This window comes from Salipaludibacillus sp. CF4.18, from assembly GCF_051262595.1.
GTDB lineage: Bacteria > Bacillota > Bacilli > Bacillales > Salisediminibacteriaceae > Salipaludibacillus > Salipaludibacillus neizhouensis.
On sequence record NZ_JBIMEV010000001.1, the window covers coordinates 230685 to 288031 of the forward strand.

68 protein-coding genes (2 of these 68 cut by a window edge) are annotated in these 57347 nt (G+C 34.3%); 58 read left to right on the top strand and 10 right to left on the bottom strand.

From position 1 onward, the window contains the following. The 40 genes from ACHABW_RS01110 to ACHABW_RS01305 form a co-directional block, all read left to right on the top strand. Positions 1–180 carry the end of a DUF3102 domain-containing protein gene (locus tag ACHABW_RS01110; protein ID WP_435753672.1) on the top strand. Its footprint begins 642 nt before the window's first position, so 180 of the gene's 822 nt are visible here — the last part of the coding sequence; its start codon lies beyond the left edge, outside the window; the stop codon is at positions 178–180. A gap of 175 nt (positions 181–355) precedes the next feature. Then, positions 356–499, top strand: a complete 144-nt coding sequence (locus ACHABW_RS01115; RefSeq protein WP_435753673.1) for a hypothetical protein — start codon at positions 356–358, stop codon at positions 497–499. Between the two features lie 102 nt (positions 500–601). Continuing rightward, complete coding sequence (locus ACHABW_RS01120; RefSeq protein ID WP_435753674.1) at positions 602–763, top strand: hypothetical protein; 162 nt, start codon at positions 602–604, stop codon at positions 761–763. A 35-nt stretch (positions 764–798) separates the two neighbouring features. Further along, a complete protein-coding gene (locus tag ACHABW_RS01125) occupies positions 799–1113 on the top strand; it encodes a hypothetical protein (RefSeq protein WP_435753675.1) in 315 nt (104 codons plus the stop codon). 21 nt (positions 1114–1134) lie between these two features. Next, positions 1135–2244 (top strand): hypothetical protein, encoded by a 1110-nt coding sequence (locus tag ACHABW_RS01130; RefSeq protein WP_435753676.1) that lies wholly within the window; start codon positions 1135–1137, stop codon positions 2242–2244. A gap of 296 nt (positions 2245–2540) precedes the next feature. Next, entirely contained in the window at positions 2541–5306 is a 2766-nt protein-coding gene (locus ACHABW_RS01135) for a TraR/DksA C4-type zinc finger protein (protein WP_435753677.1), read from the top strand. Between the two features lie 865 nt (positions 5307–6171). Next, entirely contained in the window at positions 6172–6720 is a 549-nt protein-coding gene (locus tag ACHABW_RS01140; protein WP_435753678.1) for an HNH endonuclease, read from the top strand. A gap of 107 nt (positions 6721–6827) precedes the next feature. Beyond that, positions 6828–7052 (top strand): hypothetical protein, encoded by a 225-nt coding sequence (locus tag ACHABW_RS01145; protein ID WP_435753679.1) that lies wholly within the window; start codon positions 6828–6830, stop codon positions 7050–7052. A gap of 137 nt (positions 7053–7189) precedes the next feature. After that, on the top strand, positions 7190–7513 hold the full coding sequence (locus ACHABW_RS01150) for a hypothetical protein (protein ID WP_435753680.1): 324 nt from the start codon (positions 7190–7192) through the stop codon (positions 7511–7513). 49 nt (positions 7514–7562) lie between these two features. Next, entirely contained in the window at positions 7563–7805 is a 243-nt protein-coding gene (locus tag ACHABW_RS01155) for a hypothetical protein (protein WP_435753681.1), read from the top strand. 4 nt (positions 7806–7809) lie between these two features. Beyond that, complete coding sequence (locus tag ACHABW_RS01160) at positions 7810–8193, top strand: hypothetical protein (protein WP_435753682.1); 384 nt, start codon at positions 7810–7812, stop codon at positions 8191–8193. A gap of 252 nt (positions 8194–8445) precedes the next feature. Continuing rightward, the gene (locus tag ACHABW_RS01165) at positions 8446–8613 is read left to right on the top strand and encodes a hypothetical protein (RefSeq protein WP_435753683.1); all 168 of its coding nucleotides are present in this window, start codon (positions 8446–8448) and stop codon (positions 8611–8613) included. A 29-nt stretch (positions 8614–8642) separates the two neighbouring features. After that, positions 8643–8795: a hypothetical protein gene (locus ACHABW_RS01170; protein WP_435753684.1), complete on the top strand. Its 153-nt coding sequence runs from the start codon at positions 8643–8645 to the stop codon at positions 8793–8795. Further along, positions 8785–9186, top strand: a complete 402-nt coding sequence (locus ACHABW_RS01175) for an HNH endonuclease (RefSeq protein WP_435753685.1) — start codon at positions 8785–8787, stop codon at positions 9184–9186. Before ACHABW_RS01170 ends, ACHABW_RS01175 begins: the two co-directional genes overlap by 11 nt. A gap of 109 nt (positions 9187–9295) precedes the next feature. Further along, positions 9296–9676 (top strand): phage terminase small subunit P27 family, encoded by a 381-nt coding sequence (locus tag ACHABW_RS01180; protein ID WP_435753686.1) that lies wholly within the window; start codon positions 9296–9298, stop codon positions 9674–9676. Then, positions 9676–11244, top strand: coding sequence for a terminase large subunit (locus tag ACHABW_RS01185; RefSeq protein ID WP_435753687.1), 1569 nt, complete (start codon positions 9676–9678; stop codon positions 11242–11244). Before ACHABW_RS01180 ends, ACHABW_RS01185 begins: the two co-directional genes overlap by 1 nt. Before the next feature lie 188 nt (positions 11245–11432). Beyond that, complete coding sequence (locus tag ACHABW_RS01190; protein WP_435753688.1) at positions 11433–12695, top strand: phage portal protein; 1263 nt, start codon at positions 11433–11435, stop codon at positions 12693–12695. Then, a complete protein-coding gene (locus tag ACHABW_RS01195; protein WP_435753689.1) occupies positions 12688–13281 on the top strand; it encodes an HK97 family phage prohead protease in 594 nt (197 codons plus the stop codon). Before ACHABW_RS01190 ends, ACHABW_RS01195 begins: the two co-directional genes overlap by 8 nt. A gap of 55 nt (positions 13282–13336) precedes the next feature. Next, entirely contained in the window at positions 13337–14482 is a 1146-nt protein-coding gene (locus tag ACHABW_RS01200; protein ID WP_435753690.1) for a phage major capsid protein, read from the top strand. A 62-nt stretch (positions 14483–14544) separates the two neighbouring features. Then, complete coding sequence (locus tag ACHABW_RS01205) at positions 14545–14709, top strand: hypothetical protein (protein WP_435753691.1); 165 nt, start codon at positions 14545–14547, stop codon at positions 14707–14709. Next, positions 14709–15215: a phage head-tail connector protein gene (locus ACHABW_RS01210; RefSeq protein ID WP_435753692.1), complete on the top strand. Its 507-nt coding sequence runs from the start codon at positions 14709–14711 to the stop codon at positions 15213–15215. The genes ACHABW_RS01205 and ACHABW_RS01210 overlap by 1 nt, the downstream gene beginning before the upstream one ends. Continuing rightward, positions 15216–15512, top strand: a complete 297-nt coding sequence (locus tag ACHABW_RS01215; protein WP_435753693.1) for a phage head closure protein — start codon at positions 15216–15218, stop codon at positions 15510–15512. It begins immediately after the preceding gene. Next, entirely contained in the window at positions 15513–15965 is a 453-nt protein-coding gene (locus ACHABW_RS01220) for an HK97-gp10 family putative phage morphogenesis protein (RefSeq protein WP_435753694.1), read from the top strand. A 12-nt stretch (positions 15966–15977) separates the two neighbouring features. Then, on the top strand, positions 15978–16358 hold the full coding sequence (gp17, locus tag ACHABW_RS01225; RefSeq protein WP_435753695.1) for a tail completion protein gp17: 381 nt from the start codon (positions 15978–15980) through the stop codon (positions 16356–16358). Positions 16359–16363: 5 nt separating this feature from the next. Then, a complete protein-coding gene (locus tag ACHABW_RS01230; RefSeq protein ID WP_435753696.1) occupies positions 16364–16864 on the top strand; it encodes a hypothetical protein in 501 nt (166 codons plus the stop codon). Between the two features lie 48 nt (positions 16865–16912). Next, positions 16913–17242 (top strand): hypothetical protein, encoded by a 330-nt coding sequence (locus ACHABW_RS01235; RefSeq protein WP_435753697.1) that lies wholly within the window; start codon positions 16913–16915, stop codon positions 17240–17242. Between the two features lie 80 nt (positions 17243–17322). Next, entirely contained in the window at positions 17323–17541 is a 219-nt protein-coding gene (locus ACHABW_RS01240; RefSeq protein ID WP_435753698.1) for a hypothetical protein, read from the top strand. Positions 17542–17543: 2 nt separating this feature from the next. Beyond that, complete coding sequence (locus ACHABW_RS01245; protein WP_435753699.1) at positions 17544–19658, top strand: hypothetical protein; 2115 nt, start codon at positions 17544–17546, stop codon at positions 19656–19658. A 3-nt stretch (positions 19659–19661) separates the two neighbouring features. Next, the gene (locus tag ACHABW_RS01250) at positions 19662–20504 is read left to right on the top strand and encodes a phage tail family protein (protein WP_435753700.1); all 843 of its coding nucleotides are present in this window, start codon (positions 19662–19664) and stop codon (positions 20502–20504) included. A gap of 11 nt (positions 20505–20515) precedes the next feature. Then, on the top strand, positions 20516–22150 hold the full coding sequence (locus ACHABW_RS01255; protein WP_435753701.1) for a DUF1565 domain-containing protein: 1635 nt from the start codon (positions 20516–20518) through the stop codon (positions 22148–22150). A gap of 81 nt (positions 22151–22231) precedes the next feature. Beyond that, on the top strand, positions 22232–22504 hold the full coding sequence (locus ACHABW_RS01260; protein ID WP_435753702.1) for a HEPN domain-containing protein: 273 nt from the start codon (positions 22232–22234) through the stop codon (positions 22502–22504). Beyond that, positions 22501–22650: a hypothetical protein gene (locus tag ACHABW_RS01265; RefSeq protein WP_435753703.1), complete on the top strand. Its 150-nt coding sequence runs from the start codon at positions 22501–22503 to the stop codon at positions 22648–22650. The genes ACHABW_RS01260 and ACHABW_RS01265 overlap by 4 nt, the downstream gene beginning before the upstream one ends. Then, positions 22629–23018 (top strand): hypothetical protein, encoded by a 390-nt coding sequence (locus ACHABW_RS01270; RefSeq protein WP_435753704.1) that lies wholly within the window; start codon positions 22629–22631, stop codon positions 23016–23018. The genes ACHABW_RS01265 and ACHABW_RS01270 overlap by 22 nt, the downstream gene beginning before the upstream one ends. A 172-nt stretch (positions 23019–23190) precedes the next feature. Then, complete coding sequence (locus tag ACHABW_RS01275) at positions 23191–23628, top strand: PBECR2 nuclease fold domain-containing protein (protein ID WP_435753705.1); 438 nt, start codon at positions 23191–23193, stop codon at positions 23626–23628. A gap of 213 nt (positions 23629–23841) precedes the next feature. Next, positions 23842–24483: a hypothetical protein gene (locus tag ACHABW_RS01280; protein ID WP_435753706.1), complete on the top strand. Its 642-nt coding sequence runs from the start codon at positions 23842–23844 to the stop codon at positions 24481–24483. An 84-nt stretch (positions 24484–24567) separates the two neighbouring features. Then, positions 24568–26397 carry a prophage endopeptidase tail family protein gene (locus ACHABW_RS01285; RefSeq protein ID WP_435753707.1) on the top strand — a complete coding sequence of 610 codons (1830 nt, stop codon included), beginning with the start codon at positions 24568–24570 and terminating at the stop codon, positions 26395–26397. A gap of 2 nt (positions 26398–26399) precedes the next feature. Beyond that, positions 26400–26573 carry a hypothetical protein gene (locus ACHABW_RS01290; protein WP_435753708.1) on the top strand — a complete coding sequence of 58 codons (174 nt, stop codon included), beginning with the start codon at positions 26400–26402 and terminating at the stop codon, positions 26571–26573. A 40-nt stretch (positions 26574–26613) separates the two neighbouring features. Further along, on the top strand, positions 26614–26925 hold the full coding sequence (locus tag ACHABW_RS01295; protein WP_435753709.1) for a hypothetical protein: 312 nt from the start codon (positions 26614–26616) through the stop codon (positions 26923–26925). A gap of 4 nt (positions 26926–26929) precedes the next feature. Further along, positions 26930–27172 (top strand): phage holin, encoded by a 243-nt coding sequence (locus tag ACHABW_RS01300; protein WP_435753710.1) that lies wholly within the window; start codon positions 26930–26932, stop codon positions 27170–27172. Position 27173: 1 nt separating this feature from the next. After that, the gene (locus ACHABW_RS01305; protein ID WP_435753711.1) at positions 27174–28166 is read left to right on the top strand and encodes a peptidoglycan-binding protein; all 993 of its coding nucleotides are present in this window, start codon (positions 27174–27176) and stop codon (positions 28164–28166) included. Between the two features lie 90 nt (positions 28167–28256). Here the strand turns inward: ACHABW_RS01305 and ACHABW_RS01310 are convergent, their stop codons facing one another. Beyond that, on the bottom strand, positions 28257–28481 hold the full coding sequence (locus ACHABW_RS01310) for a helix-turn-helix transcriptional regulator (RefSeq protein ID WP_435753712.1): 225 nt from the start codon (positions 28479–28481) through the stop codon (positions 28257–28259). Positions 28482–28669: 188 nt separating this feature from the next. Here ACHABW_RS01310 and ACHABW_RS01315 point away from each other — a divergent pair, with 188 nt between their 5' ends. Next, a complete protein-coding gene (locus tag ACHABW_RS01315) occupies positions 28670–29101 on the top strand; it encodes a hypothetical protein (protein WP_435753713.1) in 432 nt (143 codons plus the stop codon). 149 nt (positions 29102–29250) lie between these two features. Here ACHABW_RS01315 and ACHABW_RS01320 read toward each other — a convergent pair whose 3' ends face one another. Beyond that, positions 29251–29394, bottom strand: coding sequence for a hypothetical protein (locus tag ACHABW_RS01320; protein ID WP_435753714.1), 144 nt, complete (start codon positions 29392–29394; stop codon positions 29251–29253). Positions 29395–29396: 2 nt separating this feature from the next. After that, positions 29397–29606: a helix-turn-helix transcriptional regulator gene (locus ACHABW_RS01325; protein ID WP_435753715.1), complete on the bottom strand. Its 210-nt coding sequence runs from the start codon at positions 29604–29606 to the stop codon at positions 29397–29399. 212 nt (positions 29607–29818) lie between these two features. Between ACHABW_RS01325 and ACHABW_RS01330 the strand changes: the two genes are divergently transcribed. Both ACHABW_RS01330 and ACHABW_RS01335 read left to right on the top strand, forming a co-directional pair. Beyond that, on the top strand, positions 29819–30040 hold the full coding sequence (locus ACHABW_RS01330) for a hypothetical protein (RefSeq protein WP_435753717.1): 222 nt from the start codon (positions 29819–29821) through the stop codon (positions 30038–30040). Positions 30041–31288: 1248 nt separating this feature from the next. Next, positions 31289–31888 (top strand): NADPH-dependent FMN reductase, encoded by a 600-nt coding sequence (locus tag ACHABW_RS01335; protein WP_435753718.1) that lies wholly within the window; start codon positions 31289–31291, stop codon positions 31886–31888. Between the two features lie 137 nt (positions 31889–32025). On the opposite strand, the gene ACHABW_RS01340 is transcribed toward ACHABW_RS01335, so the two are convergent. Next, positions 32026–33204 (bottom strand): ATP-grasp domain-containing protein, encoded by a 1179-nt coding sequence (locus ACHABW_RS01340; protein WP_435753719.1) that lies wholly within the window; start codon positions 33202–33204, stop codon positions 32026–32028. 255 nt (positions 33205–33459) lie between these two features. On the opposite strand from ACHABW_RS01340, the gene ACHABW_RS01345 reads away from it, so the two are divergent. Next, entirely contained in the window at positions 33460–34785 is a 1326-nt protein-coding gene (locus ACHABW_RS01345) for a YheC/YheD family protein (RefSeq protein WP_435753720.1), read from the top strand. A 234-nt stretch (positions 34786–35019) separates the two neighbouring features. Here ACHABW_RS01345 and ACHABW_RS01350 read toward each other — a convergent pair whose 3' ends face one another. The 4 genes from ACHABW_RS01350 to ACHABW_RS01365 all read right to left on the bottom strand — a co-directional run bounded on the left by ACHABW_RS01350 (position 35020) and on the right by ACHABW_RS01365 (position 40674). Continuing rightward, a complete protein-coding gene (locus ACHABW_RS01350; protein WP_435753721.1) occupies positions 35020–36102 on the bottom strand; it encodes a CapA family protein in 1083 nt (360 codons plus the stop codon). Between the two features lie 374 nt (positions 36103–36476). Then, the gene (locus ACHABW_RS01355; RefSeq protein ID WP_435753722.1) at positions 36477–37622 is read right to left on the bottom strand and encodes a UDP-N-acetylmuramoyl-tripeptide--D-alanyl-D-alanine ligase; all 1146 of its coding nucleotides are present in this window, start codon (positions 37620–37622) and stop codon (positions 36477–36479) included. A 976-nt stretch (positions 37623–38598) separates the two neighbouring features. Continuing rightward, positions 38599–40110: a YheC/YheD family protein gene (locus tag ACHABW_RS01360; RefSeq protein ID WP_435753723.1), complete on the bottom strand. Its 1512-nt coding sequence runs from the start codon at positions 40108–40110 to the stop codon at positions 38599–38601. Between the two features lie 327 nt (positions 40111–40437). Then, complete coding sequence (locus ACHABW_RS01365) at positions 40438–40674, bottom strand: hypothetical protein (protein WP_435753724.1); 237 nt, start codon at positions 40672–40674, stop codon at positions 40438–40440. Positions 40675–40938: 264 nt separating this feature from the next. On the opposite strand from ACHABW_RS01365, the gene ACHABW_RS01370 reads away from it, so the two are divergent. The 4 genes from ACHABW_RS01370 (at position 40939) to ACHABW_RS01385 (ending at position 45586) form a co-directional block, all read left to right on the top strand. Beyond that, entirely contained in the window at positions 40939–42288 is a 1350-nt protein-coding gene (locus ACHABW_RS01370) for a YheC/YheD family protein (protein WP_435753725.1), read from the top strand. A 319-nt stretch (positions 42289–42607) separates the two neighbouring features. Beyond that, positions 42608–43684, top strand: coding sequence for a YheC/YheD family protein (locus ACHABW_RS01375; RefSeq protein WP_435753726.1), 1077 nt, complete (start codon positions 42608–42610; stop codon positions 43682–43684). A gap of 33 nt (positions 43685–43717) precedes the next feature. Then, positions 43718–44461 (top strand): YheC/YheD family protein, encoded by a 744-nt coding sequence (locus tag ACHABW_RS01380; RefSeq protein WP_435753727.1) that lies wholly within the window; start codon positions 43718–43720, stop codon positions 44459–44461. Positions 44462–44533: 72 nt separating this feature from the next. Beyond that, a complete protein-coding gene (locus ACHABW_RS01385; protein WP_435753728.1) occupies positions 44534–45586 on the top strand; it encodes a YheC/YheD family protein in 1053 nt (350 codons plus the stop codon). A 403-nt stretch (positions 45587–45989) separates the two neighbouring features. On the opposite strand, the gene ACHABW_RS01390 is transcribed toward ACHABW_RS01385, so the two are convergent. After that, a complete protein-coding gene (locus ACHABW_RS01390) occupies positions 45990–47354 on the bottom strand; it encodes a YheC/YheD family protein (RefSeq protein ID WP_435753729.1) in 1365 nt (454 codons plus the stop codon). A gap of 441 nt (positions 47355–47795) precedes the next feature. Between ACHABW_RS01390 and ACHABW_RS01395 the strand changes: the two genes are divergently transcribed. Further along, positions 47796–49121: a YheC/YheD family protein gene (locus ACHABW_RS01395; RefSeq protein WP_435753785.1), complete on the top strand. Its 1326-nt coding sequence runs from the start codon at positions 47796–47798 to the stop codon at positions 49119–49121. 183 nt (positions 49122–49304) lie between these two features. On the opposite strand, the gene lexA is transcribed toward ACHABW_RS01395, so the two are convergent. After that, the gene (gene lexA / locus ACHABW_RS01400; RefSeq protein WP_435753730.1) at positions 49305–49928 is read right to left on the bottom strand and encodes a transcriptional repressor LexA; all 624 of its coding nucleotides are present in this window, start codon (positions 49926–49928) and stop codon (positions 49305–49307) included. A gap of 201 nt (positions 49929–50129) precedes the next feature. Between lexA and yneA the strand changes: the two genes are divergently transcribed. The 9 genes from yneA to ACHABW_RS01445 all read left to right on the top strand — a co-directional run. Further along, positions 50130–50450, top strand: coding sequence for a cell division suppressor protein YneA (gene yneA / locus ACHABW_RS01405; protein WP_110936229.1), 321 nt, complete (start codon positions 50130–50132; stop codon positions 50448–50450). Beyond that, a complete protein-coding gene (locus ACHABW_RS01410; RefSeq protein WP_435753731.1) occupies positions 50447–51097 on the top strand; it encodes a YneB family resolvase-like protein in 651 nt (216 codons plus the stop codon). Before yneA ends, ACHABW_RS01410 begins: the two co-directional genes overlap by 4 nt. 71 nt (positions 51098–51168) lie before the next feature. Continuing rightward, positions 51169–51402, top strand: coding sequence for a DUF896 domain-containing protein (locus ACHABW_RS01415; protein WP_110936227.1), 234 nt, complete (start codon positions 51169–51171; stop codon positions 51400–51402). Between the two features lie 410 nt (positions 51403–51812). Next, a complete protein-coding gene (gene tkt / locus ACHABW_RS01420) occupies positions 51813–53810 on the top strand; it encodes a transketolase (RefSeq protein WP_435753732.1) in 1998 nt (665 codons plus the stop codon). Positions 53811–53967: 157 nt separating this feature from the next. Next, positions 53968–54417 carry a sporulation inhibitor of replication protein SirA gene (gene sirA, locus ACHABW_RS01425; protein WP_183040921.1) on the top strand — a complete coding sequence of 150 codons (450 nt, stop codon included), beginning with the start codon at positions 53968–53970 and terminating at the stop codon, positions 54415–54417. Positions 54418–54539: 122 nt separating this feature from the next. Next, entirely contained in the window at positions 54540–54749 is a 210-nt protein-coding gene (locus tag ACHABW_RS01430) for a YneF family protein (RefSeq protein ID WP_110936224.1), read from the top strand. 89 nt (positions 54750–54838) lie between these two features. Next, positions 54839–55906 carry a tRNA 2-selenouridine(34) synthase MnmH gene (gene mnmH, locus ACHABW_RS01435; RefSeq protein WP_435753733.1) on the top strand — a complete coding sequence of 356 codons (1068 nt, stop codon included), beginning with the start codon at positions 54839–54841 and terminating at the stop codon, positions 55904–55906. 273 nt (positions 55907–56179) lie between these two features. Beyond that, on the top strand, positions 56180–56476 hold the full coding sequence (locus tag ACHABW_RS01440) for a metal-sensing transcriptional repressor (protein WP_435753786.1): 297 nt from the start codon (positions 56180–56182) through the stop codon (positions 56474–56476). Between the two features lie 16 nt (positions 56477–56492). Continuing rightward, positions 56493–57347: the 5' end (the start) of a heavy metal translocating P-type ATPase gene (locus ACHABW_RS01445; RefSeq protein WP_435753734.1), read on the top strand. 1533 nt of this gene lie beyond the right edge of the window; 855 of the gene's 2388 nt are visible here — the first part of the coding sequence; its start codon is at positions 56493–56495; its stop codon lies off the right edge, out of view.

Here is a 57347-nt window from a genome sequence, read left to right on the forward strand (position 1 = left end):
GTATGGTCAAAACTATCCAAAGAAGAACAGGGGAAATTCTTCAATGAAATTGGCAAAGAACAAATCTCTCAAATGACTCAGAAGCAAACTCAAGAGTACCTAAAATTGCAAGAGGAAGTAGAGCAACTTAATTTTACTCTGCCAAACTATCAAATAACGACAAATAACACTAGACTTTAATAGTTAAGTGTAGTAGAGTTAAATATGTGCCTATATTATATGGTAGATAAACCTACCATAAGTTTGTCTGATAAGGTTGTCCACTTACTTACAATGCCTATATTACAGGCTTAGTTAACACTTGTCAACAAAAACATATGATTTGTATGTTAATCAACCTAAGGAGGTGAAATAAATGTCATTCGCACAGTCTTACGTCCAGTCATATCAAGAAATTTCCAATCAAGACAAGCAGAATTTAACTATTGCTTACCAACAGTTTGAATTATGTGATTTACCGGCTCAGGATTACTACGTAGAAAGCGTTTTGAGAGGTTAATAGTTTGTTAGGTGTATTTACACTCGGAGGCAAATAGAATCGTGTGAGCCTATCTATATAAGGGGATATTGAACAATAAAACAATAAAACGGAGGTATTACTATGATTGAAGATGGTGTAATCGAAAATTATGAATGTGATCAATGTAATGAAAGGCATAATCAGTTTGTATCAATTAAAAATGAAGACGAAGATGGAAGGTTTATTGAAATTGAATGTACTAGTTGTCATATGATTACTGGAATGCATGAAGATGACTTGTGAAAATAAAAGCAATCTGAAGGAGGTGAAAACGGACGATGCATTCCGAATACGATATGAATAACTACTTAGATAATATTGTGGGAAAGGCCTTATTCAAAAAAGAGAAAAAGGAACTCATTAATACTGTTCGTGTAAAAGATAATAGAGGACGTATCCAGAAAAGTTATACACACATCAATAATTATTTTTCGGAAAATAACATCGGTTATCTTATTCATGCAAAAAGAACCAGCAACAAAAGATATTGGGAAGTGATCTACAACATAAGTTTTGAGGATTATCTGAAAAAATTTAGTACTGTGCATGAGGTTAAATATTTACTCCACAAAATGTCATTAAAGATAAAATGAAACAGACATAAACCAACGATAATGACAAAATATGGAGTAACTAGAAGGGAAGAGATAACAATAAAAATTGAAAATCTGAGTGAGGGACAAATACTCAAAAATTATAATGCACTGTGTGCTGAGTTGGAAGTTGAGCCTAAGAAGAACAATAGTAAAAAGGCTCAACTTAAAGAGTTAGATAGATTCATAGAGTATTACAAAGAAGGTCATCAAATTATCATAAGTAAAATACATAAAGTACCAAAAGAAAAGGTTAATAACACAGGTAAAAGTAGTGTTTTTGCACACATAATGGAAATTTTAATACTTGATTACTTAATAGAAAAGAAGAAACAGACGGTGGTTATTACAAGAAATGGCTTATTAAATCACATTCAAGCCATTAACAATAACTACCGCTACTGCTCAGAAAATGTTCCTCAGTTGTCCAAAGTTGAGAATATAGAAGAAAAGATAATCTATGATTTTTATAATACGACAAACAGTAATTTTCGAGCAAACTTTGAAACAGTGTTAAAAAATCTGAGGAACAAATCGTTAATAATGTATGAGCAGGTTAAATCTATATGCACAAAAGATCATATACATAGAATTGCAAATGAAGAAGAGAAAGAAACCATACTCCAGTGTGAAAAAGAAGTATTAAAAGAAATGGGATTTAATCAACACTTACATAGTATATCTGACGTTAGATCCAGTCCAAGGTGGAAAGAATTTAAAAATAAGTTTGAAAAGAAACTACGCCAAAATAGTTATATACACCACTGTTATTTATCATACAAAATCACAGTTAATAGGAATTACATAGAAGACGAATATGAAGATATATTTAATTTTACCTTGGATGAGATTGAAAAAGAGGGATTAAAGCAAGAGTTGAATGGAACGGTAATGGATAAATTAATGCTCAATGCTGAGATGAGAAAAAATAAAGCGTCAGATCCTAATACATCAGGAAAGATGGATAGATATAGAACTAAATTTAGCTATATGAAAGACAATAATAAATTAGTTGGATTACTAATTGACAATGATGCAAGGGATATAACGATTGATATAGACAAGATGAAAAGTGAATCTAATGATATTAATGAAATGCACTGGGGAGATATAGAAAAACTATTCTCATGAAAAAAAGACACGTCTTTATTAACTATAATTATATAAAGATTACTACTAGGTAATAAAGATGTGTCAAAATTTAAAATGGTAAGGACAATGGGGGTTTGGGGGAAATGTAAAACGTAAGATTCTTGAGCGTTCTTTGCGAATGAATTGTCGCTTTCCCCCAAGGTTTTAATCTCTCAGAGGATGGCGTTCCGCTTTGACACATAGTGCGCGTGTCAAGTGCTCACCCCTATCATTTCCGCTACGCTACAATGAATTCAATTTTTTTATTTTAATATTAAAAACGAGGAGTGGATTATTTGTCTAGTAATCTAGGTAAACAAGTATATATATATTCAATTTCTACGGATGTATTTTTTAATGAGGAAGAAAGAGGAATTAAGACTCTTAAGGATCGCTACCATGACTTGAATAAATTATCATCACAAGAAGATGAAATGTTAATTAAACTAAGTGACTTACATAATGATTTATCGAATGTGGAATATGAAAAGGATAAAAAAGCGATAAAAGAGAAAGAATTTATTATCCAAAAAATCTCAACGGCACAGAGACAACTAGACTATTATAAATGGTTGTGTGAAGAGGTATTTAAAGGTAAAAAGGTTTCTAATGCTGGTTTGAAACGTGAGTTAAATAGTAAGATTATGGAGCATAAAGATGTCCGTGAGTTAAATCCACTCAGGTTAAATCCGACTCAAAGGATTGCATTGTTTAAGTCTACATTGACTCGCAAGCTGGATATAAAAGAAAACGAATTGTCTGATAAGTTGATAATTGTAGAGATTTACAACTACGAAATATTCAAGAGTTTATTAGATAAAGGATTCAAATACCGAGGTAAGCAGTATATATACTTCTCGTCTTCAAGTGGTCAAATTCGTGACAAAAAGGCTGTTTTTATTCAAAAGGATGCTTGGAGCAATGAAGACTACGGAGTTGAGAAATCAATAACTGCTGGACTAAGTGTTGATGATATCAATAACAATGGTGGAATGAGTGTTAATAAATTCCTTGCGTATAAAAGTTTAGCTTCAAGTGCTAGTAATGAATGGTCAAGTTTTAAAATTGATAGATGCATAGTTGTAGATGATGTTGAAGCATCACTAAAAAATAGAACAGTTGATTTTATTAGTAGAGATACTTTTGATGTTATACGTGACGAAGATAGGACAGTGGACTTAGAAATCACTGACGGTGCAGGAATGTACCTTCCTAGCTTGAGTGAGGAGTTGTTTGGTGAAGGTGTCTATAAGAACATGCAATTTAGACTTCCATTTATGAAAGGGTGTCTTTCTCCCGTACCATTTAATAAATTCTCAGCTAACCCTAAAGTGACTGATATTTACGGCAAGGAGTGGGATATTGTCAAAGATCAAGTCGAAGTCATATTTTTTAAATCTCAATTCAAGATGTGGAAGCATTTTATCAATAAAAATGAATATAAAGAGAGTTGGAAAGTGTATCAAGATAACTTCAAAAAGTATGATTGTGAAGCAGCATTTATGAACGCTGAAGAAGATTCCATTCCAAATGCAAAATTGAATTATCAGTATTTACAATCGTTAGTAGATGTAGAAAACGAAGACCTAATGAATCTAGGACAAATGACAAATGATGATTTGATGAATATGGGGTCTGATGTAGACACTATGATCCGTGTACTCGGTGCAGAAGATGAAAATGAAGAAAAGAATGAATTCCAACATGCGATTAATCTTTATCCTGCTTTATTGAACGATAAGAATAGCAAAAAGGCAATTAAGAATAGGAAGGAGAAAATAATAAAAGAGGCTAAATCCGGTAAACTCAGCATAGAAGGAAAATATACATATGTGCTTCCTGATTGGTATTACGTGATGAATAGTATTTTTCTCGGCAATGAGAAGGGACTATTACAAGATGGTCAAGTTTCTAGCAGCTTGTATGAGAATACAAAAGTTGATTTAATGAGAGCACCAGCATTGAGTTTTGAGCATGTTATAAGGGAAAATATTAGATCTGAGGAAATGAAAAAATGGTTTATTACTAAAGCCGTACATATTTCAGCGAATGATTTACTTCCTAAAATATTAATGGCAGATTTCGATGGTGATAAAATTTTGATTACATCATCAGAATGCCTCATTAATGTAGTTGAAAACAATGCTAAAAGACTAGACGTTGTTCCATTAGAATATGAAATGGGTGTAAGTGATCCTAAGCCAATCGATCCTGATAGCATATTTGAGAGTCTCAAGGTTGCTTTTAAAGCCAATATTGGAATCATAAGTAACACCATTTCAAAAGTATTTAATAAAAGTGAGTTTGATTATGAGAGAGATTATAAGTTAATCAAGCAATTGTGCTCATATAATAATCATGTTATTGATATGGCAAAAACTTTAGATGTTGTAACTCTTCCAGAAAATATTAAAGCGGAGTGGAACAAATACGAAAAACAAAAACTTCCATATTTCTTTATGTATGCCAAAGATAAAAAAGTTACGATGGAAAAGAACGAAAGCATTGTCAATAAACTTGAAGATGTAATAATTGACAAACGAATCCATTTTAAGAGTGTAATTGGTAAATTTGATTATAAAAAGTTAATGTGGAGTCCAAATGTTAAAGATGATGAATACATTATTGATAAAGAGACAGATCAAAAGATTATCAATAAGTATAATTATTTAAATAAGAATAAAAGACATTATATGCACAAGGAATGTGAAGACAATGACACCAATGACAAGAAACTACAGGTTTATGTTGAGATTCGTAAAAAATTATTAGAGGTTTATCCAGATTCTCAAAAGATTGCAGATATATTAGTTAGACACTTGTTTCATTTTGAAGATACTGAATATAAGAGAACCTTATGGGAATCATTTGGAGAAGATATAGTAGATAATATTCGTAAGAATGTACATAATGAAGTTGATTGTGCTGGTTGTGGAGAGATAATAGATGAACCGAGACAAAGGCAAATCAGATGTGATGAGTGTCAGAAAAAACATAGAAACAGACAGGATAGAGAGCGCAAGCGTAAGTTAAAAGAGAAGCTTGAGGAGCTTTCCGCTTGAGTTTTTAACACCTATTAGAAAAATGTCCACAGACTCAATAAATAGGGGGTTTGTGGACATTTTTATTATTTGCGATAAGCGTGTGTTAGGGAGGACGATGCCAAGTCAATATACACAATAATCGGCAGTGTGATTTTTCTTTCCCTTTTATTTTTACTTAAAAAATTTTATAAATAGATCAAAATTTTAACATGTTAATCATAACAAATAGAAAAGAAAAAAGCAATATATTTTTTAATAAATGCACAACCGACAATAAAACAGGTGAAAGCGTTGCGTTGTTTGTGTGTTTATTAAAGGATATATTCCTTTAAAACCATAGAGGTGAGAAAGGTTCCTCACGCGCTACTCAGTACGGATCGTCTGCGGTAGTCAACGGAGATGAGGGAAAATAGAGAACTGCGAAAGCTACTCTTTATGCCGTCCCTCCTATGATTAAGTTTGTTTGTTTGGTTATTCGGTTGTTTACAACATTCGGGCGCACTTTCTCGGATTCTCTCCGCCGGAGACATAAAATATGAGGCGTGACCTATAAGGTGTTTTTGATGATTACTCGTAAAGAGTTAGCAAGAAATAATGGATGTAAGATCCTTTTGAGAGCGTCTTTCACGATGATGTGGAGGACGTTGGAATAAGGGATTAAGGGAACTACGAAAGTTATTCGCTTTTGCCGTCCTTCCTATGGTTACTGTTTAACCGAAAGTTTTATAAAGAATATATATTTATTGGAGACTCCACATCTCCATTTAGCGTATATAGAACTCATCTATTTATAGGTGGGTTTTATTGTGCGTTAAATATTGTGGGTGCTGCAATAAGTGTATATGAGGATATACGCTAATAAAAATGTGGGAGATGATTAGAAATGGAAAGCGTAATGGAAAAGGAATCGGTGTTAGTGCCAATTCCAGGTTTTAAAGATTACAAGGCAGATGTGGTTAACGGTAGAATTTATTCATTGAGGTGTAAAAAAGGTAGATGGTTAAATCCTAAGCCTAGTAAACGATGGGGATATTTGACAATAACACTAGTAGATGAAGAAGGTAAACGCAAAGGAAGTACAGTACATGCATTTATAATGAGTGCTCATATGGGTGTCGAAGATACATATTGGCTTAATCAAGGATTGGAAATTGATCACTTAGATGAAGATAAGACTAATAACGGAATACATAATTTAGAATTAAAAACAAGAAAGGAACAATATAGTCCAAGTGTTATTGCATCAATAACAAAAGGTCGTAAAAAACTTTCAAATGAAGATGCAGGTGAGATATTGAAACAGTGGAAAGAATGGCAAGAGGAAGGAAAACGGAAGAGTACTTTTTGTAATATGATGGCTGAAGTCTATGAAAAGACATATAGCTGTATCGAAAATATAATAAATAGAAAGACATTTAAAAAATTAGTATAAATTTTTACATACGTGCGCTATTATTAAATGTAGTATATCATACGAAAATATCGTATGCAAGAAAAACTTAGGGAGTGATTATTATTTACTTAGCAGAGAGAAAGTTAATGAATAGTTGGACAACAATAGCAGAATCGGAATATATCGAGGCTGTATTCGAAGAGGCTCAGGAGTTGATTAGTAAAGGTTATCCAGTGGATAGTGTGAGAGTAGTAGAGACTGTAGATGTTGGTCTCGGTGAGGTAGATGAATATCCAGCGGAGGATTTTAGAAAGTTATTGAACGAATTAAAAAAAATATCTGAGCACAATTTAATGCAAACATTTAAATAAAATCTTAGTTAATATTATTAATAAAGAAAAAGAATTTAATGATTACGAATCAATTAGTATTACTATTGGAGTCAGTATAAAAGATAAAGAGCAATAATTCTAGTCACTCACTACGGATCATGTGGGTGGCTATTTTTATGCACAAATTTAATAAGACGGTGGAAAAAAATCACCGTCATAAAAAAGGAGATTATATTGTGAAAAAAATAATTGATGGGAAGTTATACGATACGGAAAGTGCTGATTTTGTTCTTGAGTATGAAAAAGACGTGTTGGGTCTTTCTCATTATGGATTTATTACAAGAACTTATGAAACCACAATTTATAGAACTAAAAAAGGAAATTGGTTTGAAGTGCGTGATGATAACTTCTATATATTAACAATTGAGAATGTAAAAAGAATTATAAGAAAATATGACACTGACCTTTATTTAGAATTATATGAGGTTGAAGAGGCTTAATAGGACGGGGAGTTTAACCACCTGTCATAAAACTAGGGGGAAATTATAAATGTTTAATAATAGTCAAGATGCCTCAATTAGTAACCATGTTAATGCTGTAACAGGTGCTATTACTAAGACGTACAGACAAAGTTACTTTAAAAGATTTCATTTAAAAAGTCGATTAGCTGACACATTTTTCACTTCTGACTCAAAGACTATTGTTATCCAAATGGTAATGTGCGGAGAAATGGACGTTATTGCTGAATTGATTGATCGGAAGGAATATGAAAAGCTATTTGAAAAGGAGTGAATGAGTGGGTAAAGCAGACCGTAAGCGTTGGGATGGTAACGTAAAATCAATGGAGATCATCTCAAAGCCGATAAATGAGATTACATATGAAGAAGTTGAATTTCTAAAAGAAAACTATACTAGCACTGGTGGAATATTACCTAATAGCTCAGCAAATGGAGCTTTTCACACTCCGTCAGTAGTAGCTAAGTTTATATGGGACGTGTTAAAGGATAGACTACCTAACAAATCGAGGATTTTAGAGCCTTCTGTAGGATCAGGAGTATTCTTAGAACATGCACCAAAGGATGCAGAAATTACAGTCTTTCCGTTTATTGTTTGGTGTAACAAATCCAGAATTAACAATGGGAGAAAGAAATCAACTAATTCAAGAGTTAGGTATTACTGATGAAAATATGAACAACCATGAAGAATACATATCAAACAATGATATTAGTTACTCTTATCATGGAGACGACAGCTCATATATATTAAGGGCAGAGTATTAAGGCATCCTTCTGGGATGTCTTTTTTGTATGTAATTTTAAAAGAATTAAAATACTTAGGAGAGATGAGATTGCTGAAACAGTTAAAGTTATTCGTATTATGGATGTATTGTGCTTGGGTAATAAAGATGATGGATCAAAGAGGAGATGAGTAGATGACTTTGTATGCAGTATTTAGTGATTATTGTGATGCAGGACAAACAATATATAGTAACTACGATGATGCAAAAAGAGATTATGATGAGAGAGTTTCTGAAGAATATTCAAACGGTGTAGACTCTTATATATGTAAAGTTGTTGAGGTTTATAAGGCAATAAGCTAAAAACTAGATAGAAAGGAAGATGAAAGTTTATGAGTAGATTCATTTGGTACATAAGACAACTATTACCGTTAACATATCGTACAGTATACGAGATGAGTGGAGATAAACACTTCACTGTATGGAAGATGTGGTTAGGCCGTTGTTATGCTATTGATGACTATGTGATTAAGGATGCCAAGTAAACCACTGAAGACATGCAATAAGATAGGTTGTTCTAGTCTAACTAAGGGTAAGTACTGTGATGAACATGAGGAGCATGAAGGGATTACTAAGGCTGAGAGTAACAAGCAATATGATATGTATGCAAGGGATCAAAAGTCTAGACAATTCTATAATAGTTCTGAGTGGAAAGCTGTAAGGAATGTAGCCAGAGCGAGGGTGAATAACCTATGTGAGATATGTTTGAATGAGGATGTCATTACAGTTGCTGATGTAGCCGATCATATCATTCCTATTAAAGTTAATTGGAATAAAAGGTTAGAGTTATCGAATATACAAATGTGTTGTCATTTTCATCATAATTTGAAAACACAAGAGGATAAAAGAAAATATAAAGACGTGGGGCACCATTGAGAATTTTTAAATGTAGGTATAAAGACCGATGGGCAAGTTAACTGTGCAACTTTCTGTGATTTTCAATCGGGGTGGTTTCACCTAAAATTTTTAGAAGGGAGGGGGAGTGATGGATAACAATATTAAAGCACCATCATTTTTAAAAGCAGAAGCAAAAAAGAAGTTTCATGAGATTTCCGACATGCTTATAAAAGAATCAAAATGGAAACAAGGTGACGAAATTGCATTAGCATCATTATGTTCTAATTATCAACGTTGGATCGATGCAGAGAAAGCAATTAAACAAAATAAAGATTTATGCTTCGTAACAGCAACTGGTTATCGTCAACAAATACCTGAGATTTCTATCGCAAATAATGCCATGAAATCAATGTTAGCTTTTATAAAAGAGTTTGGCTTAACACCAAGAGAGAGAGCTAAACTACAAAAAATTGTAATTGAAAATGAGAATGAAAATGATGATGATGATCTTGAAGGAATGATCGTCTAATGGAAAAACAATACTGGTACGATCACAATGAGGCTGAAAAGGTTGTTAACTTCTTAGAAAAACTAAATCTTGATAAAGGTAAAAAAGGGCAGAAGATTAAACTTCTTGAATTTCAAAAGAAAATAATATGTGATTTACTTTGTTGGAAAAGTCCTGATGGTACTAGAAGGTATCGTGAGGCTTTTATTTTTTTGCCTAGAAAGAATGGAAAAAGTTTTCTCATAGCTTGTATATTTACATATCTCCTATACTGCGATAAAGAGTATGGGGCTGAATACATTATAGCAGCTAATTCACGTGACCAAGCGGCTAACTTATTTAACACAGTAAAGATCATGATACAAACTAACAAGACACTACTTAAACATTGTCGTATTGTTGATAGTCGCAAAAAGATAATAAGAAACGCAACGAATAGTATGTTACAAGTTATTAGTTCTGATGCGAGTAAAGCTGATTCATTCTCCGTTTATGTTGCTTGCGTTGATGAAACACATGAGGCAAAAAATAGAGATCTGTTTGACAAACTTAAGACTGGTATGGGTACAAGAGGTCAACCGCTTTTGCTGCAAATAACCACAGCTTCAAGCGGTCAAAATGAATACAATTTAGAATACTCTACTTACAAATACGCTAAGAGGATTGAATCAGGTGAGATACAAAACGATACATTCTACTCTGCTATATTTGAAGCAAACGATGATTGCGATATCATGGATGAAAAACAGTGGCACAAAGCTAATCCAGCTTTAGGCAAGTTTCGAAGTTATGATGAACTAAAAAGTTTAGCACAACAAGCTAGTGATATGGCTAACATGGAAAATACTTTTCGCCGATTATATCTTAATCAGCATATCAGAATGTCGAATGAGCAAGCAATAAATATGAAAAAGTGGCATTTATGTGATGGTGACGTAGACTTAAAATTTTTAAAAGGTCGAGAATGTTGGGCAGGATTGGATTTGTCAACAAGAATTGATATTACAGCGTTTGTGATGGTATTTCCTATTGATGGAGAATATTATATTGTTCCTCACTTCTTTAAGCCTAGTGAGTCCTTATTAGATCATGAGAAAAGGGATCGGGTTGATTATACTACTTGGGCGAAGCAAGGTTTATTACACTCAACGGACGGTGATTATGTTCATTTTCGTTATGTTAGACAGATTATAAATGAGTGTGCCAAAGATTTCGATATTCAAGAGATAGCATTTGACCGTTTTGGTTCGCAAGGTATTATTTCAGATTTGCAAGAAGATGGATTTACAGTAGTAGATTTTGGACAAGGATATAGAACGATGTCACCAGCAACAAAGGACTTTTACGAGTTACTGTTTGATGGGAAAATTAGACATGGGAATAATAAAGTCCTAACGTGGATGGCTGAGAATGTTATCTCAGTTGAAAATGCGTCAGGTGATATTAAGTTTGATAAATCAAAATCAACTAAACGTATTGATGGAATTATAGCTATGTTAATGGGACTATCAAGAGCAGTTGCAAATCAACAACACGTAGATTTAAACGAAAATATAACAGATGAATTTTTATCGAATTTAGGATGGTGAATATGAAAAAATTAAATAACTATATAGAAGATATTCTTATCATAATCGGGATGTTCTTAATCGTATGTGCTACTTATCTACTTAGTTTTGTGGCAGCTATATACGTTTTAGGATCATTCTTTTTATTATTGGGAGTTTACTTCTCCTTAAATCCACCAAAAGTCAATAAAAGGAGGTGATTATAATAAATGTTATTTAGAAGACAAGCTGAAAATAGAAGTACATACACTCTGCAAGATAAAGAAATGGCTGAATTTCTCGGTGTTGAAGTAGATGGTATATCAAGTAACAAGATGAAAGAGGCTACTTATTTTTCCTGTATGAAAATTCTAATGGAAACAGTCTCGAAGCTTCCTTTGAAGCTACATAAAGAAACTGATAACGGTGTAGAGAAAGCGACAGATCACTATCTATACAACCTTTTGAAATTACGTCCAAATCCTTATATGAGCAGTTCTTCATTTTGGAAAATGGTCGAATATCAGCGTAATGAACATGGACATGCAATTGTCTATATTGATATTCAAAAAGGTGGTAAAAACTCTGGTAAAGTAAAAGGTTTGTATCCATTAGATATGAGATTTTTAGACATATGGATTGATGACAAAGGGATTATCGGTAAGGAAAATGCTTTGTGGTATGTATATAGAGATAGTAAGGGAGTCGAATACAAACTTAAGGACGAAAACTGTCTTCATTTTTTAGGCTTAACTGGTGACGGAATAACAGGACTATCGGTACAAGACCACCTGAAGACTACCCTAGAAAACGCGCAAAGTGGTCAACAGCATGTTAATCAACATTTTAAAGGTGGATTATCTGCGAAAGCAGTTGTTTCTTACACTGGTGATATATCACCCGAGAACGCAAAAAAGATACAAGCACGACTAGAAAATATGGCGAATGGGATTAAAAACACTGGAAAAATTTTACCACTTCCTTTAGGATTTGATCTTAAAACTATTAATTCGACTATGGCCGATAGTCAGTTTATTGAGATTAATGAGCTAACAATAAGGCAGATTGCCAGTGCATTCGGAATCAAGCAACATCAAATTAATGAACTTTCAAGAGGAACACATGGAAATGTTGCGGAAATGCAGAAGTCATTTTATATTGACACGATTCAAGCAATATTAACGATGTTGGAGCAGGAGCTATCATACAAACTATTGACTCAAAAGGAAAGAGAGCAAGGATATTTCTTTGAGTTTAATGTTGATTCAATCCTTAGAAGCTCATTTGAGCAACGTATTGATGCTCTTGGTAAGGCAGTTGATAAAGGTATCTACACGATCAATGAAGCCAGGCAAATAGAGAATAAGCCTAGAATTGACCATAAGAATGCAGATGGAATTGTATTTAATGGTAATGCTATTCCTATTGAGATGCTTGGTCAACAGTATATGAAGAGTGAATCACCAGCTGAAGGAGGTGATAATAATGAATAAAGAAAAAGAAATTCGTACCCTTGATTCACAAATTGAGATACGCGCAGAAGGTGACGATGGAGAAAACCAAAAGATAGTTGGTTATGCATTACGCTTCAATTCAGAGTCAGATAATCTAGGTGGGTTTGTAGAAACAATTGAACAAAATGCGCTCGAAGGTGCTGATATGTCAGATGTGAGAGCTTTAATAAACCATGATGCACATAAGGTTCTCGGTCGTAATAAATCAGGAACATTAAAGCTTGAAGTTGATGATTTTGGATTGAAATATACTATTGATCCACCTGATACTACGTATGCTCGTGATTTAATGGAATCTATGAAGAGACAGGATATTTCACAAAGTTCTTTTGCATTCCAAATTGATTATGAAAACGAAGGCGATACATGGGAGTATAACGAAGATAGGGATTTATACATAAGAACTATTAAGCGTTTTAAGAAGATTTCAGATATCTCAGTCGTGACATATCCCGCGTATTCAGAAGCATCATCAACAATTGCTGTGCGAGGTCTTGAAGACTATAAGAGTGAATTGGAAGAGCAATTAAATAAAAGTAAGTTGCTAATCGAATTAGATTTATAATCTAGTTCTTTTTTATTTGTCAAAAAACAATACAAAAATTTGAGGAGTGTTATATATGAAAAAAGTAGATGAATTACGTCAAGATTTAACAGGGATTAAAGAAGAGGTTCGTTCTCTTTTGAATGAAAATAAGGTAAAAGATGCTGAAGCAAAAATGGAAGAAGCACGTTCTTTAGAAAAGAAAATCAATATGCAAGTAGAGCTAGATGAGCAAGAAGAGCGTGAATTAGATACTAAAATGAAAGAAGGTAAGGGTGGAAAAATGGAAAATAGAGAACAAGATCAAGCAGCTGAATATCGTAATGCGTTTTTAAGTATGGTTCGTGGGAAAGATTTATCCACTGAGGAAAAGCGTTCATTAACGTCAGGAACAGCTAGCTCAGGCGGTTATACTGTACCACAATCATTCCACAAAAAGTTGATTGATAAGCTAACAGATTTAAACATCATGAGAAAGCTAGGAACAATTATTAACACTGATTCTGACATGGATATTCCTATTGTAGTTTCACATGGTTCGGCTGCATGGACAGCAGAAGAGGGAGCATTTAGTGAGTCCGATGATAGTTTTGGTCAGATTACTATCAAGGCTTATAAGCTTACTCGCATTATCAAAGTTTCAGAGGAATTACTACAAGATTCTGCATTCGACCTAGAGTCTTATCTTGTTGGAGAATTTGCACGTTCACTTGCTAAAGCTGAAGAGAATGCTTTTGTTATTGGTGATGGCGTAGACAAGCCGACTGGAGTATTCGTGAGCGCTGAAACTGGAGTAACAACTGCTAGTGGTTCAGCTATTACGGCCGATGAATTGATTGACCTATTCTATTCATTACCTCGTGCATACCGAGAAAAGGCAGTATTTGTTGCTAATGATACAACTGTTAAGGCTATTCGAAAATTGAAAGATTCGGATGGAAACTATCTATGGGAAAAAGGTTTGAGCGGTGAACCAGCCTCTATTCTAGGTAAACAAATCCATACATCAGAGTTTGCTCCTGAGATTGCTTTAAGTGCAAATGTTATTGCTTTTGGTGACTTCTCTTATTACAAAATTGCAGATCGTAAGACACGAGTATTCTCACGTCTAAATGAGCTTTACTCTGCTAACGGGCAAGTCGGATTCAGAGGATATCAGAGAGTGGACGCTGTTCTGACTTTACCAGAGTCTGTTAAAACATTAAAAATGGCAAGTGCATAATAATGTAGAAATTTAAGGGAGATTAAGTTCTCCCTATTTTTTAGAATGAGGTGGTGTTAAATTTGAAAATTATAATTAAAGAAAATATTGTCGGTCTTGATTTTTCTTATACGATTGGGCAAGAAGTTAACGTGAAAAAAGAAATTGGTGAGGATCTAATTAAAGCTAAATATGCGGAAGAGGTCAAACTAATTAAACGTAACACCAAAAAAAGTGGTGATGAGTAATGCTTGAAGATATCAAAGTAATGTTGAGGATTAGTACATCAAATACAGTTTTTGATGTTGAAATTAATGATTTGATTGAATCTGCCAAGCATGATCTTATTTTATCAGGCATTACTAAATCAAGAGCTGAAACAGATACTGATCCTTTGATTAAAAGGGCAGTATCTCTTTTTGTTAAGGCTAATTTCGGGTGGGATAATCCAGATGCAGCAAGACTACAAAAGTCATATGAAATGCTGAGACAACACTTACATTTTTCACAAGAGTATAGCTTATTTACGATTACTTTTACTATTGATGATGGTGCAGAAGTGCTTGAGAATACTTCAATCACATTTAACAATGAGAAAAAGGTAACTAATTCTTCCGGCGTGGCTATTTTTAAGGGTGTCGATGAAACGATGAATATGAAGTATACAGTTACGTTAGATGGATATGAAGATTATGAAGGCATTATTGACGTTCAAAAAGATATTTCCATTCCAGTAACAATGGCGGTGGTTTAAATGCTATGGCGAGATACAGTTGATTTTTTAACGGTTACTTATATGGAAAATGATATGGGAGATTCGATTGAAGCTGAAACATCTCGGACTGTTTTTGCGAATAAGAAATCAATTCGTCAATCTGAATTTTATCAAGCCGCTATGACAGATTTACGGCCGGAACTAATGTTTGAAGTCCGATCTGAAGATTATGAAGATGAAACAAAGTTAAAGTTTAATAACAAAGACTATGACATCATTAGAGTTTTCACAAAAAATGGCGAGATAACTGAATTAACCTGCCAGGGGTTGGTTTAGATGGCAATGCCTAAAACAGTTACAAAGGTAACAAAAGATGGTGTCAAATTTACATCAAATGTAGATAAGATTCAGTACTCACTCAAAGAATTGAAACGCGCAGCATTAAGAGATTGTGCCAAACTAATTAGAAAACGCATGATTCAAAAATTAAAGAAATTACCAGGAATGAAAAAATCACGCCGTATCTATAAATCTACTCAATACTGGGTGCGGAAGTGGGAAGGTGACTTACAAATTGGATTTAAACATGATACCTGGTACGGGTCTAAAGGTGAATTAGGCACAAGTAAGGTGAAGAAACGTGGTATTTTGAGAGAAACTGCATTTGAAAATATAGATGAGATGCAGAGGATTCAAGGAAAATATTTATCAGCAATTGAAAATGAGAACAAAGTAAAAGGTTTGATAGATGAAGATGAGTACACAAGCAATGACAAAGCTGAAAAGTGAGGATGCTAGACAATGATAAAAGTTATAGAACTAAGAAAAATAATCAAAACGGCTCTCAAGTCTATCCATCCTCACGTACATTATCAGTCTGCACCGGATGGATCAGACTTCCCTTATTTGGTTTATGATTTGCCGAATAGTATTGATGATGGAAGCCTAGAGCAGTTTGTTTTAGATGTGGATGCATGGGATGTACCAGCAAATGGTGATACAACAACGGTGGAAACATTAATAGATAGCGCTGATAAAGCCTTACATCGTAAAACAATTACTGTAAACAATGAATTAGCAGTTACGTTTTACCGAGAAAACAGGTTGCCATTGACAGACGATGATCCAAAAATAAAGAGAATAAAGTATACATATGAGGCACGAACATTTGAGAGGAGATAGTTAAGATGAATGACATTATTTTAGGTGACGGCGTATTCAGTATTGGTACTACAGATGTAGGACTAACAAGAGGTGGCGGTATGCTTACCATTGAACGAGAGTACCGCAATATAGAAGCAGATGGGGATTATGGGCCTGTTAGAGGTCGTATCCGAAAGATTAGAAGTGTTGCAAAATTATCGATGAACTCTTTGGAAATCTTAGCAGCGAACATTCCAAAGATGTATCCAGCAGTAAAAAATACCACAGACCTTACCACAGATACGATCACAGCGAAAACAGACATAGAAGATGCAGATTACAACGACACAATCACATGGACAGGTAAGACAACCAATGGACGGAGCGTTGTAATTACACTTAAAAACGCAATTAACCTAGAAAGCATTGAGTGGGAATTGATCGATAAGGAAGAAGTAGTCCCTGAAACAACGTATACAGCAACTTATCTAGAAGGAACAACAGACGTAGAACCGTGGGAAATCGTATTTACAGACGCAGTGTAAGAGTCCTTTAACTAGGGCTCTTTATTTTATTATATGGAGGTTAAATATATGTTAAAAACTAAGCATTTTTTCCCGTTTATCAAAATGGTGAAGGCACTTGATATCAAGAATGAATTGAAGGAATTTTATCAAAAGACTCAAGGTAAATCAGAAAAAGAATTGGAACAACTGGATGACACAGAGAGCTTCGATTACTTATACATTTTTGTTGAAAAGCTACCAAACGCAGAGAAAGAAGTAATGTCTTTTCTCGGTATTTTCTTGGATAAGAAGCAAAAAGAAATTGATGATATGGAGCTAGTGGAAATGTTTAACGTGCTACAAGGCATCTTTAAAGATTCTAGTTTCAAAGCTTTTTTTCAAGCGGCTGTGAAGTAGAGCCTGTTGAACTATATGATCTATTACTTCACAGATACAGCGACATGAATTTTATTATGTCCCTAGAGGTCGATGATTTTTTGAGTTTGATAAATAAAGCATTTGAAAAACAAGAAGAAGATAGAGCGCGAAACATGTGGTTAATGAGATATCAAAATATGGATGATAAATCGTTTATACCGTTTAGTAAGTTTTTCAAACTTCAAACAGAACCAGCTAACATCCGACCAAAAGAAGACATTTTAAAAGAAGCTGAAGAAATAAGGGCTAAAATCCGCGATAGGAAAGGCGGTGAATAACTATGGAATTGTTCAAATTAATGGGATCTATCCTAATAGACAACGACAAAGCGGATAAATCCATTGCAAAAACAGAAAAGAAAGCTGAAGGTTTATCCAAAAAGCTAGGAAAAGGAATCAAAGTAGCCGCTAAATGGGGCGGCGGATTAGCAGCAGGCGCAGGAGTAGCAATCGGTGGAATGGTAGCACTTGGCACAAAAGTAGGTAATTTAGCTGATGAAATATTAGATTTAAATAGTCAGACTGGCCTATCCACCGATCAACTCCAAAAATGGAGAAAGGCAACAGAAGTTGCCGGAGTCTCTACTGATACTGTGGCTGACGCTTCGTTAAAGTTGACTAAAAACCTAGATACGATGTCAACGGAAGGACATAAAGGACAAGAGGCACTAGGTAAGTTAGGTCTATCATTAAGCGAAATTGAAAATATGAGTGCAGATGAGCGAATGAATGTCCTTACTGAAGCACTTTCTGGTGTAGATAATAAAACTAAACGTGCCACCATAGGCTCTGATATTTTTGGTGGCAGTTGGAAAAATTTGTCTTCGGTGGTTGATTTAGGCGCTGAGGCAATGGACAAAGCCAAAAATTCATCAAATATTATCAGTGAGGATAGTCTTAAAAAAGCCAATGACTTCCGAATAAAAGTGGAAGATATGAAAGAGAAATTAAGCTTTTTTGTAACAGAAATTGGATTAAAAGTACTACCAATTTTAATGGTTATGTTTAGTTGGTTTGAAACACAAATGCCGAAAATAAAACAATTTGGAGAAAATGCTTTCAATCTAATCGAAACAGCTATGAGTAATGTTAGTAGTTTTGTTACCACTCATATTTTACCTAAATTTCAAGAATTGTATAGTTGGGCGCAAACTCAACTTCCAAAAATAAAAGAGTTTTTCTTAGATACATTTGAAAAAGCTAGAGAAGTACTTGTTAATTTATGGAAATGGCTGGAGCCCAATCTACCTCTAATTCGAGAGTATTTTGAGACAGCTTTTGGTAAAGTTGTTGAGATATTACAAACTTTTAATGACATAATTCAAAATAGAATACTTCCAGCACTTTTGGAATTTTGGGAATGGCTTGAGCCACATCTACCATTAATCCAATCTGCATTTGAGACTAGTTTTAACACGATAAAAGATTTATTTCAAAATGTCATTGATATCGTAGGTGCGTTAGCAGACAAAATCAATGAGCATTGGGCTATTGTACAACCTATTATAATGGCTTATGCAGCGTTAATCGCTACTAGTTTGATTATCCAATGGATTAAACTAGGTATACAAGCTACTATATCAGCAGCAAAACAAGTTGCCGCATGGTTAGTGACACAAGTTGCATCAGTAAAAGCCAAAATATCAATGGTAGTAACAGCAGCGTTAATGGTTGCAAAATGGGTTTGGATGGGCGCACAAGCTATGTTTCAAGCCGGGAGAATGGCGGCAGCTTGGCTGATTGCTATGGGGCCTGTCGGATGGGTGATTGCCGGAATAATTGGATTAGTCGCTCTAATTATCCTTAACTGGGATAAAATTGTCAGCGCTACGCAGTGGCTAGGTGATAAATTATCAGAAATATGGAAGAAAACCGTTAAATGGATTACAGATAAAGTAGACAGTTTAGTAGACTTTTTCGGTGGTTTGAAAGGGAAATTTTCTTCAGCAGCTTCAGGAATGTTTGATGGTTTAAAAGACGCTTTTAAAACGGCTGTAAATTGGATTATTAAAAAGTGGAATGGTTTACAACTAAAAATTGGTGGAGCAAATATAAAAATCCCATTTGGGCCTGACTTTAGCGTACCTTCTGTTTCTTTAAATACACCTAATATTCCGATGTTCGCAAAAGGTGTAAGAAACTTTGGTGGCGGTGCTGCCATAGTAGGTGAAGCTGGGCCGGAGTTACTTAATTTGCCTAAAGGATCAGACGTGTATTCTAACCCTGAAACAAATAGCCTGTTAGGTGGAAGCAACACTGAATCTCTACTTATGGAACTTATTAGAGCTGTTAAAGATGGCGGCAATATAGTTCTTGATGGTCAATTAGTGGAACAAAATGTAAGCAAGCGACAGGGGCAAGGATTCAATCAAAAACAACTATTCGAAGGGAGGTAACACATGACACCTCATAATTTAAAAATAATATACAAAGATGGTTCAACGGTGGATATGTGGAAAGACCTCTCTACGATAGTACAGGGGTTTGATCCTAGTTCTCCTGAGCCAATTATTTATACTGAAGAAATACAAGGGAGACACGGAGCCATACCCATGGGTAAAGACTATGCGCCTCAGTCTTTACCAGCACGTTGTACAATGGATGCTAGAGATTTTTATGACTATTCTTTACTTAGGAATAAAATATATAAGGCTTTAAATCCATTTGATGCAAAGGGACGAACTGAAGAATTCTACATTGTCTCCGATAGTGAACCAGGCAAGAGATGGAAGGTAGAAGTAGATTCTTCATTTACTCCAAGTCGTATTGCTAATCTAGGGGAGTTTACAATTCCTTTTATATCTTTTCAAACCTTTTCAGAATCTATTGGAACATCGTTAGATCCAATGACATTTGATCCAGAATTATGGCAATGGGGTCAAGGTATTCCGCTAGATGAAGTTAGTTATATTCATAATACAAATGAATTTGTAATTAACAATATAGGCGATGTTCGAGTTGATCCTAGAGAGCATTTATCTGTCATAGAGTTTAAAGGTGCATCTTCAAACCTTACTATTGAGAATCTTACGACAGGTGACAGATGGGAGTATTACGGAGATACGCAAGAAACCGATACGATAAGGCTTGAGAGAGTAAAGAGTAAAAAGAATGGACTAAGCATAATTGGAAGTACTAATAAAGAGCTTATCTCATTAGCACCAGGAGAAAACAATTTAAAATTAAGTGGCACAAGCGGAAGCTTCGAAGTAACATTCGACTTTCGTTTTTTGTATTTTTAGGAGGTGGATAGATGAATAACATTTTAGGAAGAGAAGTAAAAGAAAGATTGCAATACATAGATGATATTAAGGTTCTCTCAGGTGAAACGAAAGATCTCTCAGAGAGTGCTAATTCGACTGCAAACGAAGCAAAACAAATTGCAGAGGACTCAGATCAAAAATCAGATAGTACACAACAACAATTAGATCAAGTTGTAATAGACGGAGATTCATCTGTCGAAGCAGCGCAAGCTAGAGTAGATTCTGATGGTGATTCTTATACAACTTTGAAAGAAAGATTAGATACAGAGCATAGTGGTCTTAATCAACAGTTGGCAGAAAAAGCGATACAAACAGAAACGATATTCACCAAAGGAAAATACAGCAAAAAGATAAAATATCCAACAGAGGTTGCGACACATACGCTACCTATTAATATTTACAACAACATGGGAAAGTTTTTTACAGACTTTAACCCTAGAAGTTTAAAACCTGTCAGAACCAACACTTATTTAGTTAATCCGTTAATAGGTAATGATACAAATGACGGTCTATCTAAATCAACACCTTTTAAAAGTATAGAAAAAGCGTTATCAATGACAGGGGATAATGAAATTCAACTGTCAGCAGGTAAGTATTATCATAAGGATGGTTGGAAAGGATATAATCCCGCAAAAGGAATAAGTGTTATTTGTCCAAAAGGAAAAGCGGAACTAACAAATGAAGCTTATCCTAGACGTTGGACAGAAGACCCAACTTATCCAGGTTTATATTCTGCCCCTACATTATATAACGGGGAAGATTTCAGTGTAGAAAAAAATGACTTGCGTTTTATCGTAAGAGAGTATGACACATTTGAAAGCGGTGGTACTCAACTTTATGTGAAAACAGTAAGCCAACTACAATCAGGCGAATTCGGTTTTGTTGTGGGTTCAACAAGTACGATGGTTAGATTGCAGAATAACTTAGACCCTAATGAGTATCTATCAATAAAATACAACAAAGATAATATTGTCTGCAAGGAAAACCTCCTTGTTGATTCTACTATCTATTTAGAAAATATTCATGCTTATTATGGATCAACAAGCCCGATACAAATAGATACAAGTACGATCCTCAGTAAGGTAGTTATGATAAACATAAAATCTTTTGATGCTAGATTTGATGATGGAATACAGCTAACTTGTACAGGTTTAGCGGTGTTATGGGATTGTGAAGGATCAAGTGCCTACACAGACGGTATTAATTATTATATAAATTCTGGTGTATCTGGTTCTAACTTGTTTGATGTTGTGGAAGTTAATTGCAAAGGAAAACATAACGGACGTGATACCACGGGAAACAATAACGGTTCTACTGGTCATTCTAGTGTTAGAAACATACGATTAAATTGTGATTATGGTAACAACCAAGATAGAAACGTTCATGATGTTTCCGAAGGTTGGTCGTTTAATGTTGGTGTTGAAGCGCGACACAGTGAAAACGACAAAGAAGATTTTTCATGCGGTTTAGATTCGCAAGGAATTGCTACAAGGATGTGGTTAGTCGGATGTGAAGCCGGTAAAATTGTTGCTCAGTCAGGCGCTACGATTTATAAGGAAATCGGATCTAGTTTTGATAGTGAAAGCGGAACAGGTACGATAGTGGAATTTGACCCTTATTATTAATTCGCAATTGTAAGTAAATGACGTTATAAAAAAGGATATCCCTCCCTATTATAGAAATAACAGTGACAAGGGGGGAGAATTATGCCGACAATTAGTGAATTGAAATATCTTTCAAAAAGAAGGCTTGAAACTGCTGAAATCTTATCACAGAATGGAATATATGATATTGCTTACCAAGACTCTGGTTATATACTTGAATTCGGGTTAAAAGCAGTAATATGCAAACATCTAGAACAAGGGCAGTATCCTGACCATGATAGAAGATACCGTACTCATCATTTTGACTCTTTAGTTCACCATGCTGGGCTTGCAAAAGAACTTTCAGAAAAAAGTCTAAAGATAGAGAGTTTATGAAAAATTGGTTAATCGCAACCAAATGGTCAGTCGAATTAAGGTATCGACCAATTGGTAAAGATGTAGAAAGTGTTTCTACTACTTTTTTAAATGCGGTTAGTTCTGAAAGAGGAGGTGTACTCCCGTGGATACAGAGGCACTGGTAAAGAGCTTAAGAGATATGAGTAATAAAATAATTGAAGATCACAAAAGTGTAAGTCTAATAATGCTTTTGGGTAATAACTTATATGAGCGCACCGACGCATTCGATTATATTATTAGTGCAAAATGGTTAAATGAGTATGATCAGGAAGAGGGTATGGATATTGTTCTTGATTATTTATTTGATAACCTTGAGCAAAGTGAAAGAGAACATATATCTCGAATAACAATTATTCATACAAGTGATCCAATTGTACAAGATATAACCAGAAACATGTTTCGAATAGGTGGGTTTTCGTATAATATTGATTGTCAATTTGGCAATCTAATCATACCTTATGCAATAATCTTTGAGTCTAGATATGAAGAATAGGACGCTACTGTTGACTAAGGGAAATTAGAATCTAACCAATTGAATGAGAGTTTTTCATAGTTTAGCTCAATAAAAGTCAATGCAATACAGTTTAGTTTTCAACAATATTTTACAAGAGTAGTAGTTTATCCCTCCTATTTTGTCGTATAATGGATGAGATGGGAGGTGCAGATTGAGAACAATCGATTTAGAAACAATAGATAAAGTGACTCACATTGGTAAAGCTAAAAAGGAGTGCTTTGAAATACTGGGTATTCCATATAGAAATGTTAATATCATTCTTTGGAGAGATAGGTTAAAATATATTGAAAAACATAAAAAAGACTTTTCCTCAGAGGAAGAATGGAGATTCCATTGTGAATTTATACCTGAGATCATTATGAACCCCGATTACTTTGGATTGCACCCTGATGGTAAGAGTATTCAATTTATAAAGAAAATCGATAGAGATATGATCTGTGGAGTGAAAACTAGTGATGAGGGAGATTGGATATTCAGAACTTCGTATCCAATCAAACAAAAGAAGTTGCAAAATTACTTGGAATCTGGTAGGATAAAAAGTGTAGAAGAACATAGGAATTTAAAACTTGCATATGCTAACACTGAATAAGTTACTGAGGGCGGAACAGCCAGCCGCCACGCCTTAGCGATAAGGTCTTAAAAGAGATGGAGTTTGGCAACTCCCTTAACTTATTCATTAACTTAAAAGACCTCACATTAATTTGTGAGGTCTTATTTGTGTATGCGGGAGATGCTGTTGGTTAAGGGAATTCCCCACAAATCTACCTTAATAGTTTAAAATAAGGAGTGAGGTGGGGATAAAATGAAAAAAATAGTAGTTTCGGTCTGCTTAATCATGATTCCAGTAATTATATTTGGTAGTCTAAATATGCCAGTGCCAATGAGTATTAGTTTATTTGCTGGATTTGCTTGTGCAGTATTAATTAACATTGAGAGGTTTGACAGTTTTAAAGCTGGCCACTTAGAAGCCACGATTAGACAAGCTGATAAAGCTATTAAAGATGCTAATGCAACAATAGAACAACTTAAGGAAATGACGGAGCCACTAATGAATTATACTCTTGCTCAAATTGTTAGAGGCGATCACATTTTGGGCGTAGGTGGCGCACACAAAGAAGAGCTATACAAAAAATTAAAAAGAAACTCAGAACAATTTGGTATTAAAAGTGATTATAATCAAGGTTTATTAAGATCGGTAGAAAGAAGTATAGCCGAAACGTATTTATTTGAAATTGAATTAGAAGTTGAAAAATTGATTGGTTTTGGCAAAATGAAACCGATTCATGAAAAATTTAAACTATTTTTAAATGAGGGTATTCAATTACCTAGTGCAATGATTATTAGAGAACTTATAAAGTCCTACCCTTCTGATCACTATAACGATAAAGTTGAAAATAGCATTGCTGAGTATGAACGCTTCTTAGAAGAAGAGTTAGGATTGTAGAGTCCATTTTTGGACTCTTTTTATTTACATAGAAAGGAGAGGATAACCCTGCTACCAATTACAAATTTTACAGGTGAGACAGAGTTGCTCACAAATATTAAAGGATTCACTCTAAACCGTAAAGCAAACGGTGAAAAGAGTGTGTCCTTTCTTTGTGTTCCAGATGAAACAAACGAACACTCCTATCCATTACTTGATGGTGAATCTTCAATAGAATTTTATAATGCACGTTATGTCATCAAGCAAGTGGATAAGAAAAATGTAGGGCATAAATCTATTAAATCATCTTTTGCCATACATGATTTTTTCGACAATATGAGAAATATATTTGAATATGATCAATGGTCAGGATCACAAACATTCATAGTCGCTTTAGAAAGGGTATTTAGAAACACACCTTACTCTTTTCAAATAGTGGATACCTTCCTAGCGGAATCATTCGAAAATTTTGGAAGAGATAATAAGCTATCGTTATTCAAGGATGTCTTAGAGAGATATGGTGCAGAATTTGAAGTGAATGGAAATATCGTTACTTTAAAACATAAAATTGGCTCTCACACAGGTTTTCTATATCGCTGGGGATATAATATCAAATCAATAGATTATGATGTTAATACGAATGATCTTGCCACGGTTATTAAAGGCTATGGTGGGAAACCGGATGATGATGGAAATTACCCTATTGAAGTTACATATGAATCACCCAATATAAATTTATATCCAAATGTCATGCACGCACCAGCAGTATATAACGAGAATCTTTCTACAGAAGAGGGAATGTTAAAGCATTTAAAAAAAGTTTTAATAGATGAGCCGCAAGTAAGTGTAACAGTCGATATTGCAGATTTAAAAGAAGAAATAGTTAATGAAGGGGATACAGGATATATCATTTATGAACCATTTGACAATTTACAATTAGAAGCTAGAGTGGTGGAATTAAATGAAAAGTTTGAATACCGAAACGGTGAATGGGTTGTAGTTGAAACACAGGTCAAAATATCCAACATAAAAGAGGATATTAAAGACGTACTGACACGTTTTAGTAACACTTCTAAGCAAGTTAACAGAGTAATGAGTGGACAGGAAAAACTACCATTTAGTGCTATGCAAGATGCAATTAAAGTAGCTACTGACATTATTGTCAATGATAATGCTAACTTTATTCGAACTGATAGCTACACGATGGGTGTCAATGTTGAAAACCCAAACTATTTGACTAGACAAACTTCACAAGGATTCGGAGTTTCTTCAGATGGAGGACAAACATTCCCCAATGCTATCACGCATCAAGGTGTAGTCACTAATATGTTAACGGCAGGTACGATTAAAACCCAATTGATCAGAATTGAAGGGGAGGAAAATTTATTTTATTGGGATGGTGCAGAATTAATAGCGATAGATCCCAATGATCTAGAAAAATATACAAGCTTAAAATCAGATGGTTTAGTAACAATGGGAACACTTACAGCCTATAGAGACGATGGTTTCCCAGTAATGATCGGTGGAAAACTACAATATGATATGAATTTACAAAGCGCTAATCCACCTTTTAGATCGAAAATACTCACAGCTCAAAGTGAGGGCGAAATGATCACAACAGATCGTACAGAGTTTCTGAACTTTGATTTTTACTGGATACGGCACATAGCGAGATACCTAAACTTTCGTGTCTTCCAAGATACTGAAGGTCCAGCTGGCAGTCGTTCGATCGTTGCTATTTCATCGACAGAGACAGGTGGAACTATTGTAGAAAGAGAAACCTATGGTGATGACGGTTTCGGAGGTGGACATTTGATTACAGTAGATTTAGGGGTTCCAGACGGATCATATAAATCTTTTTATGTTCGGTTGCGTAGAAATAGCACAGCAACATCAGCATCATTACGTATCGTAAATGCTTATTTGGAGGGATAAATATGATTTTGATTTATTGTGATGTAGACGAAAACGGTAATATACTTGATTTAATACAAGGTTACAGGGTTATACCAGGTCGTCAATATGATTACTTTTTTGTTAGGGAAGAGTTAATAGATTCAGCTCTATATAAAGTTGAGAATAGAGAGCTAGTACAGAAACCCACTGCATAGTAGGGTTATTTTTTATGTCAAATTTTAAAGGGGGTTAATCATGACACAAAATAAGGTGTCAGATGATATGCCTATATGGCAAAATCACGAAAATCGAATAACTACTCTAGAGGTTACTATGACAGGCTTAACTACCAAAATGGATAAGGTTGAGAGTACGATTAGAGAAGGGAATAAAGAACAAAAGGATATGTTAGACAAAATTAATAACCGTATAATGGAAGAATTTTTCCACAAAAAAAGAGTGAATCTATCAAACTCTTGGAAATTAGTTTTAGTTGTTTCTGGAAGTTTAGTCGGTGGAGGAAGTTTTCTGTATGTATTATTCGAAAAATTTATTTTAGGAGGATAAAACGATGAAACAAATCAATTGGAAAGTAAGATTACGCAGCTATCCATTTTGGGTGGCTTTGTTTGGGTTTGTTGGATTGATTATCAGTAATCTAGGTGTCATGGATATAGGCTCATATGAACAGTATGTCCAGTCATTTTTACTTGTTTTAATTGCTGGAGGTATTGTCTCTGATCCAACTACTGAGGGCTATAAGGACAGTAAACAAGCTTTAAGTTATACAAAACCGAATAAGGATGTGAAGTAGAATGAGTAAACATTTAATAATTGCAGGTCACGGATTACAACCAAATGGAACAGTTGATCCTGGCGCACATGGAAGTGGAACAAATGAATCTGAATTTTTAAGGGAAAAGTTTATTCCAGCTATGAAAAAATATGCTCCTGATAATATGGATTTTTACACGAAAAATAATTTCTATGGACATCAATTAGCACCAAGTTTAAAGGGTTACGAACAAGTAACGGAATTACACTTAGATTGGGCAAAAAGCGCTTCTGGAGGTCATGTGATCATTTATAAAGATTACTCTCCAGATAACGTAGACAAAGCTATTCGTGATGTTGTAAAAAATAATGTAGGTTTGCGTAGTGGTGATGGTTTCAGTTATCGTAGTGATTTATACAATCTCAATACGTTTGCAAGTCGCAACATTACATATAGATTAATAGAGTTAGGTTTTATCAATAATGCTGAAGATATGAAAAAGATTAGAGGTAATATTGACGATTATGCAAAAGACTTAGTTGAGGCTATCATTGGTGAGAAAGTTGAACCAGTTAAAAAAGAAGTTAAGCAAGCATCTAAGCCTAAACCGACTCCTAGTAAGCCAGAACCTAAGAAAGAAGTGACAGGTATAACTGCAACCATCCAATCAACCCTAAATAGTCGATATGGTTTATCCATTGCAGTAGATAATCTGTTTGGTAATGAAACAAAGGGTGCTTTAGTTAAAGCATTACAATCAGAATTAAACAGACAGACAGGTGCTAATTTAACCGTAGATGGTAAATTTGGGCCAAAGACTAAGGGTGCATGTGTTAATGTGAGCGAAGGTGCCAGAGGTAATATAACTTGGATTCTACAAGCTACTTTGCATTGTGAAGGATTTAAATTAGGAGCTATTGATAGTGTATTTGGAAAATTGACAAAGAATGCTGTAATGAGCTACCAAGGTGCTAATAAATTACAAAAAGATGGTATAGCTGGAGTAAAAACATTTCAGATGTTATTTAAGTAAATATTGGATATACTACCAACAATCCAAGAATGTAACAAAAAGAGCAGAGGCGATATGTCTCTGCTTTTTTTTACTTTTCTTGTAACATTCTCAATCATTCACCTCTTCATATATATCATCCAGCTTACAATCTAAAACTCGCATCATCTTTAAAACATAACCTACTGACGGCTGAGAGACAACAACTCCATTTTCATTCTTACTCCAATTGCTCATTTGCGCTCGACTTGCACCAATCCGATCAGCAAGCCACGCTTTAGTTGTTCCCCTACTTTCTAAATATTCATTTATTTTACTTCGAGACTTTGCCTTCATTGTTTCCACTCCAAACTTAATCTATATGGTTTATCTACTTGTATTATCACTTATTTATTATTGTAAAACAACTAATATAAAATAGATAAATGATTGTTATGAAATATTATAATTAGTTCGAATATAAACAACTCCTCTTATATACAATCTATTGAGTGACACCACCAAGATCAAGAGGGGGAAATTTTATGTATCGACCGACTGTAAGGATGGATAATGTTTACAGAGATTGGGTTGAAGGTGTTCAAAAATCAAGTGGGTTGGATCGTGCGCAAATTATTAGACTCGCTATCTACTCAGCACCATTCTCTGAAGTGTTCAAAGAGCAAATCAATCAAAGGAAACAAGGTGACACCACCCTCCCTCCGCCCATGTGGAAAGGGGATTCAGACGGTAGCCTGTGGCGGAATAGCACATGGAAGAGAGAAAAGAGGGAGGGTGACACCAGTGGAATTGACGAAGCAAGAACAGGAGCTAGTGAGAAGTTTAGTCATGAAGTTGAGCGAACAGCCAAAGGTGACACCACCAGTATTACGAGACGAGAAAGGACGATTCAGCAGCCAAAAATCTTTAAGCCTGGAGCATCCAAAAAAGGTGGAATCAAAATTAACTTCGGTTGAGTTTTTGCCTATGAAGGATAAGCCGAATACCTTAGAGAGAAAAAATGTGTGGACGAGTGAAGCGAAGGATATTTTAATATTCGTGGTGTTTGTTTTCCTTTTAGCGATCGTCACATAAGAAAAAAAGCAGGGGTTTTAATACCTCTGCTTTATTTAAATAATTTTCCTATTCCTTTTCCTGTCACTCTCCCTGCAACACGCCTCCCAATCCTCTTACCTACTTTACCTTTTTTAACTGCCGATACATCATTCCAAATACGCAAAATCTTGTAAATGCTACTTTTTAGACTCATGATTATTCCTCCTTATTATCTTTTTCCTCCAATAAATCCTCCATCTCAATTCTTAGCAACTTTGATAATGTATAGGCACTTATCAAGTCAGGCTGAGTTTTATTTCTTCTCCAACTTGTAAATGTTTGTTCTGATACTTCACACTTGCTTGCCAAAAATTTCCCTGTTAATCCTCGTTCTTTAATTAAAAAATCTATTCTATTTTTGAACATAGTGTATCCTCCAACTTCCGCTTTAACAACACATTCTATATTATAGTAATTATACCCTTTAAAATCAATTTGCAAAATTATTAAATTTAACTTGAATAAAAATTAAATAAATATTAAATTAACCCTTTCTTTTTTCCTAAATATGGTGTAATATTCTATTTATCGACAAAGAGACTTATATTAAACTATTTTTTACAAAGGGGAAATTTATTATGGAAAAAAAGTATGATGTAATGACAGATTTAGAGTTGTGTGTGTCTACAAGTGCTACTGAAAATGACAAAGGTGAGGCTATTCTAAAAACCGAGACTCTTTTAGATGGGATTGATGGGAATGCAAAATTAGTTTTAGAAGATGGAAGAGTAATAGATTTATATATAAATGGATCTGAATGCGGACATATCTCAGCAATTGAAGAAGGCGAACCAGTTTAAATTGTTCGATGTCGCATATTACATATATTTACCCTTTAGCCTACTTAATTGTTAGGCTATTTTTTTTTCATAGTTTAATGGTTTCACTGTTTCAGAGAACATAGCGTTCTTTGAAAGATTTTATATTAGTAAAAAATGAACCTTACTAATATCTTTGCTTGAAAGGTGCTTCACAGCATTCTAATGTCTTTGAATATAAATACACATGAAATTGATTTAAGGCTCTAGAATCATGCTTTAATGTAAGGGGATTAAGGTTAGGATTGATTGTGTCATAGTACCAGTTTATATTGACTAATTTAATGGGAACAATTATAGTTGTATTACTACCTTAGAAACCTATACATAGCAGTATTATTAGCAGTATTTTATGCCCCCAATATTGCCCCCAAAATGCCCACAAAGTCATGAAAAAACATCATATTGAGTGAATTATAAATTCTATTTAAGTGTTGATGGACAAGCCTTTTTATTACATTATGAATAGCTAATATACTATAAAACATGTTCCGCACACAAGTTCACCCTTGGGAGCGCGAGCAGTACATGAACACTTATTAATAGGATTAACCCCAGAGCCGTAATGGTTCTGGGGTTTTTTAGTCGAGAAGAAGTCTACTGCACATGGTGATAGAACCTCTGGAGTTCTCCGATAGAGTGTCTGAACCTAAATGAGCAAGTTAATATGTCTATGCTCTTTTACATTATTATTTGTTTTGATTACTGTTTTCCAATCGACCATTTCTTAGGTTACTGCGATTATTTAATTCTGATGAGTTATCATCATTGTCAAATTCCTTATTTACATTTTCAATATTTAATTCTTCATTGGTTTCATTACTTCTTAGATATTGCCTGTTTTCAAATTTTTCTATTTGAAACACCTCCCTTTTAGATAACTATAGTATGTCGGGTAAATAAAGTAGTATTCTAAGTGGACATTACAATTTCGCATGATTGACACCTTAACCTGTCGCATAAAGACGATCTTTGTTTTTTTGATATTAGTCTAAAACACCATTTAACACACTTTTTTAAAATTACTTACAAAAATAAAGTTAAATTGCTTGAAATCGTAATATATTATGTAGTACTATATAAATTAGAGATAAGCGGAATTGATTTTTCGTTTTTGTTCACTTGAAAATAAATTCTAGGTTAACAAAGTCTCTATATAAGAAAGTAAGGACAATGAAAAGAAGTATTTTTCATTGGAAAAGTACTTTTAAACAAAGAAGGTGTCTGAGCATGGGTTTTTTAGAAAAAGTTTTTGGGAGTAAAGATTCTAAGGAGGAAATAACAATGGAAAAATTAAACATCGGAATTATATTAGGTAGTACACGTCAAGGACGAGTCAGTCCACAGGTTGGCGCATGGGTGAAAGAGATTGCAGACAAACGTGGGGATGCTAACTATGAGATCGTGGATATTGCAGATTTCAATCTACCATTCGTATTTACAACGGACGGAGAAGAGCCAGGTATTAAAGCTTGGCATGACAAACTCTCAAGCCTAGATGGTTTCGTTTTTGTTGTTCAGGAATATAATCACAGTATTTCAGGAGCATTGAAAAATGCCATTGATACTGCAGGTGAACAGTGGAACAATAAAGCGGCTGGTTTTGTGAGCTATGGTTCTACAGGCGGTGCTCGTGCGGTTGAGCATCTACGTGGAATTTTAGGAGAAGTACAAGTCGCTGACGTACGTGTACATCCAACATTGTCATTGTTTACAGACTTTGAAAATGGTACTGTTTTCAAACCAGCTGAATTACACCTAGAAAATGTGAATGGTATGTTAGATCAAGTGAACAAATGGTCTACTGCACTAAAGACAGTTCGTGGGTAATAGAAAAAGATAAAAAGTAATAAGGATGTCTCAAAAGGTCTACAAACCTTTTGGGACATTTTTTTGCAACAATTTATAAAATGACCACCTTTGAACGGTTATTTTTTGTATTGGAAATGATCTTAATTGATTAAGCTTTAACATTCTAATTGATCTTGTATTTGTTGATCGATCATATTTACTTCTTTTTTTGAGTTACCAATAAGGATAGAGTATATAATAATAGGTTCATCAGAATTTAAATGGGGCGGGTTATATATACTAATTGGTATTAATTTTTTTTGTTTAATAAATGACTTTATTGAACTTTCAAACTTACTTAAGCCAACATGTGTTTTGAAACCTCTAAATTTGAGTGTATTAACTTGAAATGACTCCATTATACTTTCTTTTAATAGTACTGCTACGGTGGAAGCATTCATTCTAAAATTCAAATCAATAGCAATGATACGATTATCATCAGTAATGACAATATCTAACCCAGCAACTCCACGGTATCCAAGTGAAACTGCTTTTTCCATAATGTGTTCCCCTAATTTTATGACTTCCTCTGGTATATCTTTCTTTACTATCCAATTCCCCTTATACTTTCCCTCAACAATTATCTGTTCGGCGGCTCCAAGGTAAATTAATTCTTCTTTATAGGTTTGAGCAAATTGGACACAATAATTTCGCTGGATTGGAATTAGTTCCTCCAATACAACGAAATTGCTTGAGTTAAAAAGTTGTTTTGCATATTGAAGGTTTTCATTGTTTTTACAAATAACGACTTCGATTCCTCCACCACTCGGTTCATTCGTTGCTGCTTTAACCACAATAGGTAATTGAAAAGGAAAATTTATCCCTTGTAAAAAATCGGATATAGCTATTACTTTACGTTTTGCTACGTTTTGTTTTGGGACAAGATCTTCAAGGTTTCCTTTATTATTTAGATAGGAAGTTAATTGGGGATCTATCCAATACTTGTCGTAGTTTAGTTCTTCTGGTAAATGTGGAAAATTAACTACGACTTTTTCTTTAGATTGATTAAATTCTTTTAATTTCTCATAGTAACTTTTTTCATCATAATAAATATGAAGGTTATCAGCTATTTGTAATCCAGATTCCTTAAGAATTGATAAGGAGAAAGGTCCAATAACACGGTTATGGCATAAAATGGGAATCTTACCAGCTATGGTTAGCAATCTGCCAGTATCCGAATGTTGAGAAACCAAATCAGGTAACCATTTCCTATTTTTATAGGATGCCCGTTGATTAAAGATGTACCCAGGCCCATAGATATCATATAGAGAAACACTAGGTTTTATTTCTATCATAACTATCCCGTCCTTTTTTTCGTTCTATTCTTGATTAAAGTATTCCAGTAATTATAATTTTGAACTAGGTAACTTTATCATTTTTAAAAATTGGATGTTTAAAACAAACTTTCTTTATAAAACCGCATATACTGGCAAAAAGAGCGATCTATTGAAGAATTTTTTAAGAAAAAATTATATTAAAAAATTAAGACCATGATTAATTAATTATTGGATGCAGGAAATACAGTGAAAAAATGAGGGAGTGAAAAGAAAATGGATTTGAAAGTTTACTTGAAAGAAGAGACCAGCTCAGAGGATACTGTTTATTTACATCCAATTAAAGCGAAAAGGATGAAAATAAATGAAGGAGCTGGAACACTTAAATTTGGAACTAAAACAAGTATCGTAAACATAATAATTACTACAGATTATAGTGAAAATGAATTATACATCTCACGTAATGTTGTAAAAAATCTTAAGATTCCATTATTCTGTGAGTTTGAGTTGATGAATGACCAACAAAATTTTAAAATAGGACCTTTCATTGGTATATTGGCTGCGAAAACGGAAAGGGCATTAAGCAGGGTAATAAATTCTTATTCAAATTATGTATATCACTATGAACAAATAGGTGGAACAATTATGGTTTTCTCTTTAAATGGGGTTTCACCAGATGAGCAAACGATAACAGGATATATATTTAATCCAACCAATAAAAAGTGGGAAAAGGGCATTTATCATTACCCTTCCGCACTATTTTCACGTATTTTTTGGTCTGGTTCACAGTGGCAGGATCATTTCGAATCAGTCATGGGTAAAACAGTTTTTAATAATTTTCATTATGATAAATGGACTACCCACAAACTCTTAGAAAATTCACCTAACTTAACTAACCACGTCCCCAAAACCATTCTCTATAGAAAGCCTTCTGACATTTTATCCTTTTTTACAGAGAATTCCTCGGCATACCTTAAACCTATAAGCTCTATGAAAGGAGAAGGAATTATGAGAATAGATCTATTAGGGAATGGTACTGTTCAAGTTAAATACCATAATGGAAGAGAAGTTACTCAAAAAATTCTATATAATAGACGAAAGTTTAATAAATTTTTTAGTGGAAGGTTAAGAACAGGAAAATATATCATTCAAAAATCAATAGATCTTGTTTCAAAGAATGGTGGTATTCTTGATTATCGTATCTACCTTACAAAAGATAGCACAAAAGAATGGCAGTGTATTACAACATTTTCCAGACATGGAAATTCTGGAGAAATTGTTAGTAATGTCAATAGGGGAGGGGCGCCTGGAATGGGACTTCAACAATTAAAAGACATACTACACCTCTCTGATCAGGAAATAATAGAAATTGAGAATGTGATGAAGACGATTGCGATAAAAGCAGTTAAAGCTATAGAAAAATCAGGAGTTCACTTTGCCAATACAGGAATAGATATAGGAATAGATAAAAATAAAAGGGTATGGATTATTGAAATACAGTCCAGTGTCCTTGGCCAACTAGGTTTTCGGCAAGATAAAAACCTTCATCACGACTATTTAAACACCATTATGCAATATGCAAAAAAACTAGCTGAATTTTAACCATGAAAGATAGTTTGACATTTTATATCGAAAAGTAGCTACTATACAAAATAAGGAGAAGAAGAATCAAATTTGGATAGTTTTTCTTCTCCTTTTTCTATGAATACTGTTAGCTTATTATTTTAATCAATTGTAAATTAAAATGTTTTAACAAAAAGAAAGCTCATTTCGCTATGAAAGAGCCATCATTTAACCAATTTTTTATATAGGTTTATAAAGTAGCAAGCCATGTGTTTAGAATTCTACTTTACCCTTTAAATGTGAAGTTGTGATTTTCCGTACTTGCTTTATCGTTTCAATATCTTGAGTGGTCAAGTCAAAGTGATTAGGGATTTGAACAGGTAAAACTCTGAATTGCTTTCTGTCATCGTTCTTAAAATGAACCCAGGTAGGTACATAGGTGATATCCGAAATGTATGTTTTCCCTTCTTTATTCTTGGTAATTTTTAACTGAAGAATAACTCCGCTATCACTATGGATACTCTGAACCCGATCAGGGATGAAAAGATTCTGTTCATTCCTGAAATAATTTCCTGCACGGTCTGTAATAAAATTACCTAATGAATAAATAACAAACCTTTTTTTGCGTATTCCCTCTTTATCCCTTACTCGTTTTAAAGCCATCGGCTGAATAACGTGTGGATGAGCTCCTAATACAACATCTGCTCCATGCATGAAACAATTTTTTACCCAATTTTTTTGTCTAACATTGGGATTTCTGCTGAATTCTCTACCAAAATGCAAGCAAACAATCAAAAAATCAACCTGTTTTCTTAATTTGCCAATATCCGATAATATTTTGTTTGTCATGTAATTTATTAGCCAAGGTTCATCCGTCTTACTAAGTTTAACATTAGTTCCATATGTGTACGATAAAATTCCAATTGAGATCCCTTTAACATTAGTAATTAAAAAGTTCTTGGATTCATTTTTAGAACGAAATGTCCCTGTATGAAGGATTTTATTCTGATCGAGGATATCGAGAGTCCTTTTTAATCCAGTGACTCCACGATCAAAGCAATGATTATTGCCTGTTGTCAACACATCAAATCCTACTCTTTTTAATGTTCCTGCCAACTCATCAGGACAGTTAAAAAGAGGCCATAAAGTCTTTGGTTGTCTATGAACATAATTCAATTCCCTACCTGTTAAGGTTGTTTCTAGATTTCCAATTGTAAGGTCAGCATTACTTAGGTATGGCTCTACTTCCTTAAACATGTCATCAAAGGAGTAATTTTCATCGGGAAGTAGGGCAGATTCTATTTGTCTTTCCCACATTAGAATATCCCCAACCGCAGCAATTTTAATGGTGGTCATTTATTTGATCTCCCTCCTAAATTTAAAGAACTCTTTTATATGAAAAAAGTAATTAGCGCATAGACAAATAAATTAGGATAATTTAATTTAAAATTAGAAAATATAGTTTCAATGAAAAATCCCTTTTTGAATGGAAGATGGCTACCGCTAGATCACCTCCGCCAAAGGGTTTCGTGTGAAAATTTTTTTATCAGGAGAACTCATGAATATTTGTATTTGATAGTATAGGATATGCCCTAAAAAACGGTGTGGCTGTTAGCTCATATTAAAGGGAAAACTATTAAACGAGGTTTTCATAGAAGTAATGTCCCTACATCAAACCTTTGTCGATTACGTCTTTTACAGTGGAAATAGTGCTGAATATTAAATGGAGGTTATCGTTTCCTTCGCCTTCGTTTTCTTTTAGGCGACACCGGCCGTTTAGAATATGCTGCAAGTAGAAATTCGACAGTTCTATTCATTTGAAGATCTTGTGATCCTTTGATGAGAACAGTTGAACCCGGTATAAGAGCTTTTTGAAGTGAGCTATTTAAATCTTGAATATCCTTAAATTGGAATACTGACTCCTTTGGAAATCCCGATTCAATTGCCCCATTAGCGATGTACTTTGCATGGTCACCATAGGTGAAAAGAAGATTAACTTTTTTTGTCGCTAAATATTTGCCCACTTCCTTATGACCATCTGCGGTATAGTCCCCCAGTTCCAACATATCTGCAAGGACAGCTATATTGTATTGCCCTCCAAGGTTCTCAAGAACATCAAGGGCTGCTTTCGTCGCTTGGGGGTTAGCACTTTTTGTATCATCGATAATTTTAATATTATTTGAAATACGGTATAAACTTAACCTCCTATTGTTTTTAAGGAACTTTACTGAATTGTTAAAGCCTTGCTGCATTTCGTCGGGTGTAAATCCTAACCGATGAGAAACGGCGATTGAGAATAAAGCATTGTAAATGTTATGAATTCCGTAAACTGGTATTCTAAAACGGCAATTCCGTTCATTTAGTTTAATCTGAAAGGTCATTCCAGTATTAGAATAACTGATATGACTTGCCTGATAATCGGCAGCTTCTTTGATCCCAACTGTTGTAATAGATTTTTTAAATGAATGAGCGTGAAGTAGCTTTGAATTAGTATCATCTGCATTTATATATAACATCCCGAGCGGGGCCATTCCTTCGATAATTTCGGATTTGCCTTTAGCCAATTCCGCTATACTGCCATTAAAATTCCCTACATGTGCAGATCCTACATTTGTAATGATACTAATGTTTGGTTGAATAATACTGCAATGTGTTTTGATATTTCCTGGATAGTGCAATCCATATTCTAGCACAAGTGCTTGGTGAACTGGTTTAATTAACTTGGCATGATACGTCGTACTAATATGGGTGTTTCGATTCGCTTTACTTTTCAATATTCTCAGGCGGGTACTTAAGATAGAGGCGATCATCTCTTTAGTAGTAGTTTTGCCTGAACTTCCTGTAATGGCTATAATTGGAATAACCTTTTTGTCCATAAAGGTAGTCCCCTTTCCGCTGGGTTTCCTTGCTATTAACTAGCATTCTTTGTACCATTTTATGTCGATAAAATATATTGGAAACGGCATATACCCTTACTACAAAAACAAAAAAATCTCTTTATTAGAAGGGGCACTAGTATTTTGAACCTTTTAATAGGGTGATTGATTACTATAAATTTACATTTTACGGTACATAGGTTGATTTTCCACCTGAGCATAGTTCGATTATGAGCAGTCGTTCAACATGGTTCCACTAGCTTTCTGTTCAAAGAGTAGAAATTCTGCCTTGTAATCTTGTGCCTTTCTACCAGTTGTGACAGATTGATCTCTTTAGTCATTGGTGTTGCTAGTCATGTAATATCAGATTAATATATCTATTAGTTTTAATAGTCTGCTTCTTTTACCATCTTTATAAATCATTAAATTTTATAGAATATTGCTAATTTCAAGCAGTAGGGGACCCTATTATACTAGAAAATCAATGATTTTCTATGAATAATCCAGGTTAAGGTATGGTTTGACCAAAGAACTTTTTGAAACCTTTCACTCATACAGCCTATTGTCGATATTATAAAATTTGATTACTGTATGTTGAGAGTAGGGGATTGTTTTTAAGTCACATATGGACATCCAGAGGGTTTAGAGGTCTAGTGTGTTTGATAATAATAATAAGTTCAGGGTATTACCATACATAAAGCGTCAATTCGCGAATTTATCTCTTTTTCAAGTTAATTTGAAATCAAAAGAAATAAAAAAACAGCTGATACATATTGGATATCAGCTGTTTATTTTTGCCGTTTTATTAGTAATAAATCTTCTTAGAGTACTTGTCCAAAAAAAGATGTAAAAGTTCCCCACTTTATAACCAATGATTTTGTTTATATGGGGATGACTGGGAAAAGGGTAAATAAGGTTGTATTTCCCAGTCATTTTGAGGCAAGTTTTTATTTAGAAAGCAGAAGCGAAAAGTTATTTATGCGAAGGAAACGGAGTCACGCAGCTTAATTTCAGTAGCCAGAGTGAGACCTATCCCCTTTATAGTTTGCAAGTCATCATAAGAGTTAAACGGTTTTAACTGCCGAATTTGGATAATTTGCTTAGCACGATTGGATCCTATTTGATGAATTTTCTGAAGGGTTTCATAAGTTGCTGAGTTTATTAAAATTTTATCATTAGTGGAACTGTAAGAAGATAATTGATCAGGTAAAGCACTTTTTTTACGGCTGTCGTTTATCAAAGGTAGATTAGATTGCTTGACTTCGCCAAAAGATTCTTGATATTTAATCAACTTCTTTCTTGACAAATCATCGGTATCAAGAAAATTATCATTAAAATGAGAACTTTCGGATGCTAAAAATTGAGCATATTTAAGCGGCATCGTATAAAGATCGCGAACCAACTTAGGGTCATTAATACGTTCGGCAATTCTTCTTTGCGGTAGTCCATTTACTTCAATTAGCCAAGGTTTGCCGTGTTGGTCTAATCCTAAATCCACACTTAGTTCACCTATATGTTTTGTTTCCCTATCAATTTCATTTGCAATTTGTATGCTTAGTGTTTTCATTTTTTTTAATATTTTTACAGACAAGTTATTATCACATTCAAGAATTTCAATAAAGCTTTTAATATCTGTACACATATTAGTTATATAAGAAGTAACACTACCAACTCTACTAATTCCTCCAGTCACTGTCCATTTTCCTTTATCATTTTTCTGGACATATATCCGAATATCATAGATTTTTTCATCGGTTTGATCTAGGGGAATAAATTTTTGTACTAAAAATTTATCATTCTTTACTAAATCACTGACACCTTTTTTGAATTTTTTAGGATTTTTTGTAATTATTTTAGCCTGTTCCAATAACTGTTTATTATTTAGCGATGCATGTATTTTCTGAGTGCTTGTTTTAGTCATTTCAGTTGATCGTTTATTCTGCTGGTTCGAAAAAAAGTGCTTTTTGGGCGAGGGTTTACGAGTAGCATTATTCTTATCAATGTATAATTTATATTTTTTATCCATTGTTTGTTCTATCAAGTAAACACGTCTACCCAGATTTCCTACACATGGCTTAAGAATTAATTTTCGGTACTTTGATAATAGATCAAGTAAATTATTTTCGTGGAAAAGATACGTATCTGGTAAATAATCTAAAATTGCACCTTTTTGTAAAATTTGATGAACTTTCCATTTATCTAATCGGGTAATAAAATTAAATATTTTTCCTTTGCCGATGATTCCTTCCAGTCTAGTCACTATATGTTGCCTAGAAGAATAACGCCGATTATAGATTGCTGCTGGGAACTGACAACTTTTCATTTTCCAGTTAGTTCCATCAAATAAATAACCACGTATTCTTTGTTTATCCCAGTCAATCCCTTTAGAGTTAAATACTAATAAATTGATATTTAACAAGTTTGCCTCCAAATATCGCAACTTTGTTGGCTTTTTCACTAAGATACCAATTAAAGGTTTTTTAGCCATAGACGATTTACACCTCGAATTTCGTTTCTGTAACTTTTTAAGAGAAACAGATGTCTGTAAAAGATGAATACTTTTTTAATGTTTTATCTATGTGGGTTAACGTTTATGAACCATCTTATGTCATTCTAAAAACTGTGCTTGTATTTTTGACTAGTTAAAGTGAATATTAGGCAATCTTAATGGAACTATTTTTGAGATGAGGACTTAAGTGGAAATTATAAAGGACAGTATGGGAATCGAATTTTTGTTTGGCCAGGTATCAACTAGTATGTAGATGGGTTGCTATTGGCAAAGGCCTAAATGCTTATTAGCAACCCATTTTTGAACCTAGTTATCTGTAGCTTGAATTAACAAAGTTACTACACCGAGACCTGCTACACCAATAGTTGTTTCAAAATCGATTGATGGACAAGGGACTTCAATCGATACCCCAAGAACGTCTATACTAACTAACCCATTTGCTTTAGGGAAATCTAGGTCTGCAAAGACTGTGATTGGTGGAATTGATATTCCATCAAGTGCAGTAATTTGTACAGTAACTGAGCATGAACTTACTACACCCATTTTAATTCCTCCATTCCCAACTATTCTTTTTACGTAATATCGTATGTACCCTTAAAAAACCTGCTTGTTTCTTTGACTAGTAGGCTCAAAAAAGAGTTATTGACTTACTCGAGCTACCAAGGTACTTTTACCTTCTACTAAGTCAGATATTTAGCGACATATAAAAACCGTGAATAGATGTTTGATAGTATTGTTGAATGACGAGTCCACTCCGATTTTCCAGTAGTACATATATTAATAAAAAATAGGAGGTGGGAGACCTAGATGCTTAAAAAGATAAAGATAAAGTGGATACATTCCAAGAACAATGATGATATCCATTTGCCGATATACAATACTTTTGAGAGTAAACTAACCTCGCAAGAGATAGATTTTCAGTTTGGTTCATGGAATAAGAAAATGACTGTGTTTTACGACAAAAACCTGCCTAGTAACACAATTGGTCTTTCTAAAGATCTACAAAAGCAACTTTTTATTCCAGATAATCTGACTTTTGAGATCAAGATTACCAACAATACGTTGAACGTTGGGCCAACGATTTTGTGGATTGCTGCGAATACTAATGAAAGATTGGGCAAAAGGTTAAAAAATTTACAAAAAAGAATAGAAGCTTTTGTTCCAGTAAAAGGGATGATTTGTGTTTGTGCAGAGGAAGGAATCAATACAAATACGGGAGAAATACAAGGATACTATTTCCAATCACATTTGAGGTGTAAGGACTTAAAGTGGAAAAAAGCAACTTTTTTCTCCCCTGGTGCTATCTTTAAAAGAGTGCCTTTAGCGGATAAAACGAATAAATACCTCTGTGAGATCACCAAAGGACGTATGTTTAATTCTTATTTTTTTAATAAATGGGAAATGTGGCAATGGTTGTCCTCAGATTCTATCTTGAAAAAACACCTTCCTTTCACTAAAAAAGTAAACTCTATGGAAGAAATAAAAGAAATGCTTGTAACTTATCCTTCCGTTTATTTAAAACCAGTCAAAGGTTCGGAAGGTAAAAAAATTATTCAATTGGAAAGGGATGGATCTTTATACCATGTGACGGATGATAAAAAAGATAAAAAAAGTGTTACGCATTTAAAAGACCACACATTACTCGTAAAACGCCTCAAGAGTTCAAACAGATATCTAGTTCAACAAGGTGTGCCGACTAAATACCAATCTAGAAATGTAGATTTTCGTATCTATATGCAAAGAAATGAAATGCATCAGTGGAAATCCTCGGGTATAACGGCAAGAATTTCTCAACCTGGTAGCATAGTTACAAATATACGTCATTTGGATTATTGGATGACGGGCCGAGATGCGTTAAAAAAAATTTATAAATTGGATAAGAAAAGTACCTATTCACAAGTAATGAAAATAAACAGTATTTGTACACGTGCTTGTGAGAAACTTGATATAAATGGTAATTATGGAGATATTGCCATTGATTTTATCGTAGACAAAAATCTGCATGTCTGGATTTTAGAGATGAATCTTAGACACGTTTTTCCAGTAGAAGACCCTGGTTTAGCACCAAAAGTTAAGCGAATGCCTTTTTTATATGCTATGAGCATAGCTGGCTTTCCACGGAAAAAGAAAAAGAGAAGGAAAAATAAATCGAGATAATAAATACCTCTCTCCTGTTTCTAGCAGGGGGGAGGTATTTTTACCTGACTGACACATTTCATCGGAAATTTCACAAAAAGCAATCTAAGTGATAAAAGACTATAAGAAAGTATTTGGGTAGAGTGTAAGGTCATATAGCCGTTACAAATAGACTTTTTTGTTAATATGCTATGAATGAACATGGATAAGCATGTAACAGAAGAAAGGGTGACAAATTTTGAGCGCACAGAAAACTTTAACTGGCCATCTCGGAGTGTTGGTATCAAATAGAGCATGGAGAGCTGTCAATAATAAAAAACCACACTACCGGTTGAAAAAATTGGCAGAAGCCAATGCAGATGTTAATTTAAATATGTTTTTTTTCACGATCGCCAATGTAGACACACAAAAAAAAGTAGTAACTGGCGGTTATTTTGATTGCATAAATAAAGTTTGGAAGACGGATTCGTTTCCATATCCCGATATTATCTACCGTCGTGGAGGGGTTGGAAAAAGGGATCGAAAAAAATATCGCACATTTATCGGTCAGTGCAATAAAAAACAAACATTATTCTTAAACCCTACTTCGTTAGGAAACTGGGATATTTACAACTATTTTAGTACTGTTAACCCCTTAAAAGAATATTTGTTACAGACAATATTATATGAGAATCGGGATGATTTATTTTACATGATGAAGAAGCATCAAATTGTCTATCTGAAAGGTGTCACGGGTAGAAAAGGGCAAAACGTGGTTCGAGTAGAACGCCTCCCTAACAATCAGTATCAGTGTAGATATTATGATCATACCAATCGTAAAATCCACTCTACACGCTATAAAAAAATGAAGGAGATCATTCCTTTTATAGAAAAGTTTTACAAAAGAAAGAAATTTATGATTCAAGAAGCTATCGATCTGATTGAGGTAAATGGTAGGAGGGTTGATTTACGAGCTGAATTGCAAAGAAACAAAATAGGAGAAATAGAGATTAGCGGTGTAAGTGTTAGAATGAGTAAAAAAAATTCGCCGATAACAATTCACGCCGATGCCTTTCCATTGGATAAATTATTTGAAATGAAAAATGTATCTTCCGAACACAAATTAATAATAAAACAGCAAATTGATAACTTCCTCTACATGATTTATAAAGAAACAGAAGTTAAATATGGAAAATTTGTGGAGATCGGTATAGATTTTGCTTTAACAAAAGATTTTCAAATTAGGTTTATTGAGTGCAATTCTCAAAGCGCAAAAGTATCTCTTTTGAAAGCTTTTGGGATAAAAAGGTTGAATAAAGCCATGTCCAATATCCTCTTTTACGCTAAATATTTACTTGGAGAAAAAAAAGCAAAGGAAAGCTTAGAAGCATTCACCAAATCAAGCAAGGATGATGATGGTTTAAATATTCAATATTAGATTTGTCGCAATAAATGAAAAAGAGGTGAAAAAATGGCGGTACTTTTAAGAGGAAGAAATAAGTATGAAATGTACTTGGCAATGAAAAAAAATAAACATTTGCAGCTACATCTTCCTAACACAATGATGTGGAGCAACCGGAACTTTTTAAGCATGTTAAGTAAATATAAATCAGTTGTTGTTAAACCAAATAAGGGAAAACAGGGCAAAAGTATTTATTTCGTAGACAAAAAATCGGACTCAACATACGTTGTGAATATTAATAAAAATCGACTGGTATTTGAGACCTGCGAAGATCTTTGTAGTTATATAAAGAATGCAGTGAGTAAAAAAGAATTTATTATTCAGCAAGAAGTGGATCTTGCTAAAATAGATGGTAGACGCTTTGATTTCAGAATAATTGTTCAGCGGAAATCGAGAGAACTTCCATGGGCTGTAACTGGTATTCTTGCTAGAAAAGGTGGGAAAGGATACAAGGTAACAAATAGAAGACGGAAGGGAACAGTTTTATCGCTTGAAGACGCAATGAGTGAGATAAAAGAGGTAGATGTAAACGTTGCTAAAGTAATAGAACTAAAAAAGATATCCACTTTGGCAGCAACTACTTTAGGTTTATCTTTTCCGAACCAAACAATTTTTGGTGTCGATATAGGTATGAACCAATACGGTTCTCTTTTTATTTTCGAGTTAAATCGTTGGCCCTTATTGGGGGGATTCCGGAGCTTAGAGGATAAAACGCAAATCAATCGAATTATGACTATTAAGCATAATAGCTAATATTCGAGCAGTAACTTTTAAAATTTACGATAATATTTTAATAATAGATTATTGTAAAAAGGAGGAACAGTTATGATCGGTATAATTTTACCATCTGGGTTAATCAAGCAAACAAACTCAGTAGTACCAGGTTCTGTAGTTGAATTCTACAAGAACCTGGCATGTAAAAATGCAATTGATATTTGCTTTTATACGATGAAAAGCCTCTCTCTTAATAAAAATACCGTTAACGCTGTGGTTTATTCGTATGAAAAAGATGAGATGCACAAAGAAGAAGCAACGCCGATTCCAAATGTGAACATATACCGGACGAAATCTTATTTGAGAAAAGAAAAATTGATTAATAAAATTAATCATCTTAGTATGAAAAATAACATTATATTCTTTAATGCCGTTACGAATAAAGATAGAAGCAAATATAAAATACATGAATATTTAGCATCAGTAGAAGAAACGGCACCATTTTTACCTGAAGCAGCAAACTTATCCTTTGAAAAAATGGTGCAGATGATCGAAAGCTTTGGTAAAGTCTACATTAAACCAAAACGTAGTTGTAAAGGCAACAATATTTATGTTCTAGAAAAAACAAACAGTGGATATACAATGGCGCACATTTTGAAAACAAAAGAAACAATCACTAATTTTCCACAAAAAGACCTGCTAAGCTATTATTCTTCTCTATTTAAATCGCCAAATCGATTTATTCTCCAGCAAGGGATTAAGAGCAAAAAATATAAAGGAAACAAGTTTGATTTCAGAGTATCGCCGCAAAAAACCAAGTCAGGTACATGGAAAGTGATTGGGTTCTACGCTAGAGTAGCAGATAAGTGTTTGAATGTTACTAATCGAGATCAGGGAGGAAGACTTAAATTCAGATTAAAACCATTGATTAACCAAAAAATCAAGAAAGAAATAAAACAATGTTGTATTAAAATAGCGAAGGCTTTGGAATCAAAATATCCTCAAGTAATTGATCTAGGGATCGATATTGCAATCGATGAAACCGGGAAAATTTGGCTGCTGGAAGCTAATTTCAGACCCTACAGAGGTAGGATTGACAGTAAGCATCACCGTGTTCCTTTTGAACATGCTGTTTGGTATTATAATCAGAACTATGTTTACTAATAAAATTTTTCCGAAAGAAAGTTTGCTGTTTTATTATGAGGGTCGGCATGCCTTTACGATGTCTTCGCTCATTGCATCATAGGGGCACTAAAAAAGTGAAAATCGACTTTTTTAGTGCCCCTGCGAACTTCCTAGGGAGCAGAACAATACCGCGGAAAGCGTCTGCCAATAACGGATTCGAGATCCTCTATTTGAAAGGGAACAACCATCTCTAAAAACCTGGAATTATATAAATTCTTATCTTTGTGCTAAAGACGCCAAGTGTTTGTCTATTTAAATCACCTCGAAACTTTTAAATATGTAAGGCTGTAGTGCTTTAATGAGACTATATTTTTAAATTTTACTCTAGCAATTTAGTGTCAAGTAAATTGACAGCTTTGAACACTGTTATTATAAATGAAAACTAGCATAATGTCCTCACTATTAATTGCTCTCTCTCAGCACCATTATGATGTTTTCTTATTTTGCTAAAACCCGCTAAAGCACTTGCATAAAGAAACGGATTACAGATTATTTCACCAAATAATTCAGGGTCTTCTAGGATTGAAAAACTTCTGTATCCATACCTTTTATTCATTTCCAATATCCATACGTGTAAATCTCTATCTACAATGAAATCAATAGCTATATCCCCATAGCAACCGTGTTGGTCAAGAAGCTGACAAGCCTTTAAACAAACTCTTTCAATTTTTTGCTCTAGTAAACGTACTTGATTCTCGTCTAAGTCAAAGATTTGTTTCAATGCCTCTGGACCTTGAAGCAGGTAATCAAGGTTTTGTAAATTGGTAGTGATGCTACCCGGTACAGCAAATCTACCTAGGTAACCAGAACACTTCCATCGGGTTGTTTCATCTTTTTGCATGTAACATCGGAAATCAACACTTCTTGAATCATAATGGACAGGAACACCTTGCTGGATCATATAATGTTTTTTCTTATTAGAAATACCTTCAATTAAAGGATGGTCTTTTATATTTTCTAATCTAGCTAAAATGCATTTATCATTAGTTATTTGGTAGAACCCGTTATCATTTTCAATTTTAATGATTCCTTTTCCACTAGATCCTTTTTTGGGCTTTAAATAGATAGAGTGATATTCTGCTAACATGTCATTTATGTCTTCTAAAGTTGTTAGCTCTTTTGTATAAGGTAGATTATTTTGAATGGTGCGATCCGAGGAGAGCCACTCCCACATTTCCCATTTGGTGAAAAATTTAGAATTGAACACCCGGCCTTTTGTTTTTTCGTATAAATCTTTGTCTATATGGGGTGGGATAATAGCTCTTTTAAAAACAGCACCAGGATATGGAAAGATTCCTTCTCTCAAAATTGAATGGTTGGTTTCGGATTTTGGTTGAAAATAATACCCATTAATTGTTTGCTCTTCAATGTTAACTCCTAAACTATTACTAATGATAATTAAACCATTTAAAGGAACATATCTTTCTATCCGATCTTTTAATTTATCTAAACATTTTAGTAATCGATTAGATACTAAATATAGTACTACCGGGCCAAGATTTAAATTCGTTTCTGTTAAATTCATTTCGTAATCCAACTGATCAGGAATAGATGTGTCGTTTTTTATATTTTCAGATATACCAATGGTGTCATTAGGAAGAATGTTCGAATATTGGATAATAAGCTCTTTTTCCCAAGAGCCGAAATGAAAAGTGATTTTTTCTGAGGAAGATATTATTCCTTTTCGAAATATATTTGGAAAATAAATCTCGTCTATTTTATTTGTAGCTATCCATTTAATATACAATCGGACCATCCTTCCAATTAACTAACTTCACATATCAACTTTTCTGTGAAGAAAATTACAAACGAGAATAATGATGCTGTGTGTAAAACTTCAGTGTCAACATCATACAAGCATAAAGGTGATGGAATGTATGATCCAACCTCGGGTCTATATTAAAAAAACTACTTCATCCAAGCGTATGCTTTATTTAAAGAAATAATGACTAATCAGATAGTTAATAGTAAGTAAAATAATTGTAAGAAATGATTTAAATAAGGTGGGGTGAAATCAAAAGTATGGTATTAAGGGATCTGCATATCGTTATAAATGGATTTTGACATTTACGCTGGGAATTTGGGTGTAATACAGGGATATTTAAGAGGTTATATACTCACCATTTATTTATTTCTTAATATGATATGTTTGAGCATGTTACAGAGGAAAGGGTGATGAAACTTGAGTATGAAGGCAAATATAACCGATAGTCTCGGGGTGTTAGTGTCGAATAGAGCCTGGAAAGGTATTTCTAAAAATAAACCCCATTATCGGCTGGAAAAATTGGCGGAGGCTAATAAAGAAGATTATTTTAAAATGTTTTTTTTCTCCATTAATAAAGTCAATATAGACAAACAAGTCATTACTGGATATTATTTTGATTTTAAAAATAACTTATGGAAACAAGGTACTTTTCCATATCCAGAAGTTCTTTATCGGCGTGGTGGTGCAACGAAGAAATTTAAAGACAACTATCGCACTTTTATAGATCAATGCAAGAAAAAGAAAACATTCTTTTTGAATCCTTCTTCATTAGGAAATTGGGACATTTATAACTATTTTAGTAATCTTAAGCCATTAAAACCTTATTTGTTAGAAACGGTTTTATATGAAGGTCCAGAAGATTTATTTTACATGATGAATAAACATCAAACGATTTATCTGAAAGGGGTCACCGGGAGAAAAGGACAAAATGTGGTGCGCGTAGAATTGTTATCAAATAATCATTATCAGTGTAAGTATTATGATTATACTCAACAAAAAATTTACACCATGAACTATGAACAGTTAGATGATGTTATCCCTTTCTTAGACAAATTTTACAAAGGGAAAGGATTTATGGTACAAGAAGCTATCGACCTATTAGAACTTAACAATAGAAGGATAGATTTGCGGGCTGAATTACAAAGAGATATAACTAAAGGAATTCAGGTCGGTGGAATAAGTGCAAGAGTTAGCCAAGAAAACTCCCCGATTACAATTCATTCAGATGCTATCCCACTTGATGATTTGTTCAAGTGGATAAAATTATCCTCCAAAGAAAAATTGAAAATTAAGAAAAGAATTGAATCCTTTTTATGCACTGTTTATAAAGAGACGGAAGATAAATATGGGGAATTTGGAGAGATCGGGATAGATTTTGGACTAACAAAAGATCTAGAAATTAAGTTTATTGAATGTAATTCACAGAGCGCAAAAGTATCACTATTGAAAGCATATGGTGAAAAAACCTTAATGCAATCCATGCAAAATATACTCTCGTATGCTAAAGGTTCCCTCTTGGAAACAAGAAGCGAAGAAGATGTGAGAGATTTAGAGGCAGATAACGGAAACAAAGTAAGTAACAGCAGAGAGGAAAAAGTTACCCAAAAGAAAAATAAAAATAAAAGGGAGCTTTGTAAAAAACCCTCAACAAAGATTATACAGAAAAAAATTAAATATAAAAGACCTACTAGGCAAGAGAATACTTTTTCAACAACTCAAGTTTGGTTTGTTAGTGCGGGACGCAGTTAACGGAATGTGAGGCTTTCATTTAAATCTTCATAACTAAAGAGAAAGGATGAGGCAGGCTCCTTGTCCTACTTTTAAAATCTAGACAGACATCATTCTTAAACTCTATCTGGCATAACACTAGGTAAAAAATAAAAAGAAGATCAAGTAGTATCACTTGATCTTCTTTTCAATGGTATACATAAGTTATTGAAGTGTTCTGAAAACGCCGATGACTTTGCCAAGAATAGTAACTTTATCTAAAATGATTGGGTCTAATGTAGAATTTTCAGGTTGGAGTCGAAAGTAATTATCTTCTTTAAAGAATCGTTTCACAGTCGCTTCATCATCTTCTGTCATAGCGACCACGATTTCTCCATTATTTGCATGACTTTGTTGTCTAACTACGACATAATCGCCATCAAATATACCAGCCTCTATCATAGAATCCCCAGATATTTCAAGAATAAAGGACTGTTCATCCTGAACAAAGCTTGCTGGCAATGGTAAGTATTCTTCCACATTTTCAATCGCAGTGATCGGTTGTCCTGCAGTAACCTTACCAATTACAGGAATTTGTATGGATGCCGTGTGATTTACTTGAGAGGAATCATCATGTAATCCCAAAACTTCAATAGCGCGCGGTTTAGTTGGATCACGGCGAATGTAGCCTTTTTTCTCTAGTCTTGATAGATGACCATGCACAGTTGAACTAGATGCTAAGCCCACTGCTTCTCCGATTTCTCTCACCGAAGGGGGATATCCACGATCTTTAACTTCTGATTTAATAAAATCAAAAATAGCTTGCTGTCTAGAAGAGAGCTTTGTCATATTTCACACCTCGTTATATGTATTTTGTTCTATTTAATAGTTGTATATCATAGCAATCTAGTATTAAGAAACATTTACAGGAACATTATACCATGAGAACGTTAGTTTCGCAAACACTCGTTCTACTTATATGCTTGACACGAACAACTGTTCTAGTTATAGTAAAAGGGAACAAACATTCTTATTATGAGGTGATGAGCAATGCAAACATATAAATCTTTACGAAAGTACATAGACGGATCTGTTTTTATACTTCTTTTATCCTGTGTATTATACTCATGGACTTATTTTTCAGATAATCATACTCCAGTTGAAGAAAAGTATCAGGTGTCAACAGAATGGACCGTTGAAGATGGAGAGTCTCTATGGGCGATTGCCAGTTCCATTTCGGATGACCATGATATGACAATTGAACAGACTATTTCATGGATGAAGTCAAAAAATGATTTGGATAATGAGAGTATCTTTCCGGGTCAACGATTAGACGTTCCAACTCAGCTGACAGGAGTTGCTCAAGAGTGAGAGGAATAATATATACGAGAGTGAGTACTGACAAAGAAACACAACAAACATCTCTTATCCGACAAAAAGAAGAACTAGTGAAAATAGCAGAAGCCGAAAACATCCAGGTTATTGATATAATAGAAGAAAAAGCAAGTGGCTATGAAATAGAGAGAGACGGAATATTTATCATGCTCGAACGATTTAAAAAACAAGAGGCTAATATATTACTTATTCAAGACGACACAAGACTTGGTCGTGGGAATGCTAAAATGGCTCTCATTCACCAGTTGAATAAAATGAATGTAAAAATATATTCTCTAAAAGACAATGGTGAATTAGCATTATCTGAGACCGACTCAATGGTGTTGGATATCGTCGCTATTGTGGAGGAGTATCAGCGTAAACTTCAAAATGTTAAAATAAAAAGAGGGATGAAGCGAGCTGTTAGTAATGGCTTTGATCCGTCTATGAATCTATTGGGTGCAACCCGTGGTGGAGGAAGAAAGAGAAAAGAGGTTCCACTCAAAGAGATCTTGAGATTAAGAGAGAGTGGAATGACTTTTCATGAACTGGCCCTAATGCTAAGAGGGATGGGATATTCGATTTCAAAAGCAACGGCACATCGAAGATATCAGGAACATATGAAAAGCTTGTCCAACGATTAGGCAGTAAACTTGAATCCTTTATTTCATTGCTTTAAAATGAAATATGCCTATCAACAAACGGAGGGATTCAGATGATTCATAAAGAAAAACTTGATAGAATAAACATTTTAGCAAGGAAAGCAAAAAGCGAAGGTTTATCATTAAAAGAACAAAAAGAGCAAAAAGAGCTAAGGAATGAATATTTGAAGAATGTTCGCAAGTCATTTAAGAACCAATTAAAATCGGTAAAAGTTGTTGACGAAGAAGGTACAGATGTAACACCAGCTAAATTAAAAAAAGAAAAAGAGAATGATTCTTTACACTAATTTCTCTTGAAATATCTTTTGATTTGTTTATATTAAGTAATCCATTTTCCATTATTGTTGTTTGGGAAACTGATTACTTTTTTTATTTGAATATTTTTCACCTATAAGTATTATTGTTATTTTAATTGAAAAACCAAGGAAGGAAAGCATGCGCATTTATCGGACTCGAGTTCCACTCTGTTCTAATTTAATTTTTTATTTTAAAAGAATTAGGCTAATATATATCATAGCCGCAATACTCTCTGTAAATTACAGAATGTATTCATTATCAGATGTCTTAAATGAAATTAGTTTTTTGTAAATGTGTTATATTTTTAACTAACATGCTAAATATGGTTGTCTAACCTCTCTATAAAGTATATGATAAAAGTATATTTGATAAAATTTTTATGAAAAGAGGCTGATCAAGAATGGCTACAAGCATCGAGAATTTATCTATTAGCACGATCCGAACACTATCAATTGACAGTATTGAAAAAGCGAATTCAGGTCACCCGGGAATGCCTATGGGTGCGGCACCAATGGCTTATGAATTGTTCAGTAAGTACATGAACCATAATCCAAAAAATCCAGATTGGTTTAATCGTGATCGTTTTATTTTATCTGCGGGTCACGGATCTATGCTTCTATATAGCTTACTCCATCTCCATGGCTATGACGTTTCTATAGATGATTTAAAAGGATTCAGACAGTGGGGAAGTAAAACTCCAGGGCATCCCGAATTTGGACATACTCCAGGAGTAGAAGCTACAACAGGTCCTTTAGGTCAAGGTTTTGCTATGTCAGTTGGTTTTGCTATGGCTGAAAAGCACTTAGCTGCAACTTATAATAAAGACCAGTTTAATGTTGTTGACCATTATACATACAGCATTTGCGGAGATGGAGATTTAATGGAGGGTGTTTCTGCTGAAGCGTCTTCATTAGCAGGTCACCTGAAATTAGGAAAACTTATCGTTATGTATGATTCAAATGATATTTCCTTAGATGGTGATTTACATGAATCTTTCTCTGAAAGTGTCGAAGACCGATATAAAGCATACGGATGGCAAGTAATTCGTGTTGAAGATGGTAACGACCTTAAAGCAATTAGTGCGGCAATTGAAAGCGCTAAGTCAGATGATCGTCCTACATTAATCGAAGTAAAAACAATGATTGGTTTTGGCTCTCCGAACAAAAGTGGTAAATCAGCATCTCATGGTGCACCACTTGGGAAAGATGAAGTCAAATTAGCAAAAGAATCGTATAAATGGACTTTTGAAGAAGATTTCCATGTTCCAAATGAAGTGAGAGAGCACTACAAGAAGCTCGAAGAAGAAGGTCAAAAGAAAGAAGACGCTTGGAACGAGCAATTTGAAGAATACAAAAAAGCTCATCCTGAGCTTGCTAACCAACTAGCTACTGCTATTAAAGGCGAGTTACCTGAAGGATGGGATAAAGATATTCCTGTATATGAAGAAGGAGACAAGGCAGCTACCCGTGCGCACAGCGGAGAAGTAATTAACGCTTTGGCTAACTCTGTACCGAGTTTGTTTGGTGGTTCAGCAGATTTAGCTTCTTCTACAAAAACAATGATGAACGGAGAAGATGCTTTTTCTCGTGATAACTACTCCGGTCGAAATATTTGGTTCGGTGTTCGTGAGTTTGCGATGGCCGCTGCAGCAAACGGTATTGCATTGCACGGTGGTTTAAAGCCTTATTGCGCAACATTCTTTGTTTTCTCAGATTACTTACGTCCAGCATTAAGATTGTCTTCACTAATGAAAATCCCTACAACGTTTGTGTTTACGCATGACAGTGTTGCAGTAGGGGAAGACGGTCCTACTCATGAGCCTGTTGAGCAGTTAGCTGCTATTAGAGCTATTCCGGGTATTTCTGTTATTCGTCCGGCTGATGGTAATGAAACTGCTGCAGCATGGAGAATTGCATTGGAAAGTTCTGACCAACCAACAGCTTTAGTGCTTACTCGTCAAGGTTTACCTACACTTGCTTCGACGAAAGAGAAAGCATATGAAGGAGTGAAAAAAGGTGCCTATGTTGTTTCTGAATCGAATGGTAAGACAGACGGTTTACTACTGGCAACCGGATCAGAGGTTTCTCTAGCGGTAGAAGCACAACACGCGTTAGAAAAAGAAGGAATTCACGTTTCCGTAGTTAGTATGCCAAGCTGGGATCGTTTTGAAGAACAAACACTAGAATATAAAGAGTCTGTACTTCCTTCAAATCTTAAAAATCGTTTAGGAATTGAAATGGCTGTATCTATGGGCTGGGATCGTTACACGGGAGATCATGGTTCTATATTGGCAATTGATGGTTTTGGAGCTTCAGCGCCTGGAGATAAAATTTTACAGGAGTATGGCTTTACATCGGAAAATGTTGTTTTGAAATTCAAGCAGTTACTAGAAAAATAATTGTTAGAATGGGATGTTTCAAAAGGTCTGTTAGGACCTTTTGAGACATCTTTTTTATATGACAAAATTAGTCAGCTTTCCTTACACATTCTGACAAATCCTTTAGGGTAGTTCTTCTATAATTAAGGTAGGTACAAGCTTTAGGAGGAGAATGTCTATGAGAAGGTATGATATCATTTTAGTAAATGAAGAGGTCGCATATATGTACAACGGTATGGAAAAAAAACTTTTTCATCTATTTGTTGAAAACTATTATGCCAAAGGGATATTAAAGACAATTACTGACTTACAAATAAATTATATAAAAAATGACTATCACATTGATGAATTAGATACATTTCTTTTTGAAGCTTTAGGTAAAGAAGATGACTACCACTATTCCTTTGAAAAGCATATTTTACAGCTTGATAAATATAAAAGTTACGCAAGATTAATCTTATCCAAAAATAAAATTATTTTATACGCAGATGGAAGTTTGGACGCAGAGACAATGTTTTTTGAAGTGCTACGTAATTTTAGACCATATTTCTTAGCAATCAGCGTCCAATCTAAAAGGTATGGCTGGTTAAAACCAATACGACCACTAGATATGGCGATAGAATATTAAAACTGTTGACTTGTTTTAGGGAATTCCCTTTCAAAATCATAACTGTTCATGTATAATAAACAGGGTTGAGAGAGAAAAAGGTCGAAACAATAACTTGAAAGAATGAAGGAGGGTCAACGCCGATGTGGGTAAATATTTTAATCGGTGTCATCGCTCTGTTAGCAGGGGTCGCACTAGGATTCTTTCTTGCTAGACAGTACATGATGAATTACATGAAGAAAAATCCGCCAATTAACGAAAAAATGCTTCGAGTGATGATGATGCAAATGGGACAAAATCCATCACAGAAGAAGATTAATCAAATGATGAAGGCAATGCAGAATCAAAAATAAGAATGGACACTCCGTGATGGGGTGTTTTTTCATATGTAGGGAAGCAACATGAAAAGGTCAAATTACTATAGAAAAAGGTGAGATAAAACATGTCTGAACGTATGTTACCAACTATCCAGTACCATGAACTGTTAGAACATCCGCATTATTTAATTGACGTTCGATCTCCCGCAGAGTTTGAAGAGTTTCATGAACCCGGAAGTATAAATGTTCCGCTTTTTACTAATGATGAACGAGCCCAAATCGGCACTCTTTATAAGCAGGAAAGTCCTGAGAAAGCAAAAGAAATAGGCGTTAATATCTACTCGAAGAAATTACCGGAGTTTTATGCTAAATGGATGAAGTTTAATGAAAAATATGCGCCTAAAACGGCTGTGGTTGCATGCGCGCGTGGAGGAATGAGAAGTGCATCATTTGTTTCTGTCATGCATGCGATGGACATTCCTGTCCTCCAGTTGGAAGGAGGAGTTCGATCGATTAGAAAGCATGTACAAGAGCGATTAGAGAGCTTATCCCAGATGGATTGGAAAACTATTGTCCTAGAAGGGAACACCGGTACCGGGAAAACAAAGTGGCTTGAGGAACTAAAACAAAGAGGGTATCCAGTCATTGATTTAGAAGGTTTAGCTAATCATCGTGGGTCTGTGTTTGGACAAATAGGAAAAACGTTTCGTAGTCAAAAGCAGTTTGAATTTTTACTGGCGAAGGAACTTTCCAAAATTTCTCCAGGTAAAACCATGATACTAGAAGCTGAAAGTAAACGAATCGGTCGTATCGTATTACCTGACTTTATTATGGAAACAAAAGAAAATGGTCATTACATTGAAATACATGATGGCCTTGATAGAAGAGTTGATCGGCTGTTAGAAGATTATCAACCTCATGAATATGTAGAAGAATTTAAACATGCGAGCGCAATTATTAGAAAAGGATTACCAACGGTATTTCAGAAAGAAATGGATGACCTATTAAAGCAAGAAGACTTTAAACAACTTTCCAAACTTTTGCTCACGGAGTATTATGATAAAAAGTATGGCCATAAACGTGCAACAAATGAATCTGATTTTGTAAAACGAGAGCTTTTACTTCATGATTTATCAGAAGAAGAGATTATAGATACAGTGGAAGAAGAAGTGAATCATCTTATGGTTACATAATTATTTTATGGTAAACTAGATGAATTTGAATGTTTTGTCGATGATACATTGATTTTTATATACCCCCACTTAGATTACAGTTTATATACTGTAATCTTTTATTATTTTTTAGTATATTTATCGAAAAATCTATATAAAATATAGGGTGGTGATACCCCTATTCAAAAACGATTCGTAATTATTGACATTAATACTCACCGGGGGTATGGTATATGTATAGAAATAATACGAATAGAGGTGCTCGCTTTGGATGATAGATTAACGATTCCACTCATGTCGAACAAAGAACCAGTGAAAATGCGATCAGAAGCTGAAAAGAAACAATTGCTGCAAAGGTTGAAACGAGTGGAAGGGCAAGTACGGGGGATTCAAAAGATGATAGATGAAGACCGTTATTGTGTAGATATTCTTGTCCAAGTTTCTGCTATAAATGCTGCCTTGAAAAAAGTAGGATATAAATTACTAGAGGATCATACTAGAGGATGTGTGACAAATGCGATCCAACTTGGTGATGGCGAAGAATCGATTGATGAATTGATGAAAGTTATTCAACAGTTTTCTAAGTCGTAATGAGAAAGGAGAGGGAATGAGTATGACGAAAAAAATACAATTACCTATTCAAGGAATGACATGTGCGGCTTGTTCTTCTAGAATTGAAAAAGTCTTAAATAAACAAGAAGGGGTAAACGCTACTGTTAATTTAACGATGGAAAAAGCGACGTTAGAGTTCGATGAAGCATTATTCTCTCCTCAGCAAGCTGTTGAAAAAATTGAAAAACTAGGCTATCACGTAGAAGATGAAAGTTTAGATCTTTCTATTGAAGGGATGACATGTGCAGCCTGCTCAGCTCGAATTGAAAAAGTAATTGGTAAATTAGATGGTGTAAAAGAGGTAACAGTGAACCTGACCATGGAAAGAGGAAAAGTAAGATACACTCCCGGGCTCATTGATGAAGAAACCATCATAAAACGAATCGAGAAAGTTGGTTACAGTGCCAAACGCCATCGTGAAAATGAGGAAGGTAAAAAAAATAAGAAAGATAAACTAGTGAAAAAACAACAATTTTTGTTTTTATTCGCATTGGTTTTCTCGATTCCTTTATTTATTACGATGATCGACCATTTCTCCAATGCGATGTTACTCCCTCATTGGTTGATGAATGGGTACGTACAATGGGCACTTGCGACACCGGTACAATTCTATGCTGGGCTTCAGTTTTACAAAGGGGCGTATAAGTCTTTAAGAGGCGGAAGTGCCAATATGGACGTATTAGTCGCAATGGGAACGTCAGCTGCCTACTTTTATTCTGTTTATCTTGTCACGCTTGGTGAGGTGAATCTGTTTTTTGAAACTAGTGCTATCATTATCACCTTAATTTTACTAGGGAAGTTACTAGAAGCTAAAGCAAAAGGTAGTACGTCTGAGGCAATTAAAACATTA

What these genes read in the sequence shown, in the direction of transcription:
- ACHABW_RS01115 (WP_435753673.1), top strand. Translation starts at nt 356, where the DNA reads ATGTCATTCGCACAGTCTTACGTCCAGTCATATCAAGAAATTTCCAAT.
- ACHABW_RS01120 (WP_435753674.1), top strand. Translation starts at nt 602, where the DNA reads ATGATTGAAGATGGTGTAATCGAAAATTATGAATGTGATCAATGTAAT.
- ACHABW_RS01125 (WP_435753675.1), top strand. Translation starts at nt 799, where the DNA reads ATGCATTCCGAATACGATATGAATAACTACTTAGATAATATTGTGGGA.
- ACHABW_RS01130 (WP_435753676.1), top strand. Translation starts at nt 1,135, where the DNA reads ATGACAAAATATGGAGTAACTAGAAGGGAAGAGATAACAATAAAAATT.
- ACHABW_RS01140 (WP_435753678.1), top strand. Translation starts at nt 6,172, where the DNA reads ATGGAAAGCGTAATGGAAAAGGAATCGGTGTTAGTGCCAATTCCAGGT.
- ACHABW_RS01145 (WP_435753679.1), top strand. Translation starts at nt 6,828, where the DNA reads ATGAATAGTTGGACAACAATAGCAGAATCGGAATATATCGAGGCTGTA.
- ACHABW_RS01150 (WP_435753680.1), top strand. Translation starts at nt 7,190, where the DNA reads ATGCACAAATTTAATAAGACGGTGGAAAAAAATCACCGTCATAAAAAA.
- ACHABW_RS01155 (WP_435753681.1), top strand. Translation starts at nt 7,563, where the DNA reads ATGTTTAATAATAGTCAAGATGCCTCAATTAGTAACCATGTTAATGCT.
- ACHABW_RS01165 (WP_435753683.1), top strand. Translation starts at nt 8,446, where the DNA reads ATGACTTTGTATGCAGTATTTAGTGATTATTGTGATGCAGGACAAACA.
- ACHABW_RS01170 (WP_435753684.1), top strand. Translation starts at nt 8,643, where the DNA reads ATGAGTAGATTCATTTGGTACATAAGACAACTATTACCGTTAACATAT.
- ACHABW_RS01175 (WP_435753685.1), top strand. Translation starts at nt 8,785, where the DNA reads ATGCCAAGTAAACCACTGAAGACATGCAATAAGATAGGTTGTTCTAGT.
- ACHABW_RS01180 (WP_435753686.1), top strand. Translation starts at nt 9,296, where the DNA reads ATGGATAACAATATTAAAGCACCATCATTTTTAAAAGCAGAAGCAAAA.
- ACHABW_RS01185 (WP_435753687.1), top strand. Translation starts at nt 9,676, where the DNA reads ATGGAAAAACAATACTGGTACGATCACAATGAGGCTGAAAAGGTTGTT.
- ACHABW_RS01190 (WP_435753688.1), top strand. Translation starts at nt 11,433, where the DNA reads ATGTTATTTAGAAGACAAGCTGAAAATAGAAGTACATACACTCTGCAA.
- ACHABW_RS01195 (WP_435753689.1), top strand. Translation starts at nt 12,688, where the DNA reads ATGAATAAAGAAAAAGAAATTCGTACCCTTGATTCACAAATTGAGATA.
- ACHABW_RS01200 (WP_435753690.1), top strand. Translation starts at nt 13,337, where the DNA reads ATGAAAAAAGTAGATGAATTACGTCAAGATTTAACAGGGATTAAAGAA.
- ACHABW_RS01210 (WP_435753692.1), top strand. Translation starts at nt 14,709, where the DNA reads ATGCTTGAAGATATCAAAGTAATGTTGAGGATTAGTACATCAAATACA.
- ACHABW_RS01215 (WP_435753693.1), top strand. Translation starts at nt 15,216, where the DNA reads ATGCTATGGCGAGATACAGTTGATTTTTTAACGGTTACTTATATGGAA.
- ACHABW_RS01220 (WP_435753694.1), top strand. Translation starts at nt 15,513, where the DNA reads ATGGCAATGCCTAAAACAGTTACAAAGGTAACAAAAGATGGTGTCAAA.
- gp17 (WP_435753695.1), top strand. Translation starts at nt 15,978, where the DNA reads ATGATAAAAGTTATAGAACTAAGAAAAATAATCAAAACGGCTCTCAAG.
- ACHABW_RS01230 (WP_435753696.1), top strand. Translation starts at nt 16,364, where the DNA reads ATGAATGACATTATTTTAGGTGACGGCGTATTCAGTATTGGTACTACA.
- ACHABW_RS01235 (WP_435753697.1), top strand. Translation starts at nt 16,913, where the DNA reads ATGTTAAAAACTAAGCATTTTTTCCCGTTTATCAAAATGGTGAAGGCA.
- ACHABW_RS01245 (WP_435753699.1), top strand. Translation starts at nt 17,544, where the DNA reads ATGGAATTGTTCAAATTAATGGGATCTATCCTAATAGACAACGACAAA.
- ACHABW_RS01250 (WP_435753700.1), top strand. Translation starts at nt 19,662, where the DNA reads ATGACACCTCATAATTTAAAAATAATATACAAAGATGGTTCAACGGTG.
- ACHABW_RS01255 (WP_435753701.1), top strand. Translation starts at nt 20,516, where the DNA reads ATGAATAACATTTTAGGAAGAGAAGTAAAAGAAAGATTGCAATACATA.
- ACHABW_RS01260 (WP_435753702.1), top strand. Translation starts at nt 22,232, where the DNA reads ATGCCGACAATTAGTGAATTGAAATATCTTTCAAAAAGAAGGCTTGAA.
- ACHABW_RS01265 (WP_435753703.1), top strand. Translation starts at nt 22,501, where the DNA reads ATGAAAAATTGGTTAATCGCAACCAAATGGTCAGTCGAATTAAGGTAT.
- ACHABW_RS01280 (WP_435753706.1), top strand. Translation starts at nt 23,842, where the DNA reads ATGAAAAAAATAGTAGTTTCGGTCTGCTTAATCATGATTCCAGTAATT.
- ACHABW_RS01290 (WP_435753708.1), top strand. Translation starts at nt 26,400, where the DNA reads ATGATTTTGATTTATTGTGATGTAGACGAAAACGGTAATATACTTGAT.
- ACHABW_RS01295 (WP_435753709.1), top strand. Translation starts at nt 26,614, where the DNA reads ATGACACAAAATAAGGTGTCAGATGATATGCCTATATGGCAAAATCAC.
- ACHABW_RS01300 (WP_435753710.1), top strand. Translation starts at nt 26,930, where the DNA reads ATGAAACAAATCAATTGGAAAGTAAGATTACGCAGCTATCCATTTTGG.
- ACHABW_RS01305 (WP_435753711.1), top strand. Translation starts at nt 27,174, where the DNA reads ATGAGTAAACATTTAATAATTGCAGGTCACGGATTACAACCAAATGGA.
- ACHABW_RS01310 (WP_435753712.1), bottom strand. Translation starts at nt 28,481, where the DNA reads ATGAAGGCAAAGTCTCGAAGTAAAATAAATGAATATTTAGAAAGTAGG.
- ACHABW_RS01315 (WP_435753713.1), top strand. Translation starts at nt 28,670, where the DNA reads ATGTATCGACCGACTGTAAGGATGGATAATGTTTACAGAGATTGGGTT.
- ACHABW_RS01320 (WP_435753714.1), bottom strand. Translation starts at nt 29,394, where the DNA reads ATGAGTCTAAAAAGTAGCATTTACAAGATTTTGCGTATTTGGAATGAT.
- ACHABW_RS01325 (WP_435753715.1), bottom strand. Translation starts at nt 29,606, where the DNA reads ATGTTCAAAAATAGAATAGATTTTTTAATTAAAGAACGAGGATTAACA.
- ACHABW_RS01330 (WP_435753717.1), top strand. Translation starts at nt 29,819, where the DNA reads ATGGAAAAAAAGTATGATGTAATGACAGATTTAGAGTTGTGTGTGTCT.
- ACHABW_RS01335 (WP_435753718.1), top strand. Translation starts at nt 31,289, where the DNA reads ATGGGTTTTTTAGAAAAAGTTTTTGGGAGTAAAGATTCTAAGGAGGAA.
- ACHABW_RS01340 (WP_435753719.1), bottom strand. Translation starts at nt 33,204, where the DNA reads ATGATAGAAATAAAACCTAGTGTTTCTCTATATGATATCTATGGGCCT.
- ACHABW_RS01345 (WP_435753720.1), top strand. Translation starts at nt 33,460, where the DNA reads ATGGATTTGAAAGTTTACTTGAAAGAAGAGACCAGCTCAGAGGATACT.
- ACHABW_RS01350 (WP_435753721.1), bottom strand. Translation starts at nt 36,102, where the DNA reads ATGACCACCATTAAAATTGCTGCGGTTGGGGATATTCTAATGTGGGAA.
- ACHABW_RS01355 (WP_435753722.1), bottom strand. Translation starts at nt 37,622, where the DNA reads ATGGACAAAAAGGTTATTCCAATTATAGCCATTACAGGAAGTTCAGGC.
- ACHABW_RS01360 (WP_435753723.1), bottom strand. Translation starts at nt 40,110, where the DNA reads ATGGCTAAAAAACCTTTAATTGGTATCTTAGTGAAAAAGCCAACAAAG.
- ACHABW_RS01365 (WP_435753724.1), bottom strand. Translation starts at nt 40,674, where the DNA reads ATGGGTGTAGTAAGTTCATGCTCAGTTACTGTACAAATTACTGCACTT.
- ACHABW_RS01370 (WP_435753725.1), top strand. Translation starts at nt 40,939, where the DNA reads ATGCTTAAAAAGATAAAGATAAAGTGGATACATTCCAAGAACAATGAT.
- ACHABW_RS01380 (WP_435753727.1), top strand. Translation starts at nt 43,718, where the DNA reads ATGGCGGTACTTTTAAGAGGAAGAAATAAGTATGAAATGTACTTGGCA.
- ACHABW_RS01385 (WP_435753728.1), top strand. Translation starts at nt 44,534, where the DNA reads ATGATCGGTATAATTTTACCATCTGGGTTAATCAAGCAAACAAACTCA.
- ACHABW_RS01395 (WP_435753785.1), top strand. Translation starts at nt 47,796, where the DNA reads ATGAAGGCAAATATAACCGATAGTCTCGGGGTGTTAGTGTCGAATAGA.
- lexA (WP_435753730.1), bottom strand. Translation starts at nt 49,928, where the DNA reads ATGACAAAGCTCTCTTCTAGACAGCAAGCTATTTTTGATTTTATTAAA.
- yneA (WP_110936229.1), top strand. Translation starts at nt 50,130, where the DNA reads ATGCAAACATATAAATCTTTACGAAAGTACATAGACGGATCTGTTTTT.
- ACHABW_RS01415 (WP_110936227.1), top strand. Translation starts at nt 51,169, where the DNA reads ATGATTCATAAAGAAAAACTTGATAGAATAAACATTTTAGCAAGGAAA.
- tkt (WP_435753732.1), top strand. Translation starts at nt 51,813, where the DNA reads ATGGCTACAAGCATCGAGAATTTATCTATTAGCACGATCCGAACACTA.
- sirA (WP_183040921.1), top strand. Translation starts at nt 53,968, where the DNA reads ATGAGAAGGTATGATATCATTTTAGTAAATGAAGAGGTCGCATATATG.
- ACHABW_RS01430 (WP_110936224.1), top strand. Translation starts at nt 54,540, where the DNA reads ATGTGGGTAAATATTTTAATCGGTGTCATCGCTCTGTTAGCAGGGGTC.
- mnmH (WP_435753733.1), top strand. Translation starts at nt 54,839, where the DNA reads ATGTCTGAACGTATGTTACCAACTATCCAGTACCATGAACTGTTAGAA.
- ACHABW_RS01440 (WP_435753786.1), top strand. Translation starts at nt 56,180, where the DNA reads ATGTCGAACAAAGAACCAGTGAAAATGCGATCAGAAGCTGAAAAGAAA.